Annotated in this window: 68 protein-coding genes and 1 riboswitch (2 of these 69 only partly in view); of the genes, 61 read left to right on the forward strand and 7 right to left on the reverse strand. The window is 42.1% G+C overall.

Annotated features, from left to right (window positions below; translation table 11 throughout):
- The 4 genes from ACUW6H_RS05605 to ACUW6H_RS05620 all read right to left on the reverse strand — a co-directional run.
- On the reverse strand, positions 1-224 hold the 5' portion of the coding sequence (locus tag ACUW6H_RS05605) for a S66 family peptidase (RefSeq protein WP_454362239.1). Its footprint begins 814 nt before the window's first position; 224 of the gene's 1038 nt are visible here — the first part of the coding sequence; its start codon is at positions 222-224; its stop codon lies beyond the left edge, outside the window.
- Between the two features lie 148 nt (positions 225-372).
- Positions 373-636: a SemiSWEET family transporter gene (locus tag ACUW6H_RS05610; RefSeq protein ID WP_004250486.1), complete on the reverse strand. Its 264-nt coding sequence runs from the start codon at positions 634-636 to the stop codon at positions 373-375.
- 199 nt (positions 637-835) lie between these two features.
- Positions 836-1510 carry a DUF1129 domain-containing protein gene (locus ACUW6H_RS05615; protein WP_454362242.1) on the reverse strand — a complete coding sequence of 225 codons (675 nt, stop codon included), beginning with the start codon at positions 1508-1510 and terminating at the stop codon, positions 836-838.
- A gap of 12 nt (positions 1511-1522) precedes the next feature.
- Positions 1523-2467 (reverse strand): magnesium transporter CorA family protein, encoded by a 945-nt coding sequence (locus tag ACUW6H_RS05620; protein WP_454362244.1) that lies wholly within the window; start codon positions 2465-2467, stop codon positions 1523-1525.
- A gap of 142 nt (positions 2468-2609) precedes the next feature.
- On the opposite strand from ACUW6H_RS05620, the gene uvrA reads away from it, so the two are divergent.
- The 51 genes from uvrA (at position 2610) to ACUW6H_RS05875 (ending at position 40010) form a co-directional block, all read left to right on the forward strand.
- Positions 2610-5441 (forward strand): excinuclease ABC subunit UvrA, encoded by a 2832-nt coding sequence (gene uvrA, locus ACUW6H_RS05625; protein ID WP_454362245.1) that lies wholly within the window; start codon positions 2610-2612, stop codon positions 5439-5441.
- Positions 5434-6495 carry a M24 family metallopeptidase gene (locus tag ACUW6H_RS05630; protein WP_454362247.1) on the forward strand — a complete coding sequence of 354 codons (1062 nt, stop codon included), beginning with the start codon at positions 5434-5436 and terminating at the stop codon, positions 6493-6495. The genes uvrA and ACUW6H_RS05630 overlap by 8 nt, the downstream gene beginning before the upstream one ends.
- 55 nt (positions 6496-6550) lie before the next feature.
- Positions 6551-6702: riboswitch (M-box (ykoK) riboswitch) on the forward strand.
- Between the two features lie 195 nt (positions 6703-6897).
- Positions 6898-9558 (forward strand): magnesium-translocating P-type ATPase, encoded by a 2661-nt coding sequence (gene mgtA, locus ACUW6H_RS05635; RefSeq protein WP_454362249.1) that lies wholly within the window; start codon positions 6898-6900, stop codon positions 9556-9558.
- A 134-nt stretch (positions 9559-9692) separates the two neighbouring features.
- A complete protein-coding gene (gene spx, locus ACUW6H_RS05640) occupies positions 9693-10091 on the forward strand; it encodes a transcriptional regulator Spx (protein WP_000591165.1) in 399 nt (132 codons plus the stop codon).
- 66 nt (positions 10092-10157) lie between these two features.
- On the forward strand, positions 10158-10727 hold the full coding sequence (locus ACUW6H_RS05645) for an SP0191 family lipoprotein (protein WP_454362512.1): 570 nt from the start codon (positions 10158-10160) through the stop codon (positions 10725-10727).
- 87 nt (positions 10728-10814) lie between these two features.
- Positions 10815-11081: an IreB family regulatory phosphoprotein gene (locus ACUW6H_RS05650; protein ID WP_000507059.1), complete on the forward strand. Its 267-nt coding sequence runs from the start codon at positions 10815-10817 to the stop codon at positions 11079-11081.
- Between the two features lie 3 nt (positions 11082-11084).
- Positions 11085-11504: a Holliday junction resolvase RuvX gene (gene ruvX / locus ACUW6H_RS05655; protein WP_009729674.1), complete on the forward strand. Its 420-nt coding sequence runs from the start codon at positions 11085-11087 to the stop codon at positions 11502-11504.
- A 15-nt stretch (positions 11505-11519) separates the two neighbouring features.
- Complete coding sequence (locus ACUW6H_RS05660; protein ID WP_000017622.1) at positions 11520-11825, forward strand: DUF1292 domain-containing protein; 306 nt, start codon at positions 11520-11522, stop codon at positions 11823-11825.
- Between the two features lie 256 nt (positions 11826-12081).
- Positions 12082-13332: a bifunctional folylpolyglutamate synthase/dihydrofolate synthase gene (locus ACUW6H_RS05665; RefSeq protein ID WP_454362526.1), complete on the forward strand. Its 1251-nt coding sequence runs from the start codon at positions 12082-12084 to the stop codon at positions 13330-13332.
- 90 nt (positions 13333-13422) lie between these two features.
- Entirely contained in the window at positions 13423-13878 is a 456-nt protein-coding gene (locus ACUW6H_RS05670) for an SP_0198 family lipoprotein (RefSeq protein WP_409002472.1), read from the forward strand.
- A gap of 457 nt (positions 13879-14335) precedes the next feature.
- On the forward strand, positions 14336-15868 hold the full coding sequence (cls, locus tag ACUW6H_RS05675) for a cardiolipin synthase (RefSeq protein WP_454362528.1): 1533 nt from the start codon (positions 14336-14338) through the stop codon (positions 15866-15868).
- A 73-nt stretch (positions 15869-15941) separates the two neighbouring features.
- Entirely contained in the window at positions 15942-16085 is a 144-nt protein-coding gene (locus ACUW6H_RS05680) for a hypothetical protein (protein ID WP_454362530.1), read from the forward strand.
- Positions 16086-16120: 35 nt separating this feature from the next.
- Entirely contained in the window at positions 16121-17635 is a 1515-nt protein-coding gene (locus tag ACUW6H_RS05685; protein ID WP_454362532.1) for a damage-inducible protein CinA, read from the forward strand.
- 126 nt (positions 17636-17761) lie between these two features.
- Positions 17762-19969: an anaerobic ribonucleoside-triphosphate reductase gene (nrdD, locus tag ACUW6H_RS05690; protein WP_454362534.1), complete on the forward strand. Its 2208-nt coding sequence runs from the start codon at positions 17762-17764 to the stop codon at positions 19967-19969.
- An 11-nt stretch (positions 19970-19980) separates the two neighbouring features.
- The gene (locus ACUW6H_RS05695; RefSeq protein ID WP_000521629.1) at positions 19981-20121 is read left to right on the forward strand and encodes a hypothetical protein; all 141 of its coding nucleotides are present in this window, start codon (positions 19981-19983) and stop codon (positions 20119-20121) included.
- Between the two features lie 43 nt (positions 20122-20164).
- Positions 20165-20665, forward strand: a complete 501-nt coding sequence (locus ACUW6H_RS05700) for a GNAT family N-acetyltransferase (RefSeq protein WP_454362536.1) — start codon at positions 20165-20167, stop codon at positions 20663-20665.
- 9 nt (positions 20666-20674) lie between these two features.
- On the forward strand, positions 20675-21181 hold the full coding sequence (locus tag ACUW6H_RS05705) for a GNAT family N-acetyltransferase (protein ID WP_454362538.1): 507 nt from the start codon (positions 20675-20677) through the stop codon (positions 21179-21181).
- Between the two features lie 4 nt (positions 21182-21185).
- Positions 21186-21782 carry an anaerobic ribonucleoside-triphosphate reductase activating protein gene (gene nrdG, locus ACUW6H_RS05710; protein WP_454362540.1) on the forward strand — a complete coding sequence of 199 codons (597 nt, stop codon included), beginning with the start codon at positions 21186-21188 and terminating at the stop codon, positions 21780-21782.
- Positions 21779-22405, forward strand: a complete 627-nt coding sequence (locus ACUW6H_RS05715) for a uridine kinase family protein (RefSeq protein WP_454362542.1) — start codon at positions 21779-21781, stop codon at positions 22403-22405. The genes nrdG and ACUW6H_RS05715 overlap by 4 nt, the downstream gene beginning before the upstream one ends.
- A 265-nt stretch (positions 22406-22670) precedes the next feature.
- A complete protein-coding gene (gene rpsJ / locus ACUW6H_RS05720) occupies positions 22671-22979 on the forward strand; it encodes a 30S ribosomal protein S10 (protein ID WP_001284513.1) in 309 nt (102 codons plus the stop codon).
- Positions 22980-23061: 82 nt separating this feature from the next.
- Positions 23062-23688, forward strand: a complete 627-nt coding sequence (rplC, locus tag ACUW6H_RS05725) for a 50S ribosomal protein L3 (protein ID WP_000160197.1) — start codon at positions 23062-23064, stop codon at positions 23686-23688.
- 24 nt (positions 23689-23712) lie between these two features.
- Positions 23713-24336, forward strand: coding sequence for a 50S ribosomal protein L4 (rplD, locus tag ACUW6H_RS05730; RefSeq protein ID WP_000024537.1), 624 nt, complete (start codon positions 23713-23715; stop codon positions 24334-24336).
- Positions 24336-24632, forward strand: coding sequence for a 50S ribosomal protein L23 (locus ACUW6H_RS05735; protein WP_001055347.1), 297 nt, complete (start codon positions 24336-24338; stop codon positions 24630-24632). Before rplD ends, ACUW6H_RS05735 begins: the two co-directional genes overlap by 1 nt.
- A 17-nt stretch (positions 24633-24649) precedes the next feature.
- The gene (gene rplB, locus ACUW6H_RS05740; protein ID WP_000512904.1) at positions 24650-25483 is read left to right on the forward strand and encodes a 50S ribosomal protein L2; all 834 of its coding nucleotides are present in this window, start codon (positions 24650-24652) and stop codon (positions 25481-25483) included.
- A 101-nt stretch (positions 25484-25584) separates the two neighbouring features.
- Positions 25585-25866, forward strand: a complete 282-nt coding sequence (rpsS, locus tag ACUW6H_RS05745) for a 30S ribosomal protein S19 (RefSeq protein ID WP_000533766.1) — start codon at positions 25585-25587, stop codon at positions 25864-25866.
- A gap of 11 nt (positions 25867-25877) precedes the next feature.
- Entirely contained in the window at positions 25878-26222 is a 345-nt protein-coding gene (gene rplV / locus ACUW6H_RS05750) for a 50S ribosomal protein L22 (protein ID WP_000818137.1), read from the forward strand.
- A gap of 12 nt (positions 26223-26234) precedes the next feature.
- A complete protein-coding gene (gene rpsC / locus ACUW6H_RS05755) occupies positions 26235-26888 on the forward strand; it encodes a 30S ribosomal protein S3 (RefSeq protein ID WP_000529936.1) in 654 nt (217 codons plus the stop codon).
- 3 nt (positions 26889-26891) lie between these two features.
- On the forward strand, positions 26892-27305 hold the full coding sequence (rplP, locus tag ACUW6H_RS05760; RefSeq protein WP_000960948.1) for a 50S ribosomal protein L16: 414 nt from the start codon (positions 26892-26894) through the stop codon (positions 27303-27305).
- A gap of 9 nt (positions 27306-27314) precedes the next feature.
- Entirely contained in the window at positions 27315-27521 is a 207-nt protein-coding gene (gene rpmC / locus ACUW6H_RS05765; RefSeq protein ID WP_000772918.1) for a 50S ribosomal protein L29, read from the forward strand.
- A 24-nt stretch (positions 27522-27545) separates the two neighbouring features.
- Complete coding sequence (gene rpsQ / locus ACUW6H_RS05770) at positions 27546-27806, forward strand: 30S ribosomal protein S17 (protein ID WP_000440801.1); 261 nt, start codon at positions 27546-27548, stop codon at positions 27804-27806.
- Positions 27807-27831: 25 nt separating this feature from the next.
- Complete coding sequence (rplN, locus tag ACUW6H_RS05775) at positions 27832-28200, forward strand: 50S ribosomal protein L14 (RefSeq protein ID WP_000616545.1); 369 nt, start codon at positions 27832-27834, stop codon at positions 28198-28200.
- Between the two features lie 78 nt (positions 28201-28278).
- Positions 28279-28584, forward strand: coding sequence for a 50S ribosomal protein L24 (gene rplX, locus ACUW6H_RS05780; RefSeq protein ID WP_000497691.1), 306 nt, complete (start codon positions 28279-28281; stop codon positions 28582-28584).
- A 23-nt stretch (positions 28585-28607) separates the two neighbouring features.
- Positions 28608-29150 carry a 50S ribosomal protein L5 gene (gene rplE, locus ACUW6H_RS05785; RefSeq protein ID WP_000013542.1) on the forward strand — a complete coding sequence of 181 codons (543 nt, stop codon included), beginning with the start codon at positions 28608-28610 and terminating at the stop codon, positions 29148-29150.
- Positions 29151-29167: 17 nt separating this feature from the next.
- Complete coding sequence (locus ACUW6H_RS05790) at positions 29168-29353, forward strand: type Z 30S ribosomal protein S14 (protein ID WP_001085697.1); 186 nt, start codon at positions 29168-29170, stop codon at positions 29351-29353.
- A gap of 213 nt (positions 29354-29566) precedes the next feature.
- On the forward strand, positions 29567-29965 hold the full coding sequence (rpsH, locus tag ACUW6H_RS05795) for a 30S ribosomal protein S8 (protein ID WP_000245504.1): 399 nt from the start codon (positions 29567-29569) through the stop codon (positions 29963-29965).
- 226 nt (positions 29966-30191) lie between these two features.
- Positions 30192-30728, forward strand: coding sequence for a 50S ribosomal protein L6 (rplF, locus tag ACUW6H_RS05800; RefSeq protein ID WP_000086628.1), 537 nt, complete (start codon positions 30192-30194; stop codon positions 30726-30728).
- An 83-nt stretch (positions 30729-30811) separates the two neighbouring features.
- Positions 30812-31168, forward strand: coding sequence for a 50S ribosomal protein L18 (rplR, locus tag ACUW6H_RS05805; protein ID WP_004244055.1), 357 nt, complete (start codon positions 30812-30814; stop codon positions 31166-31168).
- A 17-nt stretch (positions 31169-31185) separates the two neighbouring features.
- A complete protein-coding gene (gene rpsE / locus ACUW6H_RS05810) occupies positions 31186-31680 on the forward strand; it encodes a 30S ribosomal protein S5 (protein WP_000874204.1) in 495 nt (164 codons plus the stop codon).
- Positions 31681-31693: 13 nt separating this feature from the next.
- Complete coding sequence (gene rpmD / locus ACUW6H_RS05815; RefSeq protein WP_000057241.1) at positions 31694-31876, forward strand: 50S ribosomal protein L30; 183 nt, start codon at positions 31694-31696, stop codon at positions 31874-31876.
- 145 nt (positions 31877-32021) lie between these two features.
- The gene (rplO, locus tag ACUW6H_RS05820) at positions 32022-32462 is read left to right on the forward strand and encodes a 50S ribosomal protein L15 (protein WP_000766089.1); all 441 of its coding nucleotides are present in this window, start codon (positions 32022-32024) and stop codon (positions 32460-32462) included.
- Between the two features lie 12 nt (positions 32463-32474).
- Entirely contained in the window at positions 32475-33785 is a 1311-nt protein-coding gene (gene secY / locus ACUW6H_RS05825) for a preprotein translocase subunit SecY (protein ID WP_000465387.1), read from the forward strand.
- A gap of 145 nt (positions 33786-33930) precedes the next feature.
- Positions 33931-34569, forward strand: coding sequence for an adenylate kinase (locus ACUW6H_RS05830; RefSeq protein ID WP_001050433.1), 639 nt, complete (start codon positions 33931-33933; stop codon positions 34567-34569).
- 116 nt (positions 34570-34685) lie between these two features.
- Positions 34686-34904, forward strand: a complete 219-nt coding sequence (gene infA / locus ACUW6H_RS05835; RefSeq protein WP_001029883.1) for a translation initiation factor IF-1 — start codon at positions 34686-34688, stop codon at positions 34902-34904.
- 24 nt (positions 34905-34928) lie between these two features.
- Positions 34929-35045, forward strand: a complete 117-nt coding sequence (gene rpmJ, locus ACUW6H_RS05840; RefSeq protein WP_001808836.1) for a 50S ribosomal protein L36 — start codon at positions 34929-34931, stop codon at positions 35043-35045.
- Between the two features lie 17 nt (positions 35046-35062).
- Positions 35063-35428, forward strand: coding sequence for a 30S ribosomal protein S13 (gene rpsM, locus ACUW6H_RS05845; RefSeq protein WP_000090781.1), 366 nt, complete (start codon positions 35063-35065; stop codon positions 35426-35428).
- A gap of 17 nt (positions 35429-35445) precedes the next feature.
- Entirely contained in the window at positions 35446-35829 is a 384-nt protein-coding gene (rpsK, locus tag ACUW6H_RS05850; RefSeq protein ID WP_001118385.1) for a 30S ribosomal protein S11, read from the forward strand.
- 42 nt (positions 35830-35871) lie between these two features.
- Positions 35872-36807, forward strand: a complete 936-nt coding sequence (locus ACUW6H_RS05855; RefSeq protein WP_000568993.1) for a DNA-directed RNA polymerase subunit alpha — start codon at positions 35872-35874, stop codon at positions 36805-36807.
- A gap of 11 nt (positions 36808-36818) precedes the next feature.
- A complete protein-coding gene (gene rplQ / locus ACUW6H_RS05860; protein WP_000331493.1) occupies positions 36819-37205 on the forward strand; it encodes a 50S ribosomal protein L17 in 387 nt (128 codons plus the stop codon).
- Positions 37206-37467: 262 nt separating this feature from the next.
- Positions 37468-37734, forward strand: coding sequence for an ACT domain-containing protein (locus ACUW6H_RS05865; protein WP_454362759.1), 267 nt, complete (start codon positions 37468-37470; stop codon positions 37732-37734).
- 9 nt (positions 37735-37743) lie between these two features.
- On the forward strand, positions 37744-39081 hold the full coding sequence (locus ACUW6H_RS05870; RefSeq protein WP_454362761.1) for a PFL family protein: 1338 nt from the start codon (positions 37744-37746) through the stop codon (positions 39079-39081).
- A 236-nt stretch (positions 39082-39317) separates the two neighbouring features.
- A complete protein-coding gene (locus tag ACUW6H_RS05875; RefSeq protein WP_454362763.1) occupies positions 39318-40010 on the forward strand; it encodes a histidine phosphatase family protein in 693 nt (230 codons plus the stop codon).
- A gap of 101 nt (positions 40011-40111) precedes the next feature.
- Here ACUW6H_RS05875 and ACUW6H_RS05880 read toward each other — a convergent pair whose 3' ends face one another.
- From ACUW6H_RS05880 to ACUW6H_RS05890, 3 genes are read right to left on the reverse strand one after another with little or no spacing between them, the layout of a single operon-like run.
- Positions 40112-41770: an ABC transporter permease gene (locus tag ACUW6H_RS05880; RefSeq protein ID WP_454362765.1), complete on the reverse strand. Its 1659-nt coding sequence runs from the start codon at positions 41768-41770 to the stop codon at positions 40112-40114.
- Positions 41760-42851 (reverse strand): ABC transporter ATP-binding protein, encoded by a 1092-nt coding sequence (locus ACUW6H_RS05885; protein ID WP_125391427.1) that lies wholly within the window; start codon positions 42849-42851, stop codon positions 41760-41762. The genes ACUW6H_RS05880 and ACUW6H_RS05885 overlap by 11 nt, the downstream gene beginning before the upstream one ends.
- Positions 42852-42863: 12 nt before the next feature.
- On the reverse strand, positions 42864-43904 hold the full coding sequence (locus ACUW6H_RS05890) for an extracellular solute-binding protein (protein WP_454362768.1): 1041 nt from the start codon (positions 43902-43904) through the stop codon (positions 42864-42866).
- A gap of 314 nt (positions 43905-44218) precedes the next feature.
- Between ACUW6H_RS05890 and leuS the strand changes: the two genes are divergently transcribed.
- From leuS to ACUW6H_RS05940, 10 genes are all read left to right on the forward strand, one after another.
- Positions 44219-46720 (forward strand): leucine--tRNA ligase, encoded by a 2502-nt coding sequence (gene leuS / locus ACUW6H_RS05895; protein WP_454362770.1) that lies wholly within the window; start codon positions 44219-44221, stop codon positions 46718-46720.
- A gap of 194 nt (positions 46721-46914) precedes the next feature.
- Complete coding sequence (locus ACUW6H_RS05900; protein WP_447266417.1) at positions 46915-47610, forward strand: GNAT family N-acetyltransferase; 696 nt, start codon at positions 46915-46917, stop codon at positions 47608-47610.
- 11 nt (positions 47611-47621) lie between these two features.
- The gene (locus tag ACUW6H_RS05905; RefSeq protein WP_454362772.1) at positions 47622-48038 is read left to right on the forward strand and encodes a GNAT family N-acetyltransferase; all 417 of its coding nucleotides are present in this window, start codon (positions 47622-47624) and stop codon (positions 48036-48038) included.
- Positions 48039-48524: 486 nt separating this feature from the next.
- Positions 48525-49523: a Holliday junction branch migration DNA helicase RuvB gene (gene ruvB / locus ACUW6H_RS05910; RefSeq protein WP_303204382.1), complete on the forward strand. Its 999-nt coding sequence runs from the start codon at positions 48525-48527 to the stop codon at positions 49521-49523.
- Positions 49504-50088 (forward strand): nucleotidyltransferase family protein, encoded by a 585-nt coding sequence (locus ACUW6H_RS05915; protein ID WP_454362775.1) that lies wholly within the window; start codon positions 49504-49506, stop codon positions 50086-50088. The genes ruvB and ACUW6H_RS05915 overlap by 20 nt, the downstream gene beginning before the upstream one ends.
- A 210-nt stretch (positions 50089-50298) precedes the next feature.
- Entirely contained in the window at positions 50299-51057 is a 759-nt protein-coding gene (locus ACUW6H_RS05920) for an isoprenyl transferase (protein ID WP_061407381.1), read from the forward strand.
- A gap of 8 nt (positions 51058-51065) precedes the next feature.
- Positions 51066-51869 (forward strand): phosphatidate cytidylyltransferase, encoded by an 804-nt coding sequence (locus ACUW6H_RS05925; protein ID WP_454362777.1) that lies wholly within the window; start codon positions 51066-51068, stop codon positions 51867-51869.
- A 15-nt stretch (positions 51870-51884) separates the two neighbouring features.
- Positions 51885-53141, forward strand: a complete 1257-nt coding sequence (gene rseP / locus ACUW6H_RS05930) for an RIP metalloprotease RseP (RefSeq protein ID WP_454362779.1) — start codon at positions 51885-51887, stop codon at positions 53139-53141.
- A gap of 16 nt (positions 53142-53157) precedes the next feature.
- Complete coding sequence (locus tag ACUW6H_RS05935; protein ID WP_454362781.1) at positions 53158-55011, forward strand: proline--tRNA ligase; 1854 nt, start codon at positions 53158-53160, stop codon at positions 55009-55011.
- Positions 55012-55118: 107 nt separating this feature from the next.
- A protein-coding gene (locus ACUW6H_RS05940) for a glycoside hydrolase family 1 protein (RefSeq protein WP_454362783.1) crosses the window boundary here: on the forward strand, positions 55119-56402 show its 5' portion. Its footprint extends 96 nt past the window's final position; only the first 1284 of its 1380 coding nucleotides appear in the window; its start codon is at positions 55119-55121; its stop codon lies beyond the right edge, outside the window.

The raw sequence follows: 56402 nt of genomic DNA on the forward strand, positions 1-56402 counted from the left end.
AAGATCATGTCGATGCTTTCATCAGAAAATGCCTGCATCAAATCCTCCGCACGAGCTTCAGGATGTTCTTTGATAAAGTCTAAGCCTTTTAGCGAATGGGGTAAAAAGATAGGATTGAGTCCGAGGCCCTTGAGACGTTGGACACCCAAGTCCATTTCGTGTTTGACAAAGTCTTCTCCGATAATCCCACTAGATAAACTTATAATACCAATAGTAGAAGTCATATATTATCCTCCTAGAAAAAATTGATGCTATTGTATCACAAAAGATGAGGGAAAACAACAAGAATTAGAGTCAGAAGAAGGCTTTTAGATCAAGAAAGTAAGCAAAAAAGCAACCAATCATGTGGTTGCTTTTATAGTAGTTAATTTCTTATAGAGCAGTAAGGAAGGTCAGTCCGCCAAGGATAACCCCAGCCGAGTTTGGAATGATTAGAATCCAGTCTTTCTTAGGCTCTTTTGTCCATCCATAAATGACCCAGATTAAGCAAGAGACTGCTGCTGATAAAGGTTGGAATGGTTGAGCTTTGTTCCCTTGTAAATTGGCAAAAATTTGGGGGATGTAGGCTATAAATACAATAATCCCGATAAAGGCACCAATTGAACCAACAATTTGATTAATTCTCTGTTTAGTCATATATATTTCTCCTTATTACTTTATTAGCATAACAGAAAAACAACTTGGATTCAAGGATAAAACCTTGGGATTCTAAGGGAAGCCTTTACATTAGAACGTTTTTAGAAAATGTAGCTACTTTTCTTTGGAGAATCAAAAAATACTTTGGAGCCATAATAAAAGTAGTCTGTCTACAAAACACACTACTTTTTTGTTTATCTTAATATCTAGCTGGTCCTGCACTTGCGCTCTTAATGTTGAAACGTTTTTTGAGGTAGAAACGTAGGGCAAGGAGAGCTCCTCCAATCACCAATAAAACAAGTGGTGGGAGACTGATGTTAATGGCTTGTGGAAGGAAGTTACTCAAGAAGAGGATGAAGACCCAGGCAAACATGGTTGCTAACATAACCAAAAGTGATTTCCAGAATGGTGGGCGTTGGCTACGGTCAGTATCTGGTCCGTAGTAGCGGTAAATGAAGTGGTAGAGAAGATAGAAGGCAACTCCACCAAAGGCCCCTACACTGATAAGTGTTACCAATCCGTAGGCCACAGGTTGGTTTGAGAAGAAGCTCATCAAGGCGCTAACTACTGCAAATAATCCTGTGATGAAAAGGGCTGAATCCAACATCATCAATTTTGGATCGTCGTTTTCTTTTGGATGTTCTTTTTCGTATTGCTCTTTTTCGCTGAAGCTATGAGCCCAGTGAGTTGGTGCTCCGTAGATAGAACGTGCTGTCACTCCTTTTGGTTGCTCCTCAAGGATATGAGGAATGACTTCTTCAAGGATAGCCTTGATTTCGGCATCTGTTTTTCCGTCCTTGAGAAATTGCTGGGTGGCAATATGGATAAATTCCTGATTTTTCTTTGTTAAATCTTTTAAATCAATCTGTGACATAATAACTCCTGTTTAGAACCATTTTTTATGGATGAGGTAAAGAGTGAGAGAAACACTCAAAGCAAAGGCGATAAAGACGATGAGCCAGAAAGCATGCGGTTCCCCGTTTAAAGGAATTTCATTATCCTTAAAGTTCATACCGTAGGCCGAGAAGATCATGGTCGGGATGGACATAACGATGGTCACGAGGGCCAAGGTTTTCATGATATTGTTCTGGTTGTTGGAAATGATAGAGGCAAAGGTCTCTGTCATAGAGTGAAGGACATTTCCATAGATATCCGCCATCTCGATGGCCTGTTGCGTTTCAATCAAGGTATCTTCCAGTAGATCTTCGTCTTCAAGGTATTTCTTGATATTGCTAGTTGCGCTGGTCAACTTTTTAATCACGCGCTCGTTTGTCTTAAGAGAGGCTTTGAAGTAGACGATGGTCTTTTCCAATTCCATGAGTTCAATCAATTCTTCATTTCGAGTAGATTTGTGAAGTTGGCTTTCGATTTGCTCGCTCTTACGTTCGATAGAACGGAGGGCAGTCAAGTAAATCTCCGCATTGCGATAGAGGATTTGGAAGATGAAGCGCGAACGCATGAAGGTATAGAAATTCCGAAGTCTACGATTGATAAAGACATCAAGAAGTGGCAGAGGCTCCAAGCAAGTAGTGATGATAGCCTCTTCTGTGATGATAATCCCCAAGGGAATCGTCACATAGTAGGTACGGTTATTTCTTTCCTCTGTGATTGGAACGTCCACGATGATCAAGGTGTATTCATCTTCAATCGTGATACGGGACATTTCTTCCGCATCGAGTGGTGCACGGAGGTCCGCGATATCAATATCAAAGGCCGAGGCGATTTCCATCGATTCGCTTTGGGTAGGATTGACGAGATTGATCCAAGTGCCCGGCTGGAGCGTATCGATCTCTTTAAATTCAGTTGTCGTTGAGAGAAAGACTTGTTTCATATCTCCTATCCTTTCCTAATCTATTCCGTGTTACAGTGATTTTTGACACCGTACTATTATACTACAAATTCGGCGTTTTTGGTAATAGAATTTCACTTTTTTTGGTATAATGGAAAGCAACAATGAACTAGAAAGAAGTAATATGCAAGATAAGATTGTCATCCATGGGGCACGCGCCCATAATTTAAAAAATATAGATGTGGAAATTCCGCGTGACAAGCTAGTTGTGGTGACGGGACTATCTGGATCAGGAAAGTCTAGTTTAGCCTTTGATACCCTTTATGCAGAAGGGCAACGTCGCTACGTTGAAAGCCTGTCAGCCTATGCTCGTCAGTTCTTGGGCAATATGGAAAAACCAGATGTGGATTCTATCGATGGTCTCAGCCCTGCTATTTCCATTGACCAGAAAACTACCAGCAAAAATCCACGCTCGACCGTGGGAACGACGACTGAAATTAATGATTATCTGCGTCTCCTCTATGCACGTGTGGGGACGCCATACTGTATCAACGGACATGGGGCTATCAAGGCTTCTTCTGTTGAGCAAATCGTGGATAAGGTCTTAGAGTTGCCAGAACGCCAACGCTTGCAGATTTTGGCCCCTGTCATCCGCAAGAAAAAAGGGCAACATAAGAGCGTCATTGAGAAGGTTCAGAAAGATGGCTATGTCCGAGTCCGAGTGGATGGGGAGGTCTATGATGTGACCGAAGTGCCTGAGCTGTCTAAGAGTAAGCAACATGATATCGATGTTGTGGTCGACCGTATTGTCATCAAGGAGGGCATTCGAAGCCGTCTCTTTGACTCCGTTGAGGCGGCCCTTCGTATCGCGGAAGGCTATGTGGTCATTGATACTATGGATGATTCCGAGCTCCTCTTTTCAGAACACTATGCTTGTCCAGTTTGTGGCTTTACCGTTCCAGAACTAGAACCTCGTCTCTTCTCCTTCAATGCACCATTTGGTTCATGTAGTGAGTGTGATGGCTTGGGAATCAAGCTAGAGGTTGATACAGATTTAGTTGTACCAGATGCTAGCAAGACCCTTCGTGAGGGAGCCTTAGCACCTTGGAATCCTATCTCATCCAACTACTATCCAAACATGCTAGAGCAGGCCATGACAGCCTTTGGAGTGGATATGGATACGCCTTTTGAGGATTTATCTGAGGAGGATAAACATCTCATTTTCTATGGTTCAGATGGGAGAGAATTCCATTTCCACTATGAGAATGAATTCGGTGGAGTCCGTGATATCGACATTCCTTTTGAAGGTGTTATCAGAAATATCAAGCGCCGTTACCATGAAACCAATAGTGATTACACGCGCACCCAGATGCGCCTCTATATGAATGAACTGACCTGCGGAACTTGTCACGGCTACCGTCTCAATGACCAGGCCTTGTCTGTCCGTGTGGGTGGGGAGAAAGGGCCACATATCGGAGAAATTTCAGACCTCTCAATCGCCGATCACTTGGAGTTGGTCAGCCAGTTGACTCTGTCTGAAAATGAAGCCATTATCGCCCGTCCCATTCTCAAGGAAATCAAGGATCGCTTGACCTTCCTCAATAACGTAGGCCTCAACTATCTGACTCTGTCACGTTCGGCAGGAACCCTTTCAGGTGGGGAGAGTCAGCGTATTCGCTTGGCAACCCAGATTGGGTCCAACCTATCAGGTGTCCTTTATATCCTGGATGAGCCGTCCATTGGTCTTCACCAGAGGGATAATGACCGCTTGATTGCAAGTTTGAAAAAGATGCGTGATTTAGGAAATACCCTTATCGTAGTGGAACATGACGAAGATACTATGCGTGAGGCAGATTATCTAATCGACGTCGGTCCTGGTGCGGGAGCCTTTGGTGGGGAGATTGTCGCTGCAGGTACGCCTAAGCAAGTGGCTCGCAACAGCAAGTCCATCACAGGCCAATATCTATCAGGTAAACGTGCCATTCCGGTACCAGACGTGCGTCGTGTAGGAAATGGTCGCTTTATCGAGGTGACAGGAGCGCGTGAGAACAACTTGCAAAATATCACCGCTCGCTTCCCGCTAGGGAAGTTCATCGCAGTAACGGGGGTATCGGGTTCAGGGAAATCGACCCTAATCAACAGCATTCTCAAAAAAGCCATTGCTCAAAAACTCAACCGCAATTCAGACAAACCTGGTAAGTTTAAAACCATCACAGGGATTGAGCATGTCGATCGTCTGATTGATATTGACCAAAGCCCAATCGGACGGACGCCGAGGTCTAACCCTGCTACCTATACGGGAGTTTTTGACGACATCCGTGACCTCTTTGCTCAGACAAATGAGGCCAAGATTCGAGGCTACAAGAAGGGCCGTTTCAGTTTCAACGTCAAGGGTGGTCGTTGCGAAGCCTGCTCAGGTGACGGGATTATCAAGATCGAGATGCACTTCTTGCCAGATGTATACGTGGCTTGTGAAGTCTGCCACGGAACTCGCTACAACAGTGAAACCTTAGAAGTTCACTACAAGGAAAAGAACATCTCGCAGGTCTTGGACATGACCGTCAACGATGCGGTGGAATTCTTCCAACACATTCCCAAGATTCAACGCAAACTTCAGACCATCAAGGATGTCGGACTGGGCTATGTAACGCTAGGTCAACCAGCTACCACCCTTTCTGGGGGAGAAGCCCAGCGTATGAAGTTGGCTAGTGAGCTCCACAAACGCTCGACAGGTAAATCCTTCTATATTCTGGATGAGCCGACGACAGGGCTTCATACAGAGGACATCGCTCGCTTGCTTAAAGTCTTGGCTCGCTTTGTCGACGATGGCAATACAGTCCTTGTTATCGAACATAATCTGGATGTTATTAAAACAGCAGACCATATCATCGACTTGGGACCTGAAGGCGGTGTCGGTGGTGGAACCATCATCGCAACAGGAACTCCCGAAGAAGTAGCGGCCAATGAAGCCAGCTACACAGGACACTATTTGAAAGGAAAGTTAGATCATGAATAAACGTGTGCAAGCATTTTTAGCTAAAATGCAAGAAAAAGAACTAGATGGGATCATCATCAACAACCTTAAAAATGTCTATTATTTGACTGGTTTTTGGGGTTCAAACGGAACCGTCTTTATCAGTCGTGATCGTCAGGTCTTGGTGACAGACTCTCGCTATATCATTGCTGCTAAGCAAGAAGTGACAGGTTTTGAGATTGTGGCTGACCGCGATGAGTTGGCTGTCATTGCAGGAATTGTCAAGGATATGGGATTGTCTCGCGTCGGTTTTGAAGATGAGATTTCGGTCTCTTACTATCATCGTATGCAGGCAGCATTTGAAGGTTTGGACTTGCTTCCGCAGACTCAGTTTGTTGAAGCGCTTCGTATGATTAAGGATGAGAAGGAGATTGCGACTATTCGCAAGGCATGTTCAATCTCAGACCAAGCTTTCCACGATGCACTTGACTTTATCAAACCAGGAAAAACTGAAATTGAAATTGCCAACTTCCTTGATTTCCGCATGCGTGAGCTAGGAGCGGCAGGCTTGTCTTTTGATACCATTCTAGCAAGTGGCATCAACTCTTCCAAACCACATGCCCACCCCATGCATAAACCCGTAGAGCTGGGAGAAGCCATCACCATGGACTTCGGCTGTCTCTACGACCACTATGTCAGCGATATGACACGGACTATTTATCTTGGGCATGTCAGTGATGAGCAGGCAGAGATTTACAATACGGTTCTGAAAGCCAACCAAGCCTTGATTGACCAAGCCAAGGCAGGTCTAGGTTTCCGCGACTTTGACAAAATTCCTCGTGATATTATCATCGAGGCAGGCTATGGCGACTACTTTACCCATGGTATCGGACATGGTATTGGTCTCGATATCCATGAGGAACCCTACTTTAGCCAAACTTCTACTGAAACTATTAAGTCTGGCATGACCTTGACTGATGAACCAGGTATTTATATCGAAGGGAAATACGGGGTTCGTATCGAAGATGATATCTTGATCACAGAGACAGGTTGCGAATTGTTGACTTTAGCACCGAAGGAATTAATTATTATTTAAGAAAATTATGATAAATCGTTGACTTTTATATTCTAAAGGTTTATACTGAAAGACGAAAACGGTAGGTGAGGCTACCATAGGGATACGGATGACTACCGCAAAGCAGTGGAGACACTACTCGTTGGTCAACAGTCCTGGTCGCGAAGGCCAAGACTAAGCTCATTACATCGCCCTATGGAGTTAAAGCTTGAACGAAAAAACAGATAATTAGTTTTTTAATCCTGCCATTTTATGGTGGGATTTTCTACTGTTTTAGAACAAGGAAAGGAGACAAACGATGCAAATTGACGATCATCCAGAACCGCACATACACAGCCAATCGCTGATTTGTGTCGTTCTGCCCTTATAAAGTGATTGGTCTCTGTGTATGAAACACATTATTCATACAGATAGGAGAAACCAATGAAAACTACAAAAGAAAGATTAGCAGTAGCTATTCACACACCTTTAAAAGAAACTCTATCTTTTTATAAGACAAGTCTAACAGGCTTGACTGAGGAGCAGGTGGAGAAAAATCGTTACCTATATGGCGAAAACACCATCACCAAGGGTCAAGAAGACAGTATTTTTAAAAAGATTTACGAATCTATTATCAATCCATTTACAATCATCCTTCTTGTCATTGCTATGATTTCCATGGTGACCAATGTCTGGTTGGCAAAGCCTGGACAAGAAGATCCGACGACCTCTATCATCATTGTCGTTCTCGTTCTAATCTCTGGTGGCATACGCTTTGTCCAAGAATTGCGGAGTGACAAGGCTGCGACCAATCTATCAAAAATGATTGTGAACACAGCCACAGTAATTCGCGAAGACCAGAGTTTAGAGGTCGCAATTGAAGATTTGGTCGTTGGAGATATAGTCAAATTAAGTGCTGGGGACATGATTCCAGCAGACCTCATTTTAATTGAATCACGTGATTTCTTTGTTCAACAGTCTGGTTTGACAGGTGAAAGTGACTCGGTTGAAAAACTAGCCTTGTCAAAAATGAGTCAGTCAAATTTTGATAGTCTGCTAGAAGCAGAAGCGCTCGCTTTTATGGGAACCAATGTGATATCAGGAAGCGCCAAGGCTTTGATTCTAGCTGTCGGTGATGACACCATGATGGGAGAAATCGAGCAAACCCTCAATACCTATGACGAACCAACCTCTTTTGAGCGGGAGATGAACAGTATCTCTTGGCTCTTAATCCGTTTGATGCTAGTCATGGTTCCCATCGTGTTTCTCTCCAATGGCTTGACAGATGGCGACTGGCTGGAAGCAGGCGTGTTTGCACTGAGTGTTGGTGTTGGATTGACACCTGAGATGCTTCCTATGATCATCACGGCTAGTTTAGCAAAAGGCTCCATTATCATGGCCAAGGAAAAAGTGGTTATCAAGAAACTCAATGCCATACAAGATCTAGGTGCTATTGATATCCTATGCACGGATAAAACAGGAACACTTACCCAAGACGAAATTGTCCTTGAATATCCTTTGGATATACATGGAGATTTGGATTTGTCTGTGTTGAGACGTGCCTATCTCAATTCCTATTTTCAAACCGGTTTGAAAAACTTGATGGACCGTGCCATTATCAGTAGAACTGAAAAAGAAGCTAAAGAACACGATATTCTACAAAATTTGGATACTAGCTTCCAAAAAATCGATGAACTTCCATTTGACTTTGAACGCAGACGGATGAGTGTCATCGTCAAGGATGAAAACGAAGTTGTTAGTTTGGTAACCAAGGGTGCCCTAGAGGAAATGCTTGCGATTTCAACCCATGTGGAATATCAAGGTCAGATTAGTCCTCTGACAGATGATATCCGAGTGGAAATATTAAAAGAAGTAGACCAACTCAACCAGCAAGGCTTACGAGTCTTGGGAGTCGCCTATAAAACAGGCCTAAAAGAAGGTTTTGCTTACTCAGTTGAAGATGAAAAAGAGATGATTCTAACAGGATATCTTGCCTTTCTAGATCCACCAAAACCATCAGCAGCACCTGCTATCCAAGCTTTGTTAGAACACGGTGTTCAAACAAAGATCTTGACGGGGGACAATGAGAAGGTAACCCAAGCAGTTTGCGAAAAAGTTGGTCTAGACGTTGATCAAATCTTGTTGGGTTCTGATATTGACGCCATGACGGACGAAGAGTTGGCCCAAGCAGTTGAGAAGGTGACTGTCTTTGCCAAACTTTCTCCGGATCAAAAAGCACGAATCATTTTACAAATCAAATCGAATGGACATTGTGTCGGCTATATGGGAGATGGGATCAATGATGCCCCTTCAATGAAAGTAGCAGATGTGGGGATTTCTGTTGATACTGCAGTAGATATTGCCAAAGAAACGGCTGATGTCATTTTGCTAGATAAGGATTTGATGGTGCTTGAAAAAGGGCTGGTTGAAGGACGCAAAGTCTATGCTAATATGACCAAATATATCAAGATGACGGTCAGCTCTAATTTCGGGAACATTTTCTCTCTTTTAGTGTCTGGTATCTTTTTACCTTTCCTGCCAATGGCTCCGATTCACTTGATTGTCTTAAACCTAGTCTACGATCTTTCTTGCATTGCCTTGCCATTTGATAATGTGGATGAAGACTTTTTGAAGCATCCTCATAAGTGGGAAGCCAAGTCTATTACTCGCTTTATGATTTGGATGGGTCCGATTTCTTCTATCTTTGATATTTTGACCTTTATCTTGCTCTATTTTGTCATTGTTCCAACGGCGACAGGTCAAGCCTATGTCCACGGAGCAGAGTCTGCAACGGGCTTTATCATCTTGTTCCAGACAGGTTGGTTCATTGAATCCATGTGGTCCCAAACCATGGTAATCCATATGCTTCGTTCAGCAAAACTTCCTTTCTTACAAAGTCGTCCATCATGGTTTGTTCTTAGAACAAGCATGCTAGCAGCCAGTTTTGTGACCTTCCTTCCCTACTCTTCAATTGCTAGCCTTCTTCATTTAGCCCCTTTGGAACCAATTTATTTCCTCTTTTTGCTTTTGATTATCGTCCTCTATATGATAAGTGTTACAGTTGTGAAACGATTGTATATCAAAAAATTTAAAAGTTGGCTATAAATTGATTTTGTCAAGAAAAAAGTATGAAAATCGCTAAAAAAGTTAAATTTTTTTAAAAATAGGTCGCAAGTCGGATGTTTTTTATGGTATAATAGACTAAACTGATAGTAACATGTAGCGAAAGGGGTAGGTACATGATCAAAATTTATACAGTCTCAAGTTGTACTAGCTGTAAAAAAGCGAAAACCTGGCTCAATGCCCACCAGTTAAGTTATAAAGAACAAAATCTCGGTAAAGAAGGAATTACAAGAGAAGAGTTATTAGATATTCTCACGAAAACAGATAATGGTATTGCCAGTATCGTTTCATCGAAAAACCGCTACGCTAAAGCACTTGGAGTTGACATTGAAGATTTGAGTGTCAATGAAGTGCTCAACTTAATCATGGAAACACCACGAATCTTAAAGAGTCCGATTCTCGTTGATGAGAAGCGCCTGCAAGTCGGCTATAAAGAAGATGATATCCGTGCCTTCTTGCCACGCTCTGTCCGTAATGTAGAAAATGCAGAAGCACGTCTACGTGCAGCTCTATAAAACATCAAGGCTGGGAGTGACTCCTGGCCTTGTTTGCTCTTTTGTTTTAAAATCATGTGAGGAATTATGAAAAAGTTACTAATTGCTAGTTTTGCTCTCCTCTTTTTGCTTGCGGGATGTGGGCAAAAAAAGGAAACTCCTGCTGCTTCCACAACAGCATCTGAACCTCTCCAATCAAACCTTCCCGTTTTGGACAATGCCGAAAAGAATACGGTTGTCACTAAGACCTTGCTAATGCCAAAGTCGGAAAATGGAACGCAACAGACTCAAACGATTACTTATAAAGGCAGTCAGTTTTTGACCTTGACCATCCAGCAAAAACGACCTGTCGGGGACGAACTCAAGACCTTTATCTCTGAAAACGGCCTAGAGGAAACGCAAAAAGCGCTTCTAGAAGCTGAAGAGAAGGATGAGACCATCCAAGAGGTACGCAAACTAGCTGGATTTACACTGGAAACCAAGCTACTCAGCGAGGCAGAAATCCAGACCACAACGACTTATGATTTTCAAGTTTTGGATGTCAAAAAGGCATCTCAGCTGGAATATTTAAAAAATATCGGTCTTGAAAATCTCTTAAAAAACGAACCTAGCCAGTATATTGCTGACAGAGTGGCAAATGGGGCGGTAGAACAGTAAGAAAATCCAAATAAACAAACTGATTTATTTGTAGAACGTAAGGAAATATGCTATAATAGTAATATTCTAAGGAAAGAGGGTGTTAGAATGGGATTTACTGAAGAAACTGTACGGTTTAAATTGGATGATTCCAATAAGAAAGAAATTAGCGAAACGTTGACAGACGTCTATGCTTCGTTGAACGACAAGGGCTACAATCCGATTAACCAGATCGTCGGTTATGTATTGAGTGGTGACCCTGCCTACGTTCCTCGTTATAACAATGCACGAAATCAAATCCGTAAGTATGAGCGTGATGAAATCGTTGAAGAATTGGTACGCTACTACCTTAAAGGACAAGGAGTCGATCTATAATCTATGAGAATTATGGGATTGGACGTCGGTTCAAAAACAGTGGGCGTTGCCATTAGCGATCCCCTAGGCTTCACTGCTCAAGGACTTGAAATCATCCAGATTAATGAGGATCAGGGCCAGTTTGGTTTTGACCGGATCAAGGAATTGGTTGACAGCTATAAGGTGGAGCGCTTTGTAGTGGGTCTGCCCAAAAACATGAACAATACCAGCGGTCCGCGAGTAGAAGCCAGTCAAGCCTATGGTGCCAAGCTAAAAGAACTCTTTGGTTTGCCAGTAGACTATCAAGATGAGCGTTTGACAACGGTCGCTGCGGAGCGTATGTTGATTGAACAAGCAGATATCAGCCGTAACAAACGCAAGAAAGTTATTGATAAGTTGGCTGCTCAGCTGATTTTGCAAAATTATTTAGATAGAAAATTTTAAGACAGAGGAGAAACTATGTCACACGATCACAACCACGATCACGAAGAACGTGAATTGATTACACTTGTTGATGAACAAGGAAATGAAACTTTATTTGAAATCCTTTTGACCATTGATGGAAAAGAAGAATTTGGTAAGAACTATGTTCTGCTTGTACCAGTTAACGCAGAAGAAGACGAAGACGGGCAAGTTGAAATCCAAGCCTACTCATTCACTGAAAATGAAGATGGAACAGAAGGCGAATTGCAACCAATTCCAGAAGACTCAGAAGACGAATGGAACATGATTGAAGAAGTCTTCAATAGCTTTATGGAGGAGTAAAAACGTTCGGGGAACGTTTTTAGCCCAACTCCTGAAAATTAGAAGAGTTGGAATATCCAGTGGATGTTTTTAGCCCTGAGCCAGAAATTAGAAACGCAGGAATGTCCGGGGGATGTTTTTAGCCCACGTTGAAATTCATAGTAGCTAGTGATTAGCTAACCAGGTAAGAGGTTGGGATTGTTGTCCCGGCCTCGCTTTTTATTTACAGTAAAACTTTAGTGCGCTAGTTGATTGGATTGTTGTTAAGGAGACATGTATGTTTGAAGTAGAAGAATGGCTTCATAGTCGGATTGGTTTAAACTTTAGATCTGGTCTTGGACGAATGCAGCGAGCTGTGGATTTGCTGGGGAATCCAGAGAAGACTTATCCTATTATCCACGTAACAGGGACTAACGGTAAAGGGTCAACTATTGCCTTTATGAGGGAGTTGTTTGTTGCTCATGGTAAAAAAGTTGGTACTTTTACCTCTCCTCACATCGTCAGTATCCATGATCGAATCTGTATCAATGGACAGCCGATCGCGGAGGAAGACTTTGTCCGTATAGCTAACCAAGTCAAGGAGATGGAGAAAACTCTCTTAGAAACACATGATCAATTGTCTTTCTTTGAGTTGTTGACCTTGATTGCCTTGCTTTACTTTAAAGAGCAGGGAGTGGATCTAGTTCTGCTAGAAGTGGGGATTGGTGGTTTGCTTGACACAACGAATGTCGTAACAGGAGAGATTGCAGTTATTACTTCCATTGGGCTAGATCATCAGGAGACCTTGGGAGATAGTCTGAAGGAAATAGCCGAGCAGAAAGCTGGTATTTTCAAGGCCGGCAAGAAGGCGGTCATTGCTAAACTTGCTCCAGAAGCGGAGCTTGTCTGTCAAAAAAGAGCAAGAGAGTTAGCTGTTGAACTTTATCAAGCTGGGCGAGACTTCACCTTGACTGCTGGGGATTTTTCAAGTAGCCTAGCAAGCTTTTCACAGCTTGAAATCAGTTTGGAGGGTGTTTATCAGCAGGAAAATGCCGCCTTGGCTTTACAAACTTTTCTTCTGTTTATAGCTTCAAGAGGTGAAAGGGTCGAAGAAGAGTTTGTTAGACGGGCTTTGAAGGAGACACATTGGGCAGGTCGATTGGAACGGATTCGCCCGCAACTCTATCTAGATGGGGCTCACAATCTGCCAGCCTTGACTCGTCTAGTAGAGTTTATCCAGGGGGAAATCCAGCAAGGCTATCAAGTTCGCATCCTTTTTGGAGCTCTTAAACGCAAGGATTATCAGGGGATGCTAGGCTATCTAATGGAGCAGTTGCCTCAGGTGGAACTTAAGGTAACGGGCTTTGACTACCAAGGCTCCTTGGATGAGAAGGATGTGGCGGGTTACGATTTGATTTCTTCCTATGGGGACTTTATCAGAGAATTTGAAGAAAAGGCCAATGATCAGGACTTGCTTTTCGTGACGGGATCCCTCTACTTTATCTCAGAAGTCCGAGCGAGTTTGCTAGGAAGTGATGAGATTGGTTGACCTTCTAGGCTTAAGTTGTTATACTTGAGGTAGGAGGTGCATCTGGAAACTGATCCAGCAAAACATTGGCACAAAAGAAAGGAAATCGCTATGAAAACAAAAACATTCACACTTTCTATTGCTTCCCTAGCAATTCTTAGTCTTTTAACAGCTTGTGGATCTAAGACACAAGCACCTACCCAGCAATCTGCTCAACAACCATCTACTCAACAAGAGTCATCTTCTAGTGCTGCTACAAGTGCCAGCCAACCACAGGCGTCCTCAAGTCAGGACACTACTGTAGCTCAACCTACGAATATCGATGGTACCTATACTGGAAAAGATGAGAATGACCAAATCACTCTTGTTGTAACAGGTAAAACTGGCACATGGACTGAGGTCGAGCCAGATGGGGATAAGGAAATCAAGCAAGTCAGCTTTGAGCCAGAAAATCAACGTGTCATTATCGGTGATGATGTCAAAATTTACACGGTTAATGGTAATCAATTGATTATCGATGATATGGACCGAGAGGCATCTGACCGAGTGGTATTAACTAAGCAATAATGATTAAGTAAAAGTTCCAATAAGATGAAAGCTATCTTTTTGGAGCTTTTTTCTTGAAAAAAGGGCTGGCTGTTCTTTACTAACTTTTTATTTAAAACGCTTACAAATATTTGTAAAACTTCTTATATGCCAACTTTAGAAGAGACCATTGCTCTTTATAAAGAACTCTTCTAAAAATCAAGTAGAGTGGAAGGGACTAATTCCTCAAAATATAAATAATATTGGAAAGAACTATCATTTTGGTAGTTCTTTTTAGGCCTCTTAATACCCTAGTTAAAAAGATAAAAAGGGAAACGCTTCATAATAGTAAGGGTGTAGTTTAAGAATCTTGCAGTTCTTGGAATAGTTTGCATAGAAAAAGGCAAAAGGTTGCCATCTACCCCTGAACTGAGGTATACTAGTAGAAACAGTAGTTTATCAAGCAGTTAAGGAGAATGTTAGAAAAGGAAGGGGATGTATGACAGCTAGAAAAATGCAGCTACTCATGTCCAAATATGGTTTCAGTATTACTATCATGTTGGCAGAGTTGTTTATAGTCTTTGGTTTATTTCTCTATCTAGGGCAAATGGCTCCAATTGTCTGGATTATCCTAGTCATTTTAGTGAGCTTAGCGACCATTGTATCGATTGTCAATCGATCCATGAATCCTGAGAGTAAGGTAACATGGCTGTTAGTAGCCTTTGTGCCAGTATTTGGTCCTTTGCTCTATATCATGTTTGGAGAACGTCGTTTATCTAAAAAAGAATTGAAGCAGCTAAAGCAGCTCCAATCAATGGTTGACCGAGAGGACAATAGCAGAGCCCTCCGTTTGGAGTTAAAAGAACAAGACAAGTCGGCATATGGAGTTATCAAATCACTCCTCAGCATGGACACGAATGCAGATGTCTATGATCGAACGGATACACAATTTTTTGCATCTGGTGAAAGCATGTGGCATCAGATGCTAGAGGATCTCAGGAAAGCGGAGAAATTTATCTTTCTCGAATACTATATCATCGAAGAAGGTTTGATGTGGAATAGTATTTTGGAGATTTTGGAAGAAAAGGCAGCTCAAGGAGTAGAGGTTAAGCTTCTCTATGATGATATTGGTTGTATGGCAACCTTGCCTGGAGATTACACCATCCAGCTTCGTGGTCGAGGGATTGAAGCCCACAAATTTAATAAGGTGATTCCACGTTTGACCGTTGCATATAACAACCGTGATCACCGTAAAATCATGATTATCGATGGTCAAATTGCCTATACAGGTGGTGTCAATCTGGCCGATGAGTATATCAACCATATCGAACGCTTTGATTACTGGAAGGATAGCGGTATTCGTCTGGATGGACCGGCAGTTAAGGCTTTTACCAGACTCTTTTTATCTGCATGGTATATCAACCGTGGAGAAATTAGTGACTTTGACCAATACCATCTAGAAAATTACCCCAAAGATGGGATGGGGCTCTGTATTCCCTATAGTAGTGGGCCAAAACCCATCTACCGAGCTCAAGTTGGAAAAACGGTCTACCAAAATCTTATCAACCAAGCTACAGATTACGTCTACATTACGACTCCCTATCTGATTGCTGACTACGATCTAACTGAAAGTATCAAAAATGCAGCTATGAGAGGGGTAGATGTGCGAATTGTGACGCCGTGCATCCCAGATAAGAAGGTTATTCAGTTAGTTACTCGAGGAGCTTATCCAGACTTGTTGTCTGCTGGAGTTCGCATTTATGAGTACAGTCCCGGCTTTCTTCATAGCAAGCAAATGCTGGTCGATGGAGAAGCAGCAACAGTGGGAACCATCAATTTTGACTATCGTAGCTTGCTCCACCACTATGAAAATGCCGTCTTGCTTTATAGAACACAATCCATCATCGATATTGAAAGGGACTTCGAAGAGATTTTTAAAGTTTCTCAAGAAATTTATCCCCACACCATCAAAACCAGCTGGTATCAAAGCCTCATCAAGGAAATTGTCCAGTTGTTTGCACCCATGCTCTAACTATCCATCGAGATCTAGCCCAAGGCTGGGTCTTTTTTGTCTTCTTACGAATAGATAAGTAAAGGAGAAAACCATGATTAATTTAGAAGATGATGATTTTATCAGAGAGTATAGAGATAGTCGATTTCACCGTTTTCGTGAAATCGAACGCTTTGCGATATTGGATAAGAAATTCAGCAAATATCAATCCCAAGCTGACATTCCTGTAAGATTTTGATATACTAAAACAGATAAACTTAGAGGAGAAATTGAATGAACGTATACGGGAAAATAGATGAGAAACAAGAAGAATCTCATTACCAAGACTGGTCAGCGCCAGAAAAGAGAGAAGGAGTTCCCATTCCCTTTTTTAGTATCATGCTTTGGAGTTTAGTGGCCACAGCCATTTCGGTTGTCCTGCCTTTTATTTTTGGTTTAGTCAGTCCGCAACAAACTCAGGATCTTTATACCGGTTGGGCCTTGCATCAAAATGGTCAAATGTATACAGATTACTTTGGAACGAATGGATTGCTCTATTACTTGCTAACCTATCTTTCCCTAGGAAGTATTCTGCTTGCTTTGGTTGAGTGGTTGGCCTTGTTTGGAGCAGGTGTTTTCCTTTTTAAATCTGCAGATGCTCTTACTGGTCAAGTAGAAGAAGCCAAGAAGCTGGTATTTGTGTTCTATTTGTTAGTGGCAGGACTCGCTTTTGGTGGTGGCTATGCTCTCTTGCTAGCCTTGCCTTTCCTATTTTATTCATTGAGTGTTGTTACGAACTACTTAGCTTATCCAAATGATGACAAAGGATTTGTAAGAGTGGGGATGAGTCTTGCTCTTGCTTTCTTCCTTGCGCCGATTCCAACCACCTTGTTTGCGGCTGTACTGGCTCTAGGCATCATTGGCTTTAATCTAGGTAAAGGTCACTTTGTTCACGGGTTATATCAGTTCTTTGCGTCAGCCTTAGGATTCTCACTCTTATTCTATCCTTTGGGCTACTATACAGTGTGGACAGGTAGTTTTGGGGATGCTATTAGCCAGACCTTATATCCAGTAAATACTCTTAGCCTTTTTTCAAATTCGCGTTTACTTGAAAACACGACTTTCTATGGCTTGCTTGCAGTGGGGCTAGGTTCCCTTAGTTTGCTCTTTACTGGTTTGTTCCAGTCAAAACCAGCCAAGCAATATGCCTTATCAATTGCTGCTAGCTTGGGCTTATTGCTTTCTTTGGGAATCTTGATTCTCTCAAATGAACCTGTCAATGGTACTCGTCTCGTTATTCTTCTTCCTTTCTTGGTCTTGCTCCTTCTGACAGGGATCAAGGAAGATGTTTCGGAGGGAGGGAGTCGTCGTAGAAGACGTGAGGAAAAAGCCTCTTTTATTAAAGGGAATTTCTATCTGCCACTGTTTGCCCTTGCCTACCTCATTGCTCTTCCTATCCTGAGTCGCTACCTTTCACATCCGGCGACTTATCAGGAGAGAGAACGTCTTGCTAGTGTGGTCAAACAGCAAACGAGTTCTGAGGATCGTGTCTATGCTTGGGATGATCGCCCAGATTTCTATCGTGCAAGTGAGCGCTTGGCGCCGACTTCTCTAGTGACACCAACACTCTATACCGCAAGCGACGAAAATAAAACTAAACTGATGAATGATCTAAAAGAAAATCAACCAAAGATGATTATGGTCAATCAAAAAGTTGCCTTGTGGTCGGATGTAGAGAGCTGGCTCAGCGAAAAATATGAGCTTGTTCAGACAGATACTAGTGAATTCAAACTTTATAAATCTAAATAAAAAATCAATATCTTGTGGAATTTTAAAAATTTTAGGATTTTTGACACAAGATATTGATTTTTATTTTTAGAGTGGTATAATACTGAATATAAACTATTCAACAATATTTTAGAAAAGAGCATGGATATGATTGTATTAGAAGAAAAGCTTGCAACCGTTCCCACCTTGTTCGTTGAAAAACGAGATGGTAGACGTGTAGTGTTTGATGTAGACAAGATTGACAAGGCTCTCCACAAGGCGGCAGAAAAAGTTATGGACCTTACGCCTCTAGTAGAAAAACGCCTAAATGGTCTGGTTGAAAGAATCGTCACTGAAATTCACAGTCGCTTCCCTCAAGGTGTTAAGATTTACGAAATTCAGAATGTCGTAGAACATGAACTCCTTGAAGCCAAAGAATATGCCTTGGCTGAGGAGTATATCACTTATCGGACACAAAGGGATTTTGAGCGCTCAAAAGCGACAGATATCAACTTTAGTATCCATAAGCTGCTCAATAAAGATCAGGCAGTTGTCAATGAAAATGCCAATAAAGACAGCGATGTCTTTAATACCCAGCGTGATTTGACAGCAGGGATTGTGGGAAAATCAATCGGGCTGCAAATGCTTCCTAAGCACGTAGCCAATGCTCACCAAAAAGGGGATATCCACTATCATGACTTGGACTACAGCCCCTATACTCCTATGACCAACTGCTGTTTGATTGATTTTAAAGGCATGTTGGAAAATGGTTTTAAGATTGGAAATGCGGAGGTAGAAAGTCCCAAGTCTATCCAGACTGCGACAGCTCAAATTTCACAAATCATCGCAAACGTTGCTTCTAGCCAGTACGGGGGCTGTTCAGCTGACCGTATCGATGAAGTCTTGGCTCCTTATGCAGAGAAGAATTACCAGAAACACCTCAAGGATGCGGAAGAGTGGGTCCTGCCTGATAAACGGGAAGATTACGCTTGGAAGAAAACGCAAAAGGACATCTACGATGCCATGCAATCTCTCGAGTATGAAATCAACACTCTCTTCACTTCAAATGGCCAAACACCTTTTACTTCGCTAGGTTTTGGTCTGGGAACCAGTCGTTTTGAGCGTGAAATTCAAAAAGCTATTTTGACCATTCGTATCAAGGGTCTTGGTTCAGAACATCGAACAGCCATTTTCCCTAAACTCATCTTTACGCTAAAAAGAGGACTTAACTTAGAGGAAGGTTCACCTAACTACGACATCAAACAGTTGGCTCTTGAGTGTGCAACCAAGCGGATGTACCCAGATGTCTTGTCCTATGATAAGATTATCGAGCTGACAGGTTCTTTCAAGGTTCCTATGGGTTGTCGCTCCTTCCTCCAAGGATGGAAGGATGAGAATGGTGTCGAGGTCAATTCAGGTCGTATGAACCTAGGTGTTGTGACAGTCAATCTGCCTCGTATCGCTCTCGAGTCCGAAGGTGACTTGAACAAGTTCTGGGAAATCTTCAACGAGCGAATGAACATCGCGGAGGATGCTCTGGTTTATCGTGTTGAACGGACCAAGGAAGCAACACCAGCAAATGCCCCAATCCTCTATCAGTACGGAGCCTTCGGTCGCCGTCTTGGAAAAGAAGAAAGTGTTGACCAACTCTTTAAGAATCGCCGTGCGACCATTTCTCTAGGCTATATCGGTTTGTATGAAGTGGCGACGGTCTTCTTTGGCAATAGCTGGGAAAGCAATCCAGAAGCCAAGGAATTCACGCTTGACATCATTCGTGATATGAAACGACGTGTAGAAGAGTGGTCAGATCAATATGATTACCATTTCTCTATCTACTCAACACCGTCTGAAAGCTTGACAGACCGCTTCTGTCGCTTGGATACAGAGAAGTTCGGCTCTATTCCTGATATTACAGACAAGGAATACTACACCAACTCTTTCCACTATGATGTCCGTAAAAATCCAACACCGTTTGAAAAGCTGGATTTTGAAAAAGTTTATCCAGAAGCAGGTGCATCAGGTGGCTTTATCCACTATTGTGAGTATCCAGTTCTTCAACAAAATCCTAAGGCTCTGGAAGCTGTGTGGGACTATGCCTATGACCGTGTCGGCTATCTAGGGACCAATACTCCGATTGATCGCTGTTACAAGTGTGACTTTGAAGGGGATTTTGAACCAACTGAGAGAGGTTTTGCTTGTCCCAACTGTGGCAATAACGACCCAAAAACAGTAGATGTTGTGAAACGAACTTGTGGCTATCTTGGAAATCCTCAAGCGCGTCCGATGGTTAACGGACGCCACAAGGAAATCGCTGCGCGGGTCAAACACATGAATGGCTCAACCATTAAAACGGCAGGACATGAAGTAATAAATTAGAAGGAAACGCAATGGGGAAATACCAATTAGATGATAAGGGACGTGCTCAAGTAACCCGTTATCATGAAAAACATTCGAAAGGTGGAGTAGGAAAAAAAGAACGCTTGCTCAACCTCAGAGAACAGTTTTTAAACAAGAACAAGAAAAAATAAAAGTGAGAGTTGCCTCTCACTTTTCTCTTAATTGGAGGTAAAAATGATACTACGCAGACCAACATTGGCAGATAAAGAAACAGTTTTAGAGATGATGGCAGAGTTTGAACAGACTCAATCACCCCACGATGGTGGGTTTTGGAACGCCAACAATTTTGTTTATGAAGAGTGGCTAGAAGAAAATCTTCAAGCGGAAGCGGGACTCAATATTCCTGAAAACTGGGTTCCTGCTATCCAGCTGGTTAGTTTTGACGTAGCAGGCCAGGCTCTTGGCTTTCTCAACCTTCGTCTCCGATTAAATGACTACTTACTAGAAAATGGGGGCCATATTGGCTACTCCATTCGTCCATCTGAAAGAGGTAAGGGTTATGCCAAAGAATCCCTCCGACAAGGTCTACAAGTTGCTAAGGGAAAGAATATTAAACGAGCTTTAGTGACTTGTAGCACAGAAAATCCAGCAAGCCGAGCTGTTATCTTAACTCATGGTGGGGAGTTGGAGGATGTTCGAAACGGAACGGAGCGCTACTGGATTGATGTCGATTAAGGAGGAAGCATGGAGATAAGACAACCAACTTTGGAAGATAAAGAAGCGATATTAGAGATGATTGCGGAGTTCGATGCAGCAAAATCCTATATGCACGGTGGCATGGGCTCCGCTTGGAAGCGAGCAAAGGATTATGAGGATTGTTTAAAGATTGTAGAGCAGCAAGAGGATGCTGCCAACCTGCCAGTAGGCTGGGTTCCTGCAATCAAATTTTTATCCTTTGGTGAGACTGGCTTGCCTTTGGGATTTTTAGCCCTGCGCTTGTCCTTGAATGACAAATTATTTGTGGAAGGCGGTCATATTGGCTATTCTATCCGTCCCAGTCAACGAGGCAAAGGATATGGGAAGGAGCAGTTGAGATTAGGACTAGCAGAGGCTCGAAAGCAAGGATTGGAACGAGTGCTGATTACCTGCGATGAAGACAACGAAGCCAGCCGCCGCACGATTCTCTCCGCTGGCGGTGTTTACGAAAATACAATCGATAGAAGTCAGCGCTACTGGATAGATTTGGAGTAGAAGCATGACATGGAATACACCAAAACCAGGTGAATGGAAAAGTGAAGAACTCAGTAAAGGGCGGATTATTGATTACAAGGCCTTTAACTTTGTCGATGGAGAAGGTGTGCGAAACTCTCTCTATGTATCAGGTTGCATGTTTCACTGCGAGGGGTGCTATAATGTTGCGACTTGGTCTTTCAATGCAGGCATTCCTTATACAGCAGAGTTAGAAGAACAGATCATGGTAGACCTTGCCCAGCCCTATGTTCAAGGCTTGACCTTACTGGGAGGAGAGCCGTTCCTCAATACTGGTATCCTCTTGCCACTTGTTAAACGCATTCGGAAGGAATTACCAGATAAAGATATCTGGTCCTGGACTGGTTATACTTGGGAGGAAATGATGCTGGAAACTCCTGACAAACTGGAACTCTTGTCGCTGATTGACATCCTTGTCGATGGTCGTTATGATAAAAGCAAGCGCAATCTCATGCTCCAGTTCCGAGGTTCTTCCAATCAACGGATTATCGATGTACAAAAATCGCTCCAAAGTGGGCAAGTGGTGATTTGGGACAAGCTTAATGACGGAAAAGAAAGCTATGAACAGGTGAAGAGAGAATGAAGAAAAAAGAGTTAGTAGACAAACTGGTTTCAGAGATCGAAACGGGGAAAGTCAAAACACTGGGGATTTACGGTCACGGTGCATCAGGAAAGTCTACCTTTGCTAAAGAATTGTTCCAAGCCCTAGATTCTGAAAAGGTAAATCTACTAGAAACAGATCCCTACATTACCTCAAACCGTCATTTAGTGGTGCCAAAAGAACTTCCAGATCAAAAAGTGACAGCTTGTCTCCCAGTGGCTCATGAACTGGCAAGTTTGCAGAGAGATATTCTCGCCTTGCAGGCAGGTATGGACATCTTGACGATTGATGAACCTTGGAAGCCAAGCCAAGTCTTATCTGGTTCGAAACCGATACTGCTTGTCGAAGGGATGTCTGTGGGTTTCCTACCCAAGGAACTCTTTGACAAAACTATCTGTTTCTACACGAATGAAGATACCGAATTAAAGCGGCGCCTAGCTCGAGATACAACTATGAGAAATCGCGATGCTTCCTTTATACTAGCTAGCCATCAGATGAGACGAGAGCAGTATCTGCGTTACTATAGAGAAACCGAGTCTAAAGCAGATATCTTAGTGGATCAATCGGAAGATAAATTCAAGATCAAAATGACTCATATTATATAGAAGAAAAGACTAAATTTTAAGGTCGTAAATCAGTAGTCATAGGAAGATGAAATAGGAAAACAGTTTCATCCTAAAAAAACGAAAAAAACCTAACAAATCCCTTGCAATCGCAGGGGCTTTGTGTTATTCTATTATGGTGCTGTAAATTACAGCCTTAGCTTTGATGCAAGAGGTTGCGACACGCTCGGTTGCATTGCCACGCAACGCGCGTCGGTTTTCTTGTGGAGCTAGCCTATTATCTTAAATAGACGAAAAGGAGAAAAAGATGGCAAACAAAAAAATCCGTATCCGTTTGAAAGCTTACGAACACCGTACGCTTGACACAGCGGCTGCAAAAATCGTAGAATCAGCTACTCGTACAGGTGCACAAGTTGCGGGTCCAATCCCACTTCCAACTGAGCGTAGCCTCTACACAATTATTCGTGCGACTCACAAATACAAAGACTCTCGCGAACAATTCGAAATGCGTACACACAAACGTTTGATCGATATCGTTAACCCAACTCAAAAAACAGTTGATGCCTTGATGAAATTGGATCTTCCAAGTGGTGTAAACGTAGAAATCAAGCTTTAATCCAAAGCTTGAAAACTTGAGCATGAAAAACGCTCGTTAAAAACTTTTTGAATAAAAAATATAGAAAAGGAACTATTTTCTCATGACAAAAGGAATCTTAGGGAAAAAAGTGGGAATGACTCAAATCTTCACTGAAGCTGGCGAATTGATCCCTGTAACAGTTATTGAAGCAACTCCAAACGTTGTTCTTCAAGTTAAAACTGTTGAAACAGACGGATACAACGCTATCCAAGTTGGTTTCGATGACAAACGCGAAGTATTGAGCAACAAACCTGCTAAAGGACATGTAGCGAAAGCTAACACGGCTCCTAAGCGCTTCATTCGTGAATTCAAAAACGTTGAAGGCTTGGAAGTTGGTGCTGAAATCACAGTTGAAACATTCGCAGCTGGAGACGTTGTTGACGTAACTGGTACTTCTAAAGGTAAAGGTTTCCAAGGTGTTATCAAACGCCACGGACAATCACGTGGACCAATGGCTCACGGTTCTCGTTACCACCGTCGTCCAGGTTCTATGGGACCTGTTGCACCTAACCGCGTATTCAAAGGTAAAAACCTTGCAGGACGTATGGGTGGCGACCGCGTAACAATTCAAAACCTTGAAGTTGTACAAGTTGTTCCAGAAAAGAACGTTATCCTTATCAAAGGTAACGTACCAGGTGCTAAGAAATCTCTTATCACTATCAAATCAGCAGTTAAAGCTGGTAAATAATAAAGAAAGGGGAAATCAGTCACAATGGCAAACGTAACATTATTTGACCAAACTGGTAAAGAAGCTGGCCAAGTTGTTCTTAACGATGCAGTATTTGGTATTGAACCAAATGAATCAGTTGTGTTTGATGTGATCATCAGCCAACGCGCAAGCCTTCGTCAAGGAACACACGCTGTTAAAAACCGCTCTGCAGTATCAGGTGGTGGACGCAAACCATGGCGTCAAAAAGGAACTGGACGTGCTCGTCAAGGTTCTATCCGCTCACCACAATGGCGTGGTGGTGGCGTTGTCTTCGGACCAACTCCACGTTCATACGGCTACAAACTTCCACAAAAAGTTCGTCGCCTAGCTCTTAAATCAGTTTACTCTGAAAAAGTTGCTGAAAACAAATTCGTAGCTGTAGACGCTCTTTCATTTACAGCTCCAAAAACTGCTGAATTTGCAAAAGTTCTTGCAGCATTGAGCATCGATTCAAAAGTTCTTGTTATCCTTGAAGAAGGAAATGAATTCGCAGCTCTTTCAGCTCGTAACCTTCCAAATGTGAAAGTTGCAACTGCTACAACTGCAAGTGTTCTTGACATCGCAAATAGCGACAAACTTCTTGTCACACAAGCAGCTATCTCTAAAATCGAGGAGGTTCTTGCATAATGAATTTGTATGATGTTATCAAAAAACCTGTCATCACTGAAAGCTCAATGGCTCAACTTGAAGCAGGTAAATATGTATTTGAAGTTGACACTCGTGCACACAAACTTTTGATCAAGCAAGCTGTTGAAGCTGCTTTCGAAGGTGTTAAAGTTGCCAACGTTAACACAATCAACGTAAAACCAAAAGCGAAACGTGTTGGACGTTACACTGGTTTTACTAACAAAACTAAAAAAGCTATCATTACACTTACAGCTGATTCAAAAGCAATCGAGTTGTTCGCTGCTGAAGCTGAATAATCTAAGGAGGAAATATCGTGGGAATTCGTGTTTATAAACCAACAACAAACGGTCGCCGTAATATGACTTCTTTGGATTTCGCTGAAATCACAACAAGCACTCCTGAAAAATCATTGCTTGTTGCTTTGAAGAAACAGGCTGGTCGTAACAACAACGGTCGTATCACAGTTCGTCACCAAGGTGGTGGACACAAACGTTTCTACCGTTTGGTTGACTTCAAACGTAACAAAGACAACGTTGAAGCTGTTGTTAAAACAATCGAGTACGATCCAAACCGTTCTGCAAACATCGCTCTTGTACACTACACTGACGGTGTGAAAGCATACATCATCGCTCCAAAAGGTCTTGAAGTTGGTCAACGCATCGTTTCAGGTCCAGAAGCAGATATCAAAGTCGGAAACGCACTTCCACTTGCTAACATCCCAGTTGGTACTTTGATCCACAACATCGAGTTGAAACCAGGTCGTGGTGGAGAATTGGTCCGTGCAGCTGGAGCTTCTGCTCAAGTATTGGGTCAAGAAGGTAAATATGTTCTTGTTCGTCTTCAATCAGGCGAAGTACGTATGATTCTTGGAACTTGTCGTGCAACAGTTGGTGTTGTCGGAAACGAACAACATGGACTTGTTAACCTTGGTAAAGCAGGACGTAGCCGTTGGAAAGGTATCCGCCCAACAGTTCGTGGTTCTGTAATGAACCCTAACGATCACCCACACGGTGGTGGTGAAGGTAAAGCACCAGTTGGTCGTAAAGCGCCATCTACTCCATGGGGCAAACCTGCTCTTGGTCTTAAAACTCGTAACAAGAAAGCGAAATCTGACAAACTTATCGTTCGTCGTCGCAACGAGAAATAATTTAAAACTAGTCGCATAAGCGCTAGATAATCCGCCAGCTCGGTAGCGCTCCATGTGAGCGCAAGCCGCTGTGGTACAACATTTAAAGGAGAAAAAATAAAATGGGACGCAGTCTTAAAAAAGGACCTTTCGTCGATGAGCATTTGATGAAAAAAGTTGAAGCTCAAGCTAACGACGAAAAGAAAAAAGTTATCAAAACTTGGTCACGTCGTTCAACGATCTTCCCAAGTTTCATTGGTTACACTATCGCAGTTTATGACGGACGTAAACACGTACCTGTTTACATCCAAGAAGACATGGTAGGTCACAAACTTGGTGAATTTGCACCAACTCGTACTTACAAAGGTCACGCTGCAGACGACAAGAAAACACGTAGAAAATAAGGAGAACATAAATGGCAGAAATTACTTCAGCTAAAGCAATGGCTCGTACAGTACGTGTTTCACCTCGTAAATCACGTCTTGTTCTTGACAATATCCGTGGTAAAAGCGTAGCCGATGCTATTGCAATCTTGACATTCACTCCAAACAAAGCTGCTGAAATCATCTTGAAAGTTTTGAACTCAGCTGTAGCTAACGCTGAAAACAACTTTGGTTTGGATAAAGCTAACTTGGTAGTATCTGAAGCATTCGCAAACGAAGGACCAACTATGAAACGTTTCCGTCCACGTGCGAAAGGTTCAGCTTCACCAATCAACAAACGTACAGCTCACATCACTGTGGCTGTTGCAGAAAAATAAGGAGGTAACATCGTGGGTCAAAAAGTACATCCAATTGGTATGCGTGTCGGCATCATCCGTGATTGGGATGCCAAATGGTATGCTGAAAAAGAATACGCGGATTACCTTCATGAAGATCTTGCAATCCGTAAATTCGTTCAAAAAGAACTAGCTGACGCAGCGGTTTCAACTATCGAAATCGAACGCGCAGTAAACAAAGTTAACGTTTCACTTCACACTGCTAAACCAGGTATGGTTATCGGTAAAGGTGGTGCTAACGTTGATGCACTCCGTGCAAAACTTAACAAATTGACTGGAAAACAAGTACACATCAACATCATCGAAATCAAACAACCTGATTTGGATGCTCACCTTGTAGGTGAAGGAATTGCTCGTCAATTGGAGCAACGTGTTGCTTTCCGTCGTGCACAAAAACAAGCAATCCAACGTGCAATGCGTGCTGGAGCTAAAGGAATCAAAACCCAAGTATCAGGTCGTTTGAACGGTGCAGATATCGCCCGTGCAGAAGGATACTCTGAAGGAACTGTTCCACTTCACACACTTCGTGCAGATATCGATTACGCTTGGGAAGAAGCAGACACAACATACGGTAAACTTGGTGTTAAAGTATGGATCTACCGTGGTGAAGTTCTTCCAGCTCGTAAAAACACTAAAGGAGGTAAATAACCAATGTTAGTACCTAAACGTGTTAAACACCGTCGTGAATTCCGTGGAAAAATGCGCGGTGAAGCAAAAGGTGGAAAAGAAGTAGCATTCGGTGAATACGGTCTTCAAGCTACAACTAGCCACTGGATCACTAACCGCCAAATCGAAGCTGCTCGTATCGCCATGACTCGTTACATGAAACGTGGTGGTAAAGTTTGGATTAAAATCTTCCCACACAAATCATACACTGCTAAAGCTATCGGTGTGCGTATGGGATCTGGTAAAGGGGCGCCTGAAGGTTGGGTAGCACCAGTTAAACGTGGTAAAGTGATGTTTGAAGTTGCTGGTGTATCTGAAGAGATCGCTCGCGAAGCGCTTCGTCTTGCAAGCCACAAATTGCCAGTTAAATGTAAATTCGTAAAACGTGAAGCAGAATAAGGAGAAGGCATGAAACTTAATGAAGTAAAAGAATTTGTTAAAGAACTTCGTGGTCTTTCTCAAGAAGAACTCGCGAAGCGCGAAAACGAATTGAAAAAAGAATTGTTTGAACTTCGTTTCCAAGCTGCTACTGGTCAATTAGAACAAACAGCTCGCTTGAAAGAAGTTAAAAAACAAATCGCTCGTATCAAAACAGTTCAATCTGAAGCGAAATAATAGACTAGGGAAGGAGAAATTTCAATGGAACGCAATAATCGTAAAGTTCTTGTTGGACGTGTTGTATCTGACAAAATGGACAAGACAATCACAGTTGTAGTTGAAACAAAACGTAACCACCCAGTCTATGGTAAACGTATTAACTACTCTAAAAAATACAAAGCACATGATGAAAACAATGTTGCCAAAGAAGGTGATATCGTACGTATCATGGAAACTCGTCCGCTTTCAGCTACAAAACGTTTCCGTCTTGTAGAAGTTGTTGAAGAAGCGGTCATCATCTAATCAAACCTGAAAGGAGAAAACTGAAATGATTCAAACAGAAACTCGTTTGAAAGTCGCAGACAACAGCGGTGCTCGCGAAATCTTGACTATCAAAGTTCTTGGTGGTTCAGGACGTAAATTTGCAAACATCGGTGATGTTATCGTGGCATCTGTAAAACAAGCTACTCCTGGTGGTGCGGTTAAAAAAGGTGACGTTGTAAAAGCTGTTATCGTTCGTACTAAATCAGGTGCTCGTCGTGCTGATGGTTCATACATCAAATTTGACGAAAACGCAGCAGTTATCATCCGTGAAGACAAAACTCCTCGCGGAACACGTATCTTTGGACCAGTTGCACGCGAATTGCGTGAAGGTGGCTTCATGAAGATCGTGTCACTTGCTCCAGAAGTACTTTAATTTTTAGAAACAAACTAGTCCCCTGGATTCATCTCCAGGGTGCCCTTATGGGCGTAAGAAAAATCAAGGAGAAACCTAATGTTTGTAAAAAAAGGCGACAAAGTTCGCGTAATCGCTGGTAAAGATAAGGGAACAGAAGCTGTTGTCCTTACTGCCCTTCCAAAAGTAAACAAAGTTATCGTTGAAGGTGTCAACATCGTTAAGAAACACCAACGTCCAACTAACGAGCTTCCTCAAGGTGGTATCATCGAGAAAGAAGCAGCTATCCACGTATCAAACGTTCAAGTTTTGGACAAAAATGGTGTAGCTGGTCGTGTTGGTTACAAATTTGTAGACGGTAAAAAAGTTCGCTACAACAAAAAATCAGGCGAAGTGCTTGATTAATCACGAAGGAAAGGAGAAGTATAATGGCAAATCGTTTAAAAGAAAAATATCTTAATGAAGTAGTTCCTGCTTTGACAGAACAATTCAACTACTCATCAGTGATGGCTGTGCCTAAAGTAGATAAGATCGTTTTGAACATGGGTGTTGGTGAAGCTGTATCAAACGCTAAAAGCCTTGAAAAAGCTGCTGAAGAATTGGCGCTTATCTCAGGTCAAAAACCACTTATCACTAAAGCTAAAAAATCAATCGCCGGCTTCCGTCTTCGTGAAGGTGTAGCGATCGGTGCAAAAGTTACCCTTCGTGGTGAACGTATGTACGAATTCTTGGACAAATTGGTTTCAGTTTCACTTCCACGTGTACGTGACTTCCATGGTGTTCCAACAAAATCATTTGATGGACGCGGAAACTACACACTTGGTGTGAAAGAACAATTGATCTTCCCAGAAATCAACTTCGATGACGTTGACAAAACTCGTGGTCTTGACATCGTTATCGTAACAACTGCTAACACTGACGAAGAGTCACGTGCATTGCTTACAGGCCTTGGAATGCCTTTTGCAAAATAATATAGGAGGTAAATCTAATGGCTAAAAAATCAATGATTGCTAAGAACAAACGTCCAGCGAAGTTCTCTACTCAAGCTTATACTCGTTGTGAAAAATGTGGTCGTCCACATTCAGTTTACCGCAAATTTAAACTTTGCCGTGTTTGCTTCCGTGAATTAGCTTACAAAGGACAAATTCCTGGTGTAACAAAAGCATCTTGGTAATATCATGATACAAAGAGCGTAACAACCACAGCAAAAATAGGAAATTTGGTGAAGGAGCGATTCTCCAAAACAAATTTATCTTTTTTGCACAGGTTGTAGCTCGTGTTCAAATAAGAGTTCTCTCATTTGAAGGTGTCAATACTATCTGAGCCTAGCTCAATCATTAACTAGCAAGTGCGACTTGCAAACTACTAGTAAGAGGAGAATAACAAAATGGTTATGACTGACCCAATCGCAGACTTCCTAACTCGTATTCGTAACGCTAACCAAGCAAAACACGAAGTACTTGAAGTACCTGCATCAAACATCAAAAAAGGGATTGCTGAAATCCTTAAACGCGAAGGTTTTGTTAAGAACGTAGAAATCATCGAAGATGACAAACAAGGCATCATCCGTGTATTCCTTAAATACGGACCAAACGGTGAAAAAGTTATCACTAACTTGAAACGTGTTTCTAAACCAGGACTTCGTGTCTACAAAAAACGTGAAGATCTTCCAAAAGTTCTTAACGGACTTGGAATTGCTATCCTTTCAACTTCTGAAGGTTTGCTTACTGATAAAGAAGCACGCCAAAAGAATGTTGGTGGAGAAGTTATCGCTTACGTTTGGTAATTGATGATGTGAGAGCGTTAAAAGAATGCAGTGAAAATAGGAAGTTTATAGCAGGAGCGATGCTCCAAGACAAACTTATCTTTTTCACCAAATTCTTAGCTCGAACTCTAATCAAGATACAAAGCTCGTTAGAGCGTGTTCAATTTAGCTATTGAACACAATAAGTATCTTTAACCCCGTGAAAACTGGCTGTAATGGCCTGACAATCTAACAGGAGAATAAAAACATGTCACGTATTGGTAATAAAGTTATCGTGTTGCCTGCTGGTGTTGAAATCACTAACAATGACAACGTAGTAACTGTAAAAGGACCTAAAGGAGAACTTACTCGTGAGTTCTCAAAAGATATTGAAATCCGTGTGGAAGGTACTGAAGTAACTCTTCACCGTCCAAACGATTCAAAAGAAATGAAAACAATCCACGGAACTACTCGTGCCCTTTTGAACAACATGGTTGTTGGTGTATCAGAAGGATTCAAGAAAGTACTTGAAATGCGTGGGGTTGGTTACCGTGCACAACTTCAAGGAAACAAACTTGTTTTGGCTGTAGGTAAATCTCATCCAGACGAAGTTGAAGCTCCAGAAGGAATTACTTTTGAACTTCCAAACCCAACAACAATTGCTATCAGCGGAATTTCAAAAGAAGTAGTTGGTCAAACAGCTGCTTACGTACGTAGCCTTCGCTCACCTGAACCATATAAAGGTAAAGGTATCCGTTACGTTGGCGAATACGTTCGTCTTAAAGAAGGTAAAACAGGTAAATAATGTTGAGTGGTTGATCTTCAACCACCGACCTATTTTCCAACTTTGTGCATAGCACACGATTTAAAACTAAAGAGGTGAAAACTGTGATTTCTAAACCAGATAAAAACAAACTCCGCCAAAAACGCCACCGTCGCGTTCGCGGAAAACTCTCTGGAACTGCTGATCGCCCACGTTTGAACGTATTCCGTTCTAATACAGGCATCTACGCTCAAGTGATTGATGACGTAGCGGGTGTAACGCTCGCAAGTGCTTCAACTCTTGACAAAGAAGTTTCAAAAGGAACTAAAACTGAACAAGCCGTTACTGTCGGTAAACTCGTTGCAGAACGTGCAAACGCTAAAGGTATTTCAGAAGTGGTGTTCGACCGCGGTGGATATCTATATCACGGACGTGTGAAAGCTTTGGCTGATGCAGCTCGTGAAAACGGATTGAAATTCTAATAGGAGGACACTAGAAAATGGCATTTAAAGACAATGCAGTTGAATTAGAAGAACGCGTAGTTGCTGTCAACCGTGTTACAAAAGTTGTTAAAGGTGGACGTCGTCTTCGTTTCGCAGCTCTTGTTGTTGTTGGTGACCACAACGGTCGCGTAGGATTTGGTACTGGTAAAGCTCAAGAAGTTCCAGAAGCAATCCGCAAAGCAGTAGAAGATGCTAAGAAAAACTTGATTGAAGTTCCTATGGTTGGAACAACAATTCCTCACGAAGTTCTTTCAGAATTCGGTGGAGCTAAAGTATTGTTGAAACCTGCTGTAGAAGGTTCTGGAGTTGCCGCTGGTGGTGCCGTTCGTGCCGTTGTGGAATTGGCAGGTGTGGCAGATATTACATCTAAATCACTTGGCTCTAACACTCCAATCAACATTGTTCGCGCAACTGTTGAAGGTTTGAAACAATTGAAACGCGCTGAAGAAGTTGCTGCCCTTCGTGGTATCTCAGTTTCTGATTTGGCATAAGAAAGGGGATAAAATGGCTCAAATTAAAATTACTTTGACTAAGTCTCCAATCGGACGCATTCCATCACAACGTAAAACTGTTGTAGCACTTGGACTTGGCAAATTGAACAGCTCTGTTATCAAAGAAGACAACGCTGCTATCCGTGGTATGATCACTGCAGTATCTCACTTGGTAACAGTTGAAGAAGTAAACTAATGAATTTTTAGGGGATGTGGAAATACTCATCCCCTAAAACTAGGTATAGTCATCTAAGATGACGAATGTATAGGCGAGTTGATAAGGGAGACAACCTTTTCTCTCTTATCGGCGCTAGCATTTTACAAAAGAGGAGAAAATAATAATGAAACTTCATGAATTGAAACCTGCAGAAGGTTCTCGTAAAGTACGTAACCGTGTTGGTCGTGGTACTTCATCTGGTAACGGTAAAACATCTGGTCGCGGTCAAAAAGGTCAAAAAGCTCGTAGCGGTGGCGGAGTTCGCCTTGGTTTTGAAGGTGGACAAACTCCATTGTTCCGTCGTCTTCCAAAACGTGGATTCACTAACATCAACGCTAAAGAATACGCAATTGTAAACCTTGACCAACTCAACGTCTTTGAAGACGGTGCAGAAGTAACTCCAGTTGTGCTTATCGAAGCAGGAATTGTGAAAGCTGAAAAATCAGGCGTTAAAATTCTTGGTAACGGTGAGTTGACTAAGAAATTGACTGTGAAAGCAGCTAAATTCTCTAAATCAGCTGAGGAAGCTATCACTGCTAAAGGTGGTTCTGTAGAAGTCATCTAAGAGAGGTGACCCATGTTTTTTAAATTATTAAAAGAAGCGCTCAAGGTTAAACAAGTTCGATCAAAAATTCTCTTTACGATTTTTATCATTCTTGTTTTCCGTATTGGGACAAGTATCACTGTTCCAGGTGTGAATGCAAAAAGTTTAGAAGCTCTCAGTGGTTTATCTTTCTTGAACATGCTTAGTCTTGTTTCAGGGAATGCCATGAAGAACTTCTCCGTTTTCGCACTCGGAGTAAGTCCGTATATCACGGCTTCCATCGTTGTTCAATTGCTACAAATGGATATTTTACCGAAGTTTGTAGAATGGGGCAAACAAGGGGAAGTGGGACGGAGAAAACTAAACCAAGCTACTCGATATATTGCACTTGTGCTTGCATTCGTTCAATCTATCGGGATTACAGCAGGATTTAATACTCTATCTGGAGCGAAATTATTAACGACAGCTTTAACTCCACAAGTCTTTGTTACTATCGGTATTATCCTCACAGCAGGTAGTATGATTGTAACGTGGCTCGGGGAACAAATTACAGATAAGGGATACGGAAACGGTGTTTCTATGATCATCTTCGCAGGTATTGTCGCTTCAATCCCTGAGATGATTAAAGGCATCTATGTTGACTACTTCGTCAATATCCCAAGTAGCCGTTTGACTTCATCTATTATCTTTGTCGTTATTTTGATTATCGCTGTCTTGTTGATTGTATACTTTACAACCTATGTTCAACAAGCAGAATATAAAATTCCAATCCAATATACAAAAGTTGCTCAAGGTGCCCCATCTAGTTCATACCTTCCATTGAAAGTGAACCCGGCGGGGGTTATCCCAGTTATCTTTGCCAGTTCCATTACAGCAGCACCTGCAGCCATTCTTCAATTTTTGAGTGCTACAGGTCATGATTGGGCTTGGGTACGTACAGCACAGGAAATGTTATCTACAACATCTCCGACAGGTGTTGCTATGTATGCCTTGTTAATCATTCTCTTTACATTCTTCTATACATTTGTACAGATCAATCCAGAGAAAGCAGCAGAAAACTTGCAAAAGAGTGGAGCCTACATTCATGGTGTCCGTCCTGGTAAGGGAACTGAAGAATTCATGTCGAAACTTCTTCGTCGCCTTGCGACGGTCGGATCAATCTTCCTTGGTGTGATTTCAATCTTGCCGATTGTGGCAAAAGATGTCTTTGGTCTTTCAGAAGCAGTTGCTTTTGGGGGAACTAGTCTTTTGATCATTATCTCAACCGGTATCGAAGGAATCAAACAACTTGAAGGTTATCTATTGAAACGTAAGTATGTTGGTTTCATGGACAAAACAGAATAAAAGCAAGATTACTTTTGCTTAGAGAGTGGAGTATGAAGGTCTACCTATCAGAGAGACTTTCGTCTCCCCTCTTCTATTTTGTTTTTAAATAGGGGTTGAAGGAGATTTCAGCGTCTATTTAAATACAAAATAAGGAGATCCTATCATGAATCTTTTGATTATGGGCTTACCTGGAGCAGGTAAGGGAACGCAAGCAGCTAAAATTGTGGAGCAATTCCACGTGGCACACATTTCAACTGGAGATATGTTCCGTGCTGCTATGGCTAATCAAACTGAAATGGGTGTACTTGCCAAGTCATATATTGACAAAGGTGAGTTGGTTCCGGATGAAGTTACAAATGGAATTGTTAAAGAACGCCTTTCTCAGGACGACATCAAAGAAACAGGTTTCTTGTTGGATGGTTACCCACGTACGATTGAACAAGCTCATGCCTTGGACAAAACATTGGCTGAACTTGGTATCGAATTGGAAGGTGTGATCAACATTGAAGTGAACCCAGACTGTCTCTTAGAACGTTTGAGTGGCCGTATCATCCACCGCGAAACAGGTGAAACCTTCCACAAAGTTTTCAACCCACCAGTTGACTACAAAGAAGAAGATTACTACCAACGCGAAGATGACAAACCGGAAACAGTTAAGCGTCGTTTGGATGTGAATATCGCACAAGGTGAACCAATTATTGCTCACTACCGTGCCAAAGGTTTGGTTCACGATATCGAAGGAAATCAAGATATCAATGATGTGTTCAAAGACATCGAAAAAGTGTTGACAAATTTGAAATAAAGCGTTTTTCACACTTGCAAAAAATCGCTACAAATGTTATACTGAGATAGTCTGACTTATAATTGTTGTCTCTATGTTTAGAGGCATCAAATCGAAATTTATGGAGGTGCTTTTGCGTGGCAAAAGACGATGTGATTGAAGTTGAAGGCAAAGTAGTCGATACAATGCCTAACGCAATGTTTACGGTTGAACTTGAAAATGGACATCAGATTTTAGCAACAGTTTCTGGTAAAATTCGTAAAAACTATATTCGTATTTTAGCGGGAGATCGTGTTACTGTCGAGATGAGTCCATATGACTTGACACGTGGACGTATCACTTACCGCTTTAAATAATCGAAAAACTTGGAGGGATAAGAAATGAAAGTAAGACCATCGGTCAAACCAATTTGCGAATACTGTAAAGTAATTCGTCGTAATGGTCGTGTTATGGTAATTTGCCCAGCAAATCCAAAACACAAACAACGTCAAGGATAAGATAGAAAGGAGAAAACATGGCTCGTATTGCTGGAGTTGACATTCCAAATGACAAACGCGTAGTAATCTCATTGACTTACGTTTATGGTATCGGACTTGCAACATCTAAGAAAATTTTGGCTGCTGCTGGAATCTCAGAAGATGTTCGTGTACGTGACCTTACATCAGATCAAGAAGATGCTATCCGTCGTGAAGTGGATGCAATCAAAGTTGAAGGTGACCTTCGTCGTGAAGTAAACTTGAACATCAAACGTTTGATGGAAATCGGTTCTTACCGTGGTATTCGTCACCGTCGTGGACTTCCTGTCCGTGGACAAAACACTAAAAACAACGCTCGCACTCGTAAAGGTAAAGCTGTTGCGATTGCTGGTAAGAAAAAATAATATAGGAGGTAAAAGTCTTGGCTAAACCAACACGTAAACGTCGTGTGAAAAAGAATATCGAATCTGGTATTGCTCATATTCACGCTACATTTAATAACACTATTGTTATGATTACTGATGTGCATGGTAATGCAATTGCTTGGTCATCAGCTGGTGCTCTTGGTTTCAAAGGTTCTCGTAAATCTACACCATTCGCTGCTCAAATGGCTTCTGAAGCTGCTGCTAAATCTGCACAAGAACACGGTCTTAAATCAGTTGAAGTTACTGTAAAAGGTCCAGGTTCTGGTCGTGAGTCAGCTATTCGTGCGCTTGCTGCCGCTGGTCTTGAAGTAACAGCAATTCGTGATGTGACTCCAGTGCCACACAATGGTGCTCGTCCTCCAAAACGTCGCCGTGTATAATCATCGCATTACACTGCTTTTCGTTTAAGAGGGAGTAACTAAATGATTGAGTTTGAAAAACCAAATATAACAAAAATTGATGAAAATAAAGATTATGGCAAGTTTGTAATCGAACCACTTGAACGTGGCTACGGTACAACTCTTGGTAACTCTCTTCGTCGTGTACTACTAGCTTCTCTACCGGGAGCAGCAGTGACATCTATCAACATTGAAGGTGTCTTGCATGAGTTCGACACAGTTCCAGGTGTTCGTGAAGACGTGATGCAAATCATTCTGAACATTAAAGGGATTGCAGTGAAATCATACGTTGAAGACGAAAAAATCATTGAACTTGACGTTGAAGGTCCTGCTGAAATTACAGCTGGAGACATTTTGACTGATAGTGATATTGAAATTGTAAATCCAGATCATTATCTCTTTACAATCGGTGAAGGGTCTTCTCTAAAAGCGACAATGACTGTTAACAGTGGTCGTGGATATGTACCTGCTGATGAAAACAAAAAAGATAATGCACCAGTTGGAACACTTGCTGTAGATTCTATTTATACACCAGTTACAAAAGTCAACTATCAAGTAGAGCCTGCTCGTGTAGGTAGCAATGATGGATTTGACAAATTAACCCTTGAAATCTTGACTAATGGAACAATTATTCCAGAAGATGCTTTAGGGCTTTCAGCACGTATCTTGACAGAACATCTTGATTTGTTTACAAATCTTACTGAGATTGCGAAGTCAACTGAAGTGATGAAAGAAGCTGATACTGAATCTGACGATCGTATTTTGGATCGGACGATTGAGGAACTGGACTTGTCTGTGCGTTCATACAACTGTTTGAAACGTGCCGGTATCAATACTGTGCATGATTTGACAGAAAAATCTGAAGCAGAGATGATGAAAGTACGAAATCTTGGACGCAAGAGTTTGGAAGAAGTGAAACTCAAACTCATTGACTTGGGTCTTGGATTAAAAGATAAATAAAGGAGGAATACATGGCTTACCGTAAACTAGGACGCACTAGCTCACAACGTAAAGCAATGCTTCGCGATTTGACAACTGACCTTTTGATCAACGAATCAATCGTGACAACAGAAGCTCGTGCTAAAGAAATCCGTAAAACTGTTGAAAAAATGATTACTCTAGGTAAACGTGGTGATTTGCATGCACGTCGTCAAGCAGCTGCTTTCGTACGTAATGAAATCGCATCTGAAAACTATGATGAAGCAACTGATAAGTACACTTCTACTACAGCACTTCAAAAATTGTTCTCAGAAATCGCACCTCGTTATGCTGAACGTAACGGTGGATACACTCGTATCCTTAAAACTGAACCACGTCGTGGTGATGCTGCGCCAATGGCGATCATCGAATTAGTATAAAATCATCAATTTTGTTGAGTGTTATGATGATGGAGTCTTGTGCTCTTAGTCTAGCTCTGGTCTACCGCTGGGACTTCGGTCCTAGCGGGAACACTCATCATCATTTGATAGGGTAGACGCTTGTTTACGAAATTGTTTTTTTTTAAGAACAACTTCGTAAGCAGGCGTTTTTTAGTATTTTTTACGGAAATATGCTATACTAAGGAAAAAGAAAATCAAAAACGTTCAGGTTTTCTAATAATCGTAGAATGGGAGTCTAAAGATGAAGGCTATTATTACAGTGGTTGGCAAGGACAAGGCAGGTATTGTTGCTGGCGTGTCTACTAAAATTGCAGAATTGGGTTTGAATATTGACGATATTTCTCAAACAGTACTGGATGAGTATTTTACCATGATGGCAGTCGTTTCTAGTAACGAAAAACAGGATTTCACTTATCTGCGAAATGAGTTTGAAGTTTTCGGCCAGACCTTGAATGTTAAAATCAATATTCAAAGTGCAGCGATTTTTGACGCCATGTATAATATCTAGGAGGGCATCATGGATATTAGACAAGTTACTGAAACCATTGCCATGATCGAAGAGCAGAATTTCGATATCAGAACTATCACCATGGGGATTTCCCTTTTGGACTGTATCGATCCAGATATCAATCGTGCTGCTGAAAAGATTTACCAAAAAATCACCTCTAAAGCTGCAAATCTAGTGGCTGTAGGAGACGAAATTGCTGCAGAACTAGGGATTCCTATTGTCAATAAACGAGTATCGGTGACTCCGATTTCCTTGATTGGAGCAGCGACTGATGCAACGGACTATGTCGTTTTGGCAAAGGCACTTGATAAGGCGGCCAAGGAGATTGGTGTTGACTTTATCGGAGGTTTTTCGGCCTTGGTACAAAAAGGCTACCAAAAAGGAGATGAGATTCTCATCAATTCGATCCCCCGTGCTCTAGCTGAGACAGACAAGGTTTGTTCGTCTGTCAATATTGGCTCAACCAAGTCAGGTATCAACATGACTGCGGTCGCTGATATGGGGCGCGTCATCAAGGAAACAGCTGCACTGTCAGATATGGGTGCGGCCAAGTTGGTCGTATTTGCTAATGCCGTTGAAGATAATCCTTTTATGGCAGGGGCTTTCCATGGTGTCGGTGAAGCAGATGTTATCATTAATGTCGGGGTTTCGGGTCCTGGTGTGGTCAAGCGCGCCTTGGAGAAAGTTCGTGGTCAGAGCTTTGATGTAGTAGCTGAGACGGTCAAGAAAACGGCCTTTAAGATTACTCGTATCGGTCAATTGGTTGGGCAAATGGCCAGCGAGAGACTGGGAGTTGACTTTGGAATTGTCGACCTAAGTCTTGCGCCTACTCCTGCGGTTGGTGATTCTGTGGCTCGTGTTCTTGAGGAGATGGGCTTGGAAACAGTTGGTACCCATGGAACAACAGCAGCGCTTGCCTTGCTCAATGACCAAGTTAAAAAAGGTGGTGTCATGGCTTGTAATCAGGTTGGCGGCTTGTCTGGTGCTTTTATCCCTGTTTCTGAAGATGAGGGAATGATTGCAGCAGTGCAAAATGGTTCTCTGAATTTAGAGAAACTAGAGGCTATGACAGCTATCTGTTCAGTTGGTTTGGACATGATCGCCATTCCAGAGGATACGCCTGCTGAAACCATTGCGGCTATGATTGCGGATGAGGCGGCAATTGGTGTGATTAACATGAAAACAACGGCTGTCCGTATTATTCCAAAGGGCAAAGAAGGCGATATGATTGAGTTTGGTGGCTTGCTAGGAACAGCTCCAGTGATGAAGGTTAACGGGGCTTCGTCTTTCGATTTCATCTCTCGCGGTGGCCAAATTCCAGCTCCAATCCATAGTTTTAAAAATTAATAAAAAAGAGAGAGGATTTAAGATGAGTTTAAGGATAACTGTGTATACTATAATCATTAAATAAAGACCTCCTAACTTTATTTAATAGAAATCCTAAACTTTTTCATAATAATCTCCTAGGGAAGCTACCATGAGGGTAGCTTTTCTTTTAGATAATTTACAAATGTTGGCTTTGCTTTTAAAAGCCGAATATTTCTTTGATCCATGATATAATAGAAGAAAATGGAGGATAGAAAATGTCTAAAGTAAGATTGTACTTGGTCCGTCATGGAAAAACCATGTTTAACACGATTGGACGTGCTCAAGGATGGAGTGATACACCTCTGACTGCAGAAGGTGAGTTGGGAATCCATGAACTAGGAATTGGCTTGAGAGAGTCCGGCTTACAATTTGACCGCGCTTATTCCAGCGATTCAGGGCGGACTATTCAAACTATGGGAATCGTCCTAGAAGAACTGGGCTTACAAGGGAAAATCCCTTACCGTATGGATAAGCGAATCCGTGAGTGGTGCTTTGGTAGTTTTGATGGGGCCTATGATGGAGACCTCTTTATGGGGGTCATTCCTCGTGTTTTCAAGGTGGATCATGTTCATCAGTTATCCTATGTAGAGCTAGCTGAAGGCTTGGTAGAAGTTGATACTGCTGGTTGGGCTGAAGGTTGGGAAAAACTTAGTATCCGAATCAAGGAAGGCTTTGAGTCGATTGCCAAAGAAATGGAAGAACACGGTGGCGGGAATGCCCTTGTTGTCAGCCACGGGATGACCATTGGTACGATGGTTTATCTCATCAATGGCATGCATCCGCATGGTCTAGATAATGGTAGTGTGACCATTCTAGAATACGAGAACGGCCAGTTTACAGTCGATGTCGTTGGTGACCGTAGCTATCGGGAACTGGGACGTGAGAAGATGGAAGAAAATTCTATTTAATCAGTATATATGTTCATCAGAACTTCGGGTCATGTATTGTGATAAGAGATTAGAAAAAACAGCCTAGGATCATCCTTTCGGCTGTTTTTGATAGGGAAAAATTAGAGTGTAATGTTATTATTTTTAGAGATTTTCATGAATAACAGTAAGGAAGCGACTGTTAGGATAGATAAAATCGTGGATAAAGCTGCGGCTACACCATAATTTCCTCTGAGTACCTCTGTATAGATTGCTACGGTCATAGTTTTTGTTTTGGCATTATATAGCAGGATAGAAGTAGATAGTTCTGAAATCATTGTTACCCATGATAGAATAGATCCAGAAATAATACCGGGTAACATCATTGGAACAGTAATTTTACTGAAAGTATTGAGACGGCTACTTCCTAAACTTTCAGCGGCTTCTTCAATACTAGGTGCTATTTGTTGTAAGCTAGCAACAGATGAGCGGATTGTATAAGGGAGTCTTCTTACAGATAAGGAGATAATCAAGATGAAGGCTGTTCCTGTAATCATAAGGAAGCCACTTCCGAAGATACCTGTATTGAATGAAGAGATAAAGGCAATACCGAGAACTGTTCCTGGTACGATATAAGGTACCATACTAAGGCTATCAATTAAGTTTGTAAACAAATTTCGTTTTCTAACGGCTAGGTAGGAGATAACTGTTGCAAATAAAACAACTAGAATCAAAGCAATCAAAGGAATGCGAATGGTATTAAAAATAGCAGATCCCATGCGATTGAAAGCTACCTTGTAACTGTTTAGAGAATAGCCTTTGACAAATACCATACCTGATGTTTTTAGGAAAGAAGTATAAATCAAGTAGACCTGAGGTAGAATAGAGAACAAGATAGTTCCGTAAACTGTTGCATAAATGGCAGCCATTTTTCCTTTTGTAGTTTTTTTCGGCTCAATTGGATGTAGCGAATTCATGCTGAAACTATAGCGATTTGAAATATATTTTTGGATGAGGAAGATTGTTAAAGCAATGATGATCGCCATGATTGCTAAAGCAGATGCAAATGCAGAATTTCCGCCAACCTCACTAATGAATTGATTATAAATTAAAACAGGGAAAGTCCGATATCCTTCACCAATTAACATAGGAGTTCCGAAGTCGGAGAATGCTCTCATAAATACAAGTAGGGCAGCAGCAAGTAAAGTTGGAATTAAAAGGGGCAAAATAACTGTTATCATACGTTTGAACCCGATTACCCCCATGCTTTCAGCGGCTTCAAGAAGGGAATGGTCAATTCTTTTCATTGCTCCAGCCACGTATAGAAAAACTAATGGGAATAGCTGGAGTGTAAACACAAGTACAATTCCTTTGAAGCCATAAATATCAATAGCTGGAAGATGAAGGACATTTGTCAAGAATTTAGTGATGACACCATTTCGTCCCAATAATAGAATCCAGGAGTATGCCCCTACGAAAGGAGCTGACATGGAAGCAATGATAATCAATATCTGTAAAAATTTCTTTCCTTTGAAGTCATATATAGAAAAGAGGTAGGCCAATAAGGTCCCTAAAACTAGGGAAGTTACAGTAGAAGTAATGGAGACGTTAAAACTGTTTACTAGTGTCTCAGAGTAATAGGATTTACTAAAGAAATCCTCAAAATTAGCTAGTGAGAATTTACCTTCATGTATGAGTGCTTGCTTGAGTACAATAACGATAGGATAAACAAGAAAAATAAGATAGGTAAGAAAGATGAAGAACGAGGAGGTTGTCCAAATATTTAGTTTTTTACCTTTCATAGCCAACTCCTGTAATAAGATTTTGGGAACCATCTGCAGAAAAGACATTTAACTTTTGAGTATTGATTCGTAGACGAATTCGATCCCCTTTTTGAAGATCTTCTTCAAAAGTTGATTCTTCGCTCACTTGTATTTTTGAAGAAAATACAGTCTCTACGAAATATTCAGTGGTGAGTCCAAGATAAACACTATCTGAAATGATTCCTTCAATATCACCAGATTCATCTTTGATAAACTCTTCGGGACGGATACTTACAAGAATTGCTTGTTCCTTAGCCTGATCAAGAGCTGGCATAGGGAGGGCATAACCATCTGAAAAGACGATATAAGCACCGTCGCTCCGTTTTTTTAGTTTAGCTGGGATGAGATTTGTGCGTCCAATAAAGGTTGCCACAAACTCATTAGCTGGTTTATGGTAGAGTTCTTTTGGGCGTCCGACTTGTTGGATGGCCCCATCTTTCATAACAGCAATCTGGTCTGAAATAGCCATCGCTTCTTCTTGGTCGTGGGTTACATATACAGTTGTAATTCCCACCTCGTGTTGAATTTCTCGAATAACTTGGCGCATATCTAAGCGAAGTTTCGCATCCAGGTTACTAAGCGGCTCATCCATGAGGAGAACACTTGGATTAACAGCTAAGGCACGTGCCAAGGCGACACGTTGTTGTTGTCCACCACTGAGTTTATCGGGCTTTCGATCTGCGTATTGATCAATTTGCATTAGTTCCAGATATTTATTGGTTTGTTGAACTAATTCATCTTTTGGAACCTTTTTTTGTTTAAGACCAAAAGCAACATTATCTCGAACCGTCAAATGTGGAAAAATAGCGTAGTTTTGGAAAACCATACCGATGTTGCGTTTGCTGGGTTCTATATTATTGATTTTAGTATCATCGAAGTAAAATTCTCCGCCTTCAATACTGTTGAAGCCTGCAATCATTCGAAGAAGGGTCGTTTTTCCACAACCTGAAGGTCCAAGAATGGTGAAAAGACTTCCTTTTGGAATCGTAACGTTTAAATTCTCAATGACAGGAATGTCGTGGTAGATTTTTTTTGCGTTAATAATTTTGATTTCACTCATACTGAACCTCTTTTACTGTTTCGATTGAATGTTAGTGAAAATATCATTGTACTTTTTAAGAATAGCTGATTTATTTTGGATGACATAATCTGAATCTTCAGTGGCGATATTGATTTCTGTCATTGATTTCATATTTTTATTGGTTTTAGCGTTTTTTCGAATGGGTCTGATGGTTGTTTCAGTTCCTAGTTTATCCTGAATGTCTTGAGAAAGAAGGAAATCGATAAATTTTTTAGCGTTTTCCATGTGTTTGGCGTTTTTGATAATAGCTGCGTTACCAGGCAAAAAGACGGTTCCTTCTTTTGGATAAATGACTTTTACATCAACGCCATCGTTTAAGAGTTTCAATGCAGGATCTTCATAGGTGAGTCCGACAGCCATTTCTCCGTCAGCGACTGATTTGTAGACATTTGAAGAACTAGAAGCAATTTTCCCATCTACTAAGCTAAATAGATTTTTCACATATGTCCAAGCTTGCTCATTTTCATAGCCGCCTTGATCCACAAGCATGTTTGTTAATTGAGCAAAGGCACTAGAAGAATTACTTGGATCAGCAGTAGCAATCTTTCCTTTTAATTTAGGATTAAGTAAATCATCATAGCCTTCAATTTTAATATCTTTTGTAAGAGCTGAATTGGCAATGATGACACTGACATCAAGTGTATAAGGCGTGTAGAATCCAGTTTTATTTTGATATTCAGGGATTATCTGATCATTCTCTTGAGAGATATAAGGTTCAAAAAGATTTTCGTTAGAAGAGAAGAGGGCGTAGGAACCTCCAAAAATGACATCAGCTACAGGAGCTTCTTTCTCAGCCTCAGCTTTCTTGAATAATTCACCAGTACTAGCTTGGACTAAATCGACCTTGATGCCATATTTTTCTTCGAAGGCTGGGATTGTTTCTTCAATAAGATCTTCAGGGTTAGGCGAATAGATAACTAAAGTCTTATCTGTATCATTTTCAATGCTAGTTTCAGCTTCGGTTGTTGAAGAACATCCTGACAAAAGTAGAAATATCCAGCTGAAAGAGAGAAGTGATAGTATTTTTTTCATAATTTTTCTCCTTTTTACGAACATTATTCTCTGTTTGTTCGTCTAATGTTTTTAATTACAGAGTTCTACATCATATAATAAAAACCTTAAAGAAATCTAAAATGGGAATTATGTGTTAAGGGAACTATGGGAATAGTCGATAGCAATTCACATATGTTCTATATCTAGTCCGGAGTTATTCTCTTTTTGATAGATAAATAAAGTGGGGGTGATGTCTAATCTTTCTTGACAATGGAGGGGAAAAGATTCTTTCTCGACTTTCAAATTCCCCCAAAAATGGTATAATAGTAACATCATAAAATTGGAGAAATAGCATGAGTTTTTACAATCATAAGGAAATTGAACCCAAGTGGCAAGGCTACTGGGCGAAACATCATACATTTAAGACAGGAACAGATGCCTCAAAACCGAAGTTCTATGCTCTGGACATGTTCCCATATCCTTCAGGAGCTGGATTGCACGTAGGACACCCAGAAGGTTACACAGCAACCGATATCCTCAGCCGTTTCAAACGTGCCCAAGGCTATAATGTCCTTCACCCAATGGGTTGGGATGCTTTTGGTTTGCCTGCAGAGCAATACGCCATGAATACGGGAAATGACCCGGCAGAATTTACAGCGGAAAATATTGCTAACTTCAAACGCCAAATCAATGCGCTTGGTTTCTCTTACGACTGGGATCGTGAAGTCAACACAACAGATCCAAACTACTACAAGTGGACTCAGTGGATTTTCACCAAACTTTACGAAAAAGGCTTGGCCTATGAAGCGGAAGTACCAGTAAACTGGGTTGAGGAACTAGGAACAGCCATTGCCAATGAAGAAGTCCTTCCTGACGGAACATCTGAGCGTGGAGGTTATCCAGTTGTCCGCAAACCAATGCGCCAATGGATGCTCAAAATCACGGCTTATGCAGAGCGCTTGCTCAATGACTTGGATGATCTTGACTGGCCAGAGTCTATCAAGGACATGCAACGCAACTGGATTGGTAAATCAACTGGTGCCAATGTAACTTTCAAAGTGAAAGGGACTGACAAGGAATTTACCGTCTTTACCACTCGTCCTGATACGCTTTTCGGTGCGACTTTCACTGTTTTGGCTCCTGAGCATGACTTGGTTGACGCGATTACAAGTCCAGAGCAAGCAGAGGCAGTAGCAGATTACAAACACCAAGCTAGTCTTAAGTCTGACTTGGCTCGTACCGACCTTGCTAAGGAAAAAACAGGGGTTTGGATAGGTGCCTATGCCATCAACCCTGTCAATGGAAAGGAAATCCCAATCTGGATCGCGGACTATGTTCTTGCTAGTTATGGAACAGGTGCGGTAATGGCCGTACCTGCCCATGACCAACGTGACTGGGAATTTGCCAAACAATTTGACCTTCCAATCGTAGAAGTGCTTGAAGGTGGAAACGTTGAAGAAGCTGCCTACACAGAAGACGGTCTTCACGTTAATTCAGACTTCCTAGATGGACTGAACAAAGAAGAAGCGATTGCTAAAATTGTAGCTTGGTTGGAAGAAAAAGGTTGTGGTCAAGAGAAGGTTACCTACCGTCTCCGCGACTGGCTCTTTAGTCGTCAACGTTACTGGGGTGAGCCAATCCCAATCATTCATTGGGAAGATGGGACTTCAACAGCTGTTCCAGAAAGTGAATTGCCACTTGTCTTGCCAGTCACCAAGGATATCCGCCCTTCAGGTACTGGGGAAAGCCCATTGGCTAACTTGACAGACTGGCTTGAAGTGACTCGTGAAGATGGCGTCAAAGGTCGTCGCGAAACCAATACGATGCCACAGTGGGCTGGTTCAAGCTGGTACTACCTCCGTTATATTGACCCACACAATACTGAGAAATTGGCTGATGAGGACCTTCTCAAACAATGGTTGCCAGTAGATATCTACGTGGGTGGTGCAGAGCATGCTGTTCTTCACTTGCTCTACGCTCGTTTCTGGCACAAATTCCTCTATGACCTCGGTGTTGTTCCGACTAAGGAACCATTCCAAAAACTCTTTAACCAAGGAATGATTTTGGGAACAAGCTACCGTGACCACCGTGGGGCTCTTGTGGCAACTGATAAGGTTGAAAAACGTGACGGTTCCTTCTTCCATGTGGAAACAGGAGAAGAGTTGGAGCAAGCGCCAGCCAAGATGTCTAAATCCCTCAAGAACGTTGTTAACCCAGACGATGTGGTGGAACAATATGGTGCCGATACCCTTCGCGTCTATGAAATGTTCATGGGACCGCTTGATGCTTCAATTGCTTGGTCTGAAGAAGGTTTGGAAGGAAGCCGTAAATTCCTCGACCGTGTTTATCGTTTGATTACAAGTAAAGAAATCGTTGCGGAAAACAATGGCGCTCTTGATAAGGTCTACAATGAAACAGTCAAATCCGTCACTGAGCAAATCGAGTCCATGAAGTTCAATACAGCCATTGCCCAACTTATGGTTTTTGTCAACGCTGCTAACAAGGAAGACAAACTTTATGTGGACTATGCCAAAGGCTTTATCCAATTGATTGCCCCATTTGCACCTCACTTGGCAGAAGAACTCTGGCAAACAGTTGCAGCAACAGGTGAATCCATCTCTTACGTGGCTTGGCCAACATGGGACGAAAGCAAATTGGTTGAAGACGAAATCGAAATCGTTGTCCAAATCAAAGGAAAAGTCCGTGCTAAACTCATGGTCGCTAAAGATCTATCACGCGAAGAATTGCAAGAAATTGCTCTGGCTGATGACAAAGTCAAAGTAGAAATTGACGGTAAGGAAATCGTCAAGGTGATTGCGGTACCTAACAAACTCGTTAATATCGTTGTTAAATAACGAGTTTATTAGCTCTGTCTGCCACCTTCAATAGTCCACTGGACTATTGAAGCCAACTAAATTGGTTAATATCGTTGTAAAATAATATAGGAATCCTTCAGAGTAGAATCTGGAGGATTTTTTGAATCTTCTTATGAAAGTATGATATACTATGGGCAACTATAAAGTTTGAAAAGTAAAACAAGGAGAAAACGATGCCAGTAAATGAATATGATCAGATGATTGGTGAGTCAATGGAAGGTTATACACCAGGTGAATTGCCTTCCATTGATTTCTTAGAGGGGCGCTACGCTCGGATAGAGGCTCTTTCGGTGGAAAAGCATGCGGAGGATTTACTAGCTGTTTATGGTCCAGATACTCCTCCTGAGATGTGGACCTACCTCTTTCAGGAACCAGTGGCAGATAGGGAGGAACTGGTCAGCCTTTTAAACCAGATGTTGACTCGTAAGGACCGTTTTTACTATGCGATTATAGACAAGGCAACTGGTAAGGCTTTGGGGACTTTTTCTCTCATGCGCATTGACCAGAGTAACCGAGTAATAGAAGTCGGTGCCGTCACCTTTTCGCCTGCTCTTAAGGGTACGAGGATAGGGACAGAGGCTCAATATCTCCTAGCTCGCTATGTTTTTGAGGAGCTCAACTATCGTCGCTATGAGTGGAAATGCGATGCGCTAAATTTGCCATCCAGACGAGCAGCTGAACGTTTGGGCTTTGTCTATGAAGGAACCTTCCGCCAGGCAGTCGTTTATAAGGGGCGTACGAGGGATACGGATTGGCTCTCTATGATTGATAAGGACTGGCCTCAAGTTAAAGCTCGTTTGGAAGCATGGCTGTCTCCTGAAAATTTTGATAAAAATGGGCAGCAGTACAAGAGTTTGAGAGAACTCTAAGAGGTGATGACATGATCAGCGTTAGAAAGCAAGAAGTTGTCAAGTTAGAGGATGTTTTGCATCTCTATCAGGCAGTCGGTTGGACAAACTATACACATCAACCCCAGATGTTGGAGCAGGCCTTATCTAACTCATTAGCAATTTATTTAGCACTTGATGGCGATGCCGTGGTGGGCTTGGTCCGTTTGGTCGGAGATGGTTTTTCATCGATTTTTGTCCAGGATTTGATCGTTTTGCCTAGCTATCAGCGTCAAGGGATTGGCGGCGCCTTGATGAAAGAGGCTTTAGGGGATTTCAAAGATGCCTATCAAGTTCAACTGGTGACCGAACAGACAGAAAAAACCTTGGGATTTTATCGTTCCTTGGGCTTTGAAACCTTATCTACTTTTGATTGCACAGGCATGATTTGGCTAGATCGAAAAAAATAAAAATAATTATTTTTCTTAAGTAAAGTTTAAGTATCCTCGTGTATTATATAGTTATTAGATAAAGACCTCCTAATACTCTTCGAAAATCTCACCAGCCTTCGTTAGAGTAGACTTAGCTAACTATCGTTATGCTTGCGTCTATCTGCCTAGTCTGATTTCGATTTTCATTGAGTACCCTTTATTTAATGAAATCCCAAACTTTTCTTTTTCATCATAATCTCCTAAAGAAGCCACCCAATCAGGTGGCTTTTTTGTTGTTTGAAAAAGAAAATTTCATTTGGGAAAAAATTTTAAAAAATGATAAATCAGAGAGAAAGTTAAGTTAGCTTTAAGATTCATCTTGTATTATATAATCATTAAATAAAGACCTCCTAACTTTATTTAATGAAATCCCAAACTTTTCTTTTTCATAATAATCTCCCTAAAGAGGCCACCCAATCAGGTGGCTTTTTTGTTTGTAGGCTGGATTTTTGCTATAATAGGAACATGAGTAGAATTTTAGATAATGAAATCATGGGGGATGAGGAGTTGGTAGAACGTACGCTCCGTCCTCAGTTTTTACGTGAATATATTGGGCAGGATAAGGTCAAGGATCAGCTGCAAATCTTTATTGAGGCAGCAAAAATGCGTGATGAGGCGCTGGACCATGTTCTTTTATTTGGTCCTCCAGGTTTGGGGAAAACGACCATGGCTTTTGTTATTGCCAATGAACTGGGAGTCAATCTCAAGCAAACGTCTGGTCCTGTCATTGAAAAAGCGGGGGATCTAGTAGCGATTTTGAATGATTTGGAGCCTGGAGACGTTCTCTTTATTGATGAGATTCATCGCTTGCCCATGTCGGTGGAAGAGGTGCTTTATAGTGCCATGGAGGACTTCTACATTGACATCATGATTGGGGCTGGAGAGGGCAGTCGCAGTGTTCATTTGGACTTGCCACCATTCACCTTGATTGGTGCAACGACACGTGCGGGGATGCTCTCAAATCCTCTGCGGGCACGTTTTGGGATTACAGGTCATATGGAATACTATGCCCACGCTGACTTGACAGAGATTGTTGAGCGGACGGCAGATATTTTTGAGATGGAAATAACCCATGAGGCAGCTTCGGAGTTGGCCTTACGCAGTCGAGGAACTCCTCGTATCGCCAATCGTCTCCTCAAGCGCGTGCGCGACTTTGCCCAGATAATGGGGGATGGCTTAATCGATGATGTCATTACGGATAAGGCTTTGACCATGCTGGATGTAGACCGTGAAGGTTTGGACTATGTAGACCAAAAAATCCTTCGCACCATGATTGAGATGTACGGTGGCGGTCCTGTCGGTCTAGGAACTCTTTCTGTTAATATTGCCGAGGAGCGTGAGACGGTGGAGGACATGTACGAGCCCTACCTCATTCAAAAAGGCTTTATCATGCGGACACGGTCTGGACGGGTGGCGACAGCCAAGGCTTACGAACATTTGGGCTATGAGTATAATGAAAAATGAGCAAGAAATCCTAGATAGTGTTAGAAAAAATCCTGATATGATGGCTATTCTGACCATCATCCGTGACCTTGGTTTGAAAGACTCTTGGTTGGCGGCAGGTTCTGTCAGGAATTTCATCTGGAATCTCTTGTCAGGCAAATCGCCTTTTGACCGTGAAACAGATGTGGATGTGATTTTCTTTGATCCAGCTATCTCTTACGAAGATACGTTGGGTATAGAACGCAAGCTGAAAGAGAATTTTCCCCAATATCAATGGGAGTTGAAAAATCAGGTCTACATGCATCTGCACAGTTCTCACACTGCGCCCTACACGAGTTCCCGTGATGCTATGAGTAAGTATCCCGAGCGCTGTACGGCGGTAGGTCTTCGCTTGAATGAAGATTCCACTTTAGAACTCTTTGCCCCCTATGGTTTAGAGGATATTATGAACTTCCAGGTTTCCCCGACTCCTCATTTTTTAGAGAATGAGGAAAGGATGAAACTCTATCAAGAGCGATTGTCCAAGAAAAATTGGCAAGAAAAATGGAAAAATCTCACTTTTTCGAAAAACTTAAGAAAAATTTAAGTTAGGGGCGTTATACTAGGTTCATAAGTTAAGAGAAACTTAACTTACACTCCTAAAACTTTTTCATAATAATCTCCCTATAAAATAAAGTCGCCCAATCAGGCGGCTTATTTTTTGTTTGTCTACAAGTGGGGGCAGTAACTTAGCAATAGAAGAAAATAGGGAAATATGGTATAATGAAACGATAGATTTTTGAAGAGGAATAGGATCATGTTTGGATTTTTTAAGAAAGATAAAGCTGTAGAAGTCGAGGTTCCAACACAGGTTCCTGCTCATATTGGCATCATCATGGATGGGAATGGTCGTTGGGCTAAAAAACGGATGCAACCACGGGTTTTTGGTCATAAGGCGGGAATGGAAGCCCTCCAAAAGGTGACCAAGGCAGCTAACAAGATGGGAGTTAAGGTTATCACAGTCTATGCCTTTTCAACGGAAAATTGGACGCGCCCGGATCAAGAGGTCAAGTTTATCATGAACTTGCCAGTCGAGTTTTATGATAACTACGTTCCTGAATTACATGCAAATAATGTTAAGATTCAGATGATCGGGGAGACAGACCGTCTGCCTAAGCCGACTTTTGAAGCTTTGAAAAAAGCAGAGGAGTTGACCAAGAACAACACAGGCTTGATTCTCAATTTTGCCCTCAATTATGGTGGTCGTGCTGAAATCACGCAGGCTCTTAAGAGCTTGGCTCAGGAAGTTCTAGATGCCAAAATCAATCCTGGCGATATCACAGAAGATATGATTGGGGATTACCTTTTCACGCAACACCTGCCAAAGGATTTGCGAGATCCAGATTTGATTATCCGTACAAGTGGTGAGTTGCGTTTAAGTAATTTCTTGCCGTGGCAAGCAGCCTATAGCGAGCTTTATTTTACGGATACCTTATGGCCTGATTTTGATGAAGTCGCCCTGCAGGAAGCTATTGTTGCCTTTAATCATCGTAATCGCCGATTTGGAGGAGTTTAGGAGAAGATATGACCAAGGATTTACAAAAGAGAACATTGTTTGCAGTATTGGCCCTGGCGATTTTCCTTCCAGTCTTGTTTGTGGGAGGACTCTTGTTGCAGATAGGAATTGGTTTGTTAGCCATGCTAGCTGTCCATGAACTCTTGCACATGAAGGGGCTAAAGACCATGACCATCGAGGGTGCCTTGACCCTCTTTGCGACCTTTGCTCTCACAATCCCCTTAGAAAATTACCTAACTTTTTTGCCAGTTGATGGGAATGTGGTTGCCTACAGCGTTTTAATTACGATTATGCTAGGGACCACCGTTTTCAGTAAAAGCTATACGATTGAAGATGCCGCTTTTCCAATTGCTGTGAGTTTTTATGTTGGTTTTGGCTTTAACGCCTTACTAGATGCTCGGGTGGCAGGTTTTGACAAGGTGCTTCTGGCCCTCTTTATCGTCTGGGCGACAGATAGCGCAGCTTACCTGATAGGGATGAATTTTGGTAAGCATAAGTTGGCTCCGAGAGTTTCTCCCAATAAGAGCATTGAGGGCTTTATCGGTGGTATTCTAGGTGCGGTACTGGTAACAGCAATCTTCATGCTTGTAGACAGTACAGTTGCTCTTCCTTATGGGATTTATAGAATGAGCCTCTTTGCCGTCTTCTTCAGTGTGGCAGGTCAGTTTGGTGACTTGATTGAGAGTGCTATGAAACGCCATTTTGGTGTCAAGGATTCTGGAAAATTTATCCCTGGACATGGCGGTGTGTTGGATCGCTTTGACAGCATGCTGATTGTGTTTCCAATGATGCACTTATTTGGCCTGTTTTAAAGAAAGGAATATTGAATGATTGGATTGCTAACCTTTATCCTCGTTTTTGGGATTATTGTGGTGGTGCATGAGTTTGGACATTTTTATTTTGCCAAGAAATCAGGCATTCTAGTTCGTGAATTTGCCATTGGTATGGGGCCCAAGATTTTTTCCCATATCGGTAAGGATGGCACTGCTTATACCATTCGAATCCTTCCTTTAGGAGGGTATGTTCGTATGGCTGGTTGGGGTGATGATGCGACGGAGATCAAGACAGGAACTCCGGTCAGTTTAACACTTGCCGAAGATGGTAAGGTCAAACGAATCAATCTATCTGGGAAGAAACTGGATCAAACAGCTCTTCCTATGCAGGTAACCCAGTTTGACTTTGAAGACAAGCTCTTTATCAAGGGCTTGGTATTGGAAGAAGAAAAGACCTTTGCAGTGGATCACGATGCAACAGTTGTTGAGGCAGATGGAACCGAAGTACGCATTGCCCCTCTGGATGTACAGTACCAAAATGCTTCTATCTGGGGTAAGCTCATCACCAACTTTGCAGGTCCTATGAATAACTTTATCTTAGGTGTTGTTGTTTTTTGGATCCTGATCTTTTTGCAGGGTGGTGTTAGAGACACTCAGACCAATCTCTTTCATGTCATGCCAGAGGGAGCTTTGGCTAAGGTGGGCGTAGCTGAGACAGCTCAAATCACTAAGGTCGGCTCCCACGAAGTTAAGAATTGGCAGGACTTGATTCAGGCTGTGGAAGCAGATACAAAGGATAAGACTGCCCCGACCTTGGATGTGACTATTTCTGAAAATGGTAGCGAAAAACAAGTCACGGTAACGCCAGAAGAAAATCAAGGACGCTATATTCTTGGGGTTCAACCGGTAGTCAAGTCAGACTTTCTATCCATGTTTGTTGGTGGATTTACAACCGCTGCTGACTCTGGTCTCCGTATCCTTTCGGCTCTGAAAAACTTGATTTTCCATCCAGATTTGAACAAACTCGGTGGTCCCGTTGCCATTTTTAAGGCAAGTAGCGATGCTGCTAAAAATGGAATTGAGAATGTCCTCTACTTCCTAGCCATGATTTCCATCAATATCGGGATTTTTAATTTGATTCCTATCCCGGCTTTGGATGGTGGAAAGATTGTGCTCAATATCCTAGAGGCTATCCGCCGGAAACCCCTTAAACAAGAAATTGAAACCTATGTCACCATGGCTGGTGTAGTTATCATGGTTGTCTTGATGCTAGCTGTGACTTGGAATGACATTATGCGACTCTTCTTTTAGATAATCGAGGAATATTATGAAACAAAGTAAAATGCTAATCCCTACGCTTCGCGAAATGCCAAGCGATGCTCAAGTTATCAGTCACGCCCTTATGTTGCGTGCTGGTTATGTTCGTCAAGTTTCTGCTGGTGTTTATTCTTACCTACCACTCGCTAACCGTGTGATTGAAAAGGCTAAGAACATCATGCGTCAAGAATTTGATAAGATTGGTGCCGTGGAAATGTTGGCTCCAGCCCTTCTAAGCGCTGATCTCTGGCGTGAATCAGGCCGTTATGAAACCTATGGTGAAGACCTTTATAAACTGAAAAACCGTGAAAAGTCTGACTTTATCCTAGGTCCAACACACGAAGAGACTTTCACAGCCATTGTTCGTGACTCTGTTAAGTCTTATAAGCAATTGCCACTCAATCTTTACCAAATTCAGCCTAAGTACCGTGATGAAAAACGTCCACGTAACGGTCTTCTCCGTACGCGTGAATTTATCATGAAAGACGGCTATAGTTTCCATGCTAATTATGATAGCTTGGATGTGACTTATGACGAGTACAAGGCGGCCTACGAACGAATTTTCACTCGTAGTGGTTTGGATTTCAAGGCTATTATCGGTGACGGTGGGGCTATGGGTGGTAAGGACAGCCAAGAATTTATGGCTATTACACCTGCTCGTACAGATCTCGACCGCTGGGTTGTCTTAGATAAGTCAGTTGCCTCATTTGATGAAATTCCTGCAGAAGTGCAAGAAGAAATCAAGGCAGAATTGCTCAAATGGATGGTTTCTGGTGAAGACACCATTGCCTACTCAAGTGAGTCTAGCTATGCGGCTAACTTAGAAATGGCAACAAACGAGTACAAACCAAGCAACCGTGTCGTTGCCGAAGAAGAAGTGACTCGAGTGGAAACTCCAGATGTTAAATCCATCGATGAAGTGGCAGCCTTCCTTAACGTTCCAGAAGAGCAAACCATTAAAACCCTCTTCTACATGGCAGATGGTGAGCTTGTCGCAGCCCTTCTAGTTGGAAATGACCAACTCAACGAAGTCAAGTTGAAAAACCACTTGGGTGCAGATTTCTTTGACGTTGCGAGCGAGGAAGAAGTCGCAAGTGTCGTCCCAGCAGGCTTTGGTTCGCTTGGACCAGTTGCTTTGCCAGAAAATGTGAAAATCATTGCTGACCGCAAGGTGCAAGATGTTCGCAATGCTGTTGTAGGGGCTAACGAAGATGGCTACCATTTGACGGGTGTGAACCCAGGTCGTGATTTCACTGCAGAATACGTGGATATTCGCGAAGTTCGTGAGGGTGAAATTTCCCCAGACGGACAAGGTGTCCTAAACTTCGCCCGTGGTATTGAGATCGGTCATATTTTCAAACTCGGCACTCGTTATTCAGCAAGTATGGGCGCAGATGTTTTGGATGAAAATGGTCGTGCTGTGCCAATCATCATGGGATGTTACGGTATTGGTGTTAGCCGTCTTCTCTCAGCAGTTATGGAGCAACACGCTCGCCTCTTTGTCAATAAAACTCCAAAAGGTGAATACCGTTACGCTTGGGGAGTTAACTTCCCTAAAGAATTGGCGCCATTCGATGTGCATTTGATTCCAGTTAATGTCAAGGATGAAGAAAGTCTTTCATTGACAAATCGTATCGAAGAAGCTTTGGTAAATAAAGGTTACGAAGTCTTGACGGATGACCGTAACGAACGGGTCGGAGTGAAGTTCAGCGATAGCGACTTGATTGGTCTGCCAATCCGTATTACTGTTGGGAAGAAAGCGGCTGATGGTATTGTCGAAGTTAAGATCAAGGCGACTGGTGACACCATTGAAGTTCACGCAGACAACTTGCTTGAAACTCTTGAAATCCTAAGCAAAAAATAAAAACTATAATCAGAAGAAAAACAAGGCAAAAATGTAACTAGTTTTTACCTTGTTTTTTCTATATAATGAGAGTGAAGAAATACATCATCAAGTTAAGAGGTATAAAAATGTTAAAATTTCCAAAGGATTTTGTCTGGGGTTCCTCTACTTCTGGACCACAGACAGAAGGTCGTGTACCTGGTGACGGAAAGGGAGACAATCTCTGGGATTATTGGTTCCAAGTAGAGCCAAATCGTTACTACAATGGAATTGGACCTGACAAAACATCGTCTTTTTACGAAAACTGGGAAAAAGATATAGAACTCTTGCTAGAAACTGGTCACACAGCCTTTCGGACTTCTATCCAGTGGTCTCGTATTTTCCCGCAAGGTCGTGGAAAAGTCAATCCTCAAGGTGTGGCTTTCTACCGTCAGGTATTTGAAGCGATTAAGGCCAAGGGCATTCGTCTCTTAGTCAATCTCTATCACTTTGACCTGCCTTTTGCCCTGCAGGAAGATGGGGATGGTTGGGAAAACAAGGCGACCATTAAGGCCTACGAAGACTATGCTCGTTTCTGTTTTGAGACCTATGGTGACTTGGTGGACCAATGGATCACCTTCAATGAGCCGATTGTTCCTGTGGAGTTTGGCTATTTTTATGATGCCCACTATCCTCACAAGGTGGATGCCAAAGCGGCGGTTCAGGTAGCTTATAATACACAACTGGCTAGTAGTCTTGCGGTGAAGGCTTGTCATGAGGTTCTGCCTGATTCTAAGATTGGGATTGTCCTCAACTTGACACCAGCCTACCCACGTAGTCAACATCCTGCAGATATCAAGGCTGCTCGCATTGCCGACCTCTTCCAAGCCCAGTCTTTCCTAGATCCATCTGTCTTGGGAACTTATCCAGAAGAATTGGTGGAGATTTTAGCTGAGCATGATTTACTGCCAGATTCTACTGCTGAAGAGTTGGAGCTTATTCGCCAGCATACAGTAGACTTTCTTGGAGTCAACTACTACCAGCCTCTGCGCGTCATGGCCCCACGTTTTGCCAAGCATCCAGACAGTCCGCTCTTGCCTGAACATTTCTATGAGCCTTATGTCATGCCAGGCCGTAAAATTAATCCACACCGTGGTTGGGAAATTTATGAGCAAGGGATTTACCATATCGCTCAAAATATCAAGGAAAACTATGGCAATATCGAGTGGATGTTGACCGAAAACGGCATGGGTGTTGAAGGCGAAGATAAATTCCGAGAGAATGGAATGATTCAAGATGACTATCGTATCGACTTTGTCAAAGGGCATCTTGCTGAGCTTCATCGCGCCATTGAAGACGGTGCTAACTGTAAAGGTTACTTAATCTGGACCTTTATTGATTGCTGGTCATGGCTCAATAGCTACAAGAACCGA

Source organism: Streptococcus sp. 151470009-6 (assembly GCF_053628175.1).

Bases quoted from the DNA above. Each gene is read 5' to 3' on its own strand.
- rpmD (WP_000057241.1), top strand. From the start codon at position 31,694: ATGGCTCAAATTAAAATTACTTTGACTAAGTCTCCAATCGGACGCATT.
- rpsH (WP_000245504.1), top strand. From the start codon at position 29,567: ATGGTTATGACTGACCCAATCGCAGACTTCCTAACTCGTATTCGTAAC.
- rplV (WP_000818137.1), top strand. From the start codon at position 25,878: ATGGCAGAAATTACTTCAGCTAAAGCAATGGCTCGTACAGTACGTGTT.
- ACUW6H_RS05715 (WP_454362542.1), top strand. From the start codon at position 21,779: ATGAAGAAAAAAGAGTTAGTAGACAAACTGGTTTCAGAGATCGAAACG.
- rplP (WP_000960948.1), top strand. From the start codon at position 26,892: ATGTTAGTACCTAAACGTGTTAAACACCGTCGTGAATTCCGTGGAAAA.
- ruvB (WP_303204382.1), top strand. From the start codon at position 48,525: ATGAGTAGAATTTTAGATAATGAAATCATGGGGGATGAGGAGTTGGTA.
- ACUW6H_RS05935 (WP_454362781.1), top strand. From the start codon at position 53,158: ATGAAACAAAGTAAAATGCTAATCCCTACGCTTCGCGAAATGCCAAGC.
- ACUW6H_RS05615 (WP_454362242.1), bottom strand. From the start codon at position 1,510: ATGTCACAGATTGATTTAAAAGATTTAACAAAGAAAAATCAGGAATTT.
- ACUW6H_RS05905 (WP_454362772.1), top strand. From the start codon at position 47,622: ATGATCAGCGTTAGAAAGCAAGAAGTTGTCAAGTTAGAGGATGTTTTG.
- spx (WP_000591165.1), top strand. From the start codon at position 9,693: ATGATCAAAATTTATACAGTCTCAAGTTGTACTAGCTGTAAAAAAGCG.
- ACUW6H_RS05885 (WP_125391427.1), bottom strand. From the start codon at position 42,851: ATGAGTGAAATCAAAATTATTAACGCAAAAAAAATCTACCACGACATT.
- ACUW6H_RS05855 (WP_000568993.1), top strand. From the start codon at position 35,872: ATGATTGAGTTTGAAAAACCAAATATAACAAAAATTGATGAAAATAAA.
- mgtA (WP_454362249.1), top strand. From the start codon at position 6,898: ATGAAAACTACAAAAGAAAGATTAGCAGTAGCTATTCACACACCTTTA.
- rpsJ (WP_001284513.1), top strand. From the start codon at position 22,671: ATGGCAAACAAAAAAATCCGTATCCGTTTGAAAGCTTACGAACACCGT.
- rpmC (WP_000772918.1), top strand. From the start codon at position 27,315: ATGAAACTTAATGAAGTAAAAGAATTTGTTAAAGAACTTCGTGGTCTT.
- ACUW6H_RS05650 (WP_000507059.1), top strand. From the start codon at position 10,815: ATGGGATTTACTGAAGAAACTGTACGGTTTAAATTGGATGATTCCAAT.
- rpsS (WP_000533766.1), top strand. From the start codon at position 25,585: ATGGGACGCAGTCTTAAAAAAGGACCTTTCGTCGATGAGCATTTGATG.
- ACUW6H_RS05920 (WP_061407381.1), top strand. From the start codon at position 50,299: ATGTTTGGATTTTTTAAGAAAGATAAAGCTGTAGAAGTCGAGGTTCCA.
- ACUW6H_RS05890 (WP_454362768.1), bottom strand. From the start codon at position 43,904: ATGAAAAAAATACTATCACTTCTCTCTTTCAGCTGGATATTTCTACTT.
- ACUW6H_RS05670 (WP_409002472.1), top strand. From the start codon at position 13,423: ATGAAAACAAAAACATTCACACTTTCTATTGCTTCCCTAGCAATTCTT.
- ACUW6H_RS05685 (WP_454362532.1), top strand. From the start codon at position 16,121: ATGAACGTATACGGGAAAATAGATGAGAAACAAGAAGAATCTCATTAC.
- ACUW6H_RS05830 (WP_001050433.1), top strand. From the start codon at position 33,931: ATGAATCTTTTGATTATGGGCTTACCTGGAGCAGGTAAGGGAACGCAA.
- ACUW6H_RS05695 (WP_000521629.1), top strand. From the start codon at position 19,981: ATGGGGAAATACCAATTAGATGATAAGGGACGTGCTCAAGTAACCCGT.
- ACUW6H_RS05665 (WP_454362526.1), top strand. From the start codon at position 12,082: ATGTTTGAAGTAGAAGAATGGCTTCATAGTCGGATTGGTTTAAACTTT.
- rplQ (WP_000331493.1), top strand. From the start codon at position 36,819: ATGGCTTACCGTAAACTAGGACGCACTAGCTCACAACGTAAAGCAATG.
- rplC (WP_000160197.1), top strand. From the start codon at position 23,062: ATGACAAAAGGAATCTTAGGGAAAAAAGTGGGAATGACTCAAATCTTC.
- ruvX (WP_009729674.1), top strand. From the start codon at position 11,085: ATGAGAATTATGGGATTGGACGTCGGTTCAAAAACAGTGGGCGTTGCC.
- ACUW6H_RS05705 (WP_454362538.1), top strand. From the start codon at position 20,675: ATGGAGATAAGACAACCAACTTTGGAAGATAAAGAAGCGATATTAGAG.
- ACUW6H_RS05865 (WP_454362759.1), top strand. From the start codon at position 37,468: ATGAAGGCTATTATTACAGTGGTTGGCAAGGACAAGGCAGGTATTGTT.
- rseP (WP_454362779.1), top strand. From the start codon at position 51,885: ATGATTGGATTGCTAACCTTTATCCTCGTTTTTGGGATTATTGTGGTG.
- uvrA (WP_454362245.1), top strand. From the start codon at position 2,610: ATGCAAGATAAGATTGTCATCCATGGGGCACGCGCCCATAATTTAAAA.
- rpsQ (WP_000440801.1), top strand. From the start codon at position 27,546: ATGGAACGCAATAATCGTAAAGTTCTTGTTGGACGTGTTGTATCTGAC.
- rplD (WP_000024537.1), top strand. From the start codon at position 23,713: ATGGCAAACGTAACATTATTTGACCAAACTGGTAAAGAAGCTGGCCAA.
- ACUW6H_RS05660 (WP_000017622.1), top strand. From the start codon at position 11,520: ATGTCACACGATCACAACCACGATCACGAAGAACGTGAATTGATTACA.
- ACUW6H_RS05790 (WP_001085697.1), top strand. From the start codon at position 29,168: ATGGCTAAAAAATCAATGATTGCTAAGAACAAACGTCCAGCGAAGTTC.
- ACUW6H_RS05630 (WP_454362247.1), top strand. From the start codon at position 5,434: ATGAATAAACGTGTGCAAGCATTTTTAGCTAAAATGCAAGAAAAAGAA.
- ACUW6H_RS05645 (WP_454362512.1), top strand. From the start codon at position 10,158: ATGAAAAAGTTACTAATTGCTAGTTTTGCTCTCCTCTTTTTGCTTGCG.
- ACUW6H_RS05870 (WP_454362761.1), top strand. From the start codon at position 37,744: ATGGATATTAGACAAGTTACTGAAACCATTGCCATGATCGAAGAGCAG.
- ACUW6H_RS05735 (WP_001055347.1), top strand. From the start codon at position 24,336: ATGAATTTGTATGATGTTATCAAAAAACCTGTCATCACTGAAAGCTCA.
- secY (WP_000465387.1), top strand. From the start codon at position 32,475: ATGTTTTTTAAATTATTAAAAGAAGCGCTCAAGGTTAAACAAGTTCGA.
- rplE (WP_000013542.1), top strand. From the start codon at position 28,608: ATGGCAAATCGTTTAAAAGAAAAATATCTTAATGAAGTAGTTCCTGCT.
- ACUW6H_RS05620 (WP_454362244.1), bottom strand. From the start codon at position 2,467: ATGAAACAAGTCTTTCTCTCAACGACAACTGAATTTAAAGAGATCGAT.
- rplX (WP_000497691.1), top strand. From the start codon at position 28,279: ATGTTTGTAAAAAAAGGCGACAAAGTTCGCGTAATCGCTGGTAAAGAT.
- rpmJ (WP_001808836.1), top strand. From the start codon at position 34,929: ATGAAAGTAAGACCATCGGTCAAACCAATTTGCGAATACTGTAAAGTA.
- cls (WP_454362528.1), top strand. From the start codon at position 14,336: ATGACAGCTAGAAAAATGCAGCTACTCATGTCCAAATATGGTTTCAGT.
- ACUW6H_RS05900 (WP_447266417.1), top strand. From the start codon at position 46,915: ATGCCAGTAAATGAATATGATCAGATGATTGGTGAGTCAATGGAAGGT.
- ACUW6H_RS05700 (WP_454362536.1), top strand. From the start codon at position 20,165: ATGATACTACGCAGACCAACATTGGCAGATAAAGAAACAGTTTTAGAG.
- ACUW6H_RS05875 (WP_454362763.1), top strand. From the start codon at position 39,318: ATGTCTAAAGTAAGATTGTACTTGGTCCGTCATGGAAAAACCATGTTT.
- ACUW6H_RS05880 (WP_454362765.1), bottom strand. From the start codon at position 41,770: ATGAAAGGTAAAAAACTAAATATTTGGACAACCTCCTCGTTCTTCATC.
- rplN (WP_000616545.1), top strand. From the start codon at position 27,832: ATGATTCAAACAGAAACTCGTTTGAAAGTCGCAGACAACAGCGGTGCT.
- ACUW6H_RS05680 (WP_454362530.1), top strand. From the start codon at position 15,942: ATGATTAATTTAGAAGATGATGATTTTATCAGAGAGTATAGAGATAGT.
- rpsE (WP_000874204.1), top strand. From the start codon at position 31,186: ATGGCATTTAAAGACAATGCAGTTGAATTAGAAGAACGCGTAGTTGCT.
- rpsM (WP_000090781.1), top strand. From the start codon at position 35,063: ATGGCTCGTATTGCTGGAGTTGACATTCCAAATGACAAACGCGTAGTA.
- rplF (WP_000086628.1), top strand. From the start codon at position 30,192: ATGTCACGTATTGGTAATAAAGTTATCGTGTTGCCTGCTGGTGTTGAA.
- nrdG (WP_454362540.1), top strand. From the start codon at position 21,186: ATGACATGGAATACACCAAAACCAGGTGAATGGAAAAGTGAAGAACTC.
- nrdD (WP_454362534.1), top strand. From the start codon at position 17,762: ATGATTGTATTAGAAGAAAAGCTTGCAACCGTTCCCACCTTGTTCGTT.
- ACUW6H_RS05925 (WP_454362777.1), top strand. From the start codon at position 51,066: ATGACCAAGGATTTACAAAAGAGAACATTGTTTGCAGTATTGGCCCTG.
- ACUW6H_RS05610 (WP_004250486.1), bottom strand. From the start codon at position 636: ATGACTAAACAGAGAATTAATCAAATTGTTGGTTCAATTGGTGCCTTT.
- leuS (WP_454362770.1), top strand. From the start codon at position 44,219: ATGAGTTTTTACAATCATAAGGAAATTGAACCCAAGTGGCAAGGCTAC.
- rplO (WP_000766089.1), top strand. From the start codon at position 32,022: ATGAAACTTCATGAATTGAAACCTGCAGAAGGTTCTCGTAAAGTACGT.
- ACUW6H_RS05915 (WP_454362775.1), top strand. From the start codon at position 49,504: ATGAGTATAATGAAAAATGAGCAAGAAATCCTAGATAGTGTTAGAAAA.